Source organism: Sodalis sp. RH21, assembly GCF_047324175.1.
Classification (GTDB): domain Bacteria; phylum Pseudomonadota; class Gammaproteobacteria; order Enterobacterales; family Enterobacteriaceae; genus Acerihabitans.
Genome location: NZ_CP178732.1, coordinates 5,865,185 through 5,920,163 on the forward strand (window position 1 = coordinate 5,865,185; position 54,979 = coordinate 5,920,163).

62 protein-coding genes and 4 pseudogenes (2 of these 66 cut by a window edge) are annotated in these 54,979 nt (G+C 53.0%); 31 read left to right on the plus strand and 35 right to left on the minus strand.

Going from position 1 to position 54,979, the window contains the following annotated elements; translation table 11 throughout:
* Nucleotides 1–512 carry the 3' portion of an SDR family NAD(P)-dependent oxidoreductase gene (locus ACL2XP_RS27040; protein WP_413736502.1) on the plus strand. The gene continues 505 nt to the left of window position 1, outside the view, so 512 of the gene's 1,017 nt are visible here — the last part of the coding sequence; its start codon lies beyond the left edge, outside the window; its stop codon occupies nt 510–512.
* Nucleotides 513–694: 182 nt separating this feature from the next.
* Here the strand turns inward: ACL2XP_RS27040 and ACL2XP_RS27045 are convergent, their stop codons facing one another.
* Nucleotides 695–1,111 carry a DUF2000 domain-containing protein gene (locus tag ACL2XP_RS27045; protein ID WP_413736503.1) on the minus strand — a complete coding sequence of 139 codons (417 nt, stop codon included), beginning with the start codon at nt 1,109–1,111 and terminating at the stop codon, nt 695–697.
* Nucleotides 1,112–1,245: 134 nt separating this feature from the next.
* On the opposite strand from ACL2XP_RS27045, the gene ACL2XP_RS27050 reads away from it, so the two are divergent.
* Both ACL2XP_RS27050 and ACL2XP_RS27055 read left to right on the plus strand, forming a co-directional pair.
* Nucleotides 1,246–1,719, plus strand: a complete 474-nt coding sequence (locus tag ACL2XP_RS27050; RefSeq protein WP_413736504.1) for an Lrp/AsnC family transcriptional regulator — start codon at nt 1,246–1,248, stop codon at nt 1,717–1,719.
* 190 nt (nt 1,720–1,909) lie between these two features.
* Entirely contained in the window at nt 1,910–2,314 is a 405-nt protein-coding gene (locus ACL2XP_RS27055) for a VOC family protein (RefSeq protein WP_413736505.1), read from the plus strand.
* A 99-nt stretch (nt 2,315–2,413) separates the two neighbouring features.
* On the opposite strand, the gene ACL2XP_RS27060 is transcribed toward ACL2XP_RS27055, so the two are convergent.
* Nucleotides 2,414–2,728, minus strand: coding sequence for a cupin domain-containing protein (locus ACL2XP_RS27060; RefSeq protein WP_413736506.1), 315 nt, complete (start codon nt 2,726–2,728; stop codon nt 2,414–2,416).
* A gap of 66 nt (nt 2,729–2,794) precedes the next feature.
* On the minus strand, nt 2,795–3,868 hold the full coding sequence (locus ACL2XP_RS27065; protein WP_413736507.1) for a zinc-dependent alcohol dehydrogenase family protein: 1,074 nt from the start codon (nt 3,866–3,868) through the stop codon (nt 2,795–2,797).
* A gap of 104 nt (nt 3,869–3,972) precedes the next feature.
* On the opposite strand from ACL2XP_RS27065, the gene ACL2XP_RS27070 reads away from it, so the two are divergent.
* The 3 genes from ACL2XP_RS27070 to ACL2XP_RS27080 all read left to right on the plus strand — a co-directional run bounded on the left by ACL2XP_RS27070 (nt 3,973) and on the right by ACL2XP_RS27080 (nt 6,918).
* Nucleotides 3,973–4,905, plus strand: a complete 933-nt coding sequence (locus ACL2XP_RS27070) for a LysR family transcriptional regulator (protein ID WP_413736508.1) — start codon at nt 3,973–3,975, stop codon at nt 4,903–4,905.
* 364 nt (nt 4,906–5,269) lie between these two features.
* On the plus strand, nt 5,270–6,121 hold the full coding sequence (locus ACL2XP_RS27075; RefSeq protein ID WP_413736509.1) for a PA4780 family RIO1-like protein kinase: 852 nt from the start codon (nt 5,270–5,272) through the stop codon (nt 6,119–6,121).
* 161 nt (nt 6,122–6,282) lie between these two features.
* A complete protein-coding gene (locus ACL2XP_RS27080; RefSeq protein ID WP_413736510.1) occupies nt 6,283–6,918 on the plus strand; it encodes a homoserine/threonine efflux transporter in 636 nt (211 codons plus the stop codon).
* A 99-nt stretch (nt 6,919–7,017) separates the two neighbouring features.
* Here the strand turns inward: ACL2XP_RS27080 and ACL2XP_RS27085 are convergent, their stop codons facing one another.
* Nucleotides 7,018–7,632, minus strand: coding sequence for a LysR substrate-binding domain-containing protein (locus ACL2XP_RS27085; protein WP_413736511.1), 615 nt, complete (start codon nt 7,630–7,632; stop codon nt 7,018–7,020).
* Between ACL2XP_RS27085 and ACL2XP_RS27090 the strand changes: the two genes are divergently transcribed.
* From ACL2XP_RS27090 to ACL2XP_RS27100, 3 genes and pseudogenes are all read left to right on the plus strand, one after another.
* A complete protein-coding gene (locus ACL2XP_RS27090) occupies nt 7,595–8,059 on the plus strand; it encodes an NADPH-dependent F420 reductase (RefSeq protein ID WP_413736512.1) in 465 nt (154 codons plus the stop codon). The genes ACL2XP_RS27085 and ACL2XP_RS27090 overlap by 38 nt on opposite strands.
* An 82-nt stretch (nt 8,060–8,141) precedes the next feature.
* A pseudogene (locus ACL2XP_RS27095) lies at nt 8,142–8,934 on the plus strand (SDR family NAD(P)-dependent oxidoreductase).
* A gap of 75 nt (nt 8,935–9,009) precedes the next feature.
* The gene (locus ACL2XP_RS27100) at nt 9,010–9,198 is read left to right on the plus strand and encodes a hypothetical protein (RefSeq protein ID WP_413736513.1); all 189 of its coding nucleotides are present in this window, start codon (nt 9,010–9,012) and stop codon (nt 9,196–9,198) included.
* Between the two features lie 171 nt (nt 9,199–9,369).
* Here ACL2XP_RS27100 and ACL2XP_RS27105 read toward each other — a convergent pair whose 3' ends face one another.
* Nucleotides 9,370–10,335, minus strand: coding sequence for an alpha/beta fold hydrolase (locus tag ACL2XP_RS27105; RefSeq protein ID WP_413736514.1), 966 nt, complete (start codon nt 10,333–10,335; stop codon nt 9,370–9,372).
* Between the two features lie 99 nt (nt 10,336–10,434).
* Complete coding sequence (locus ACL2XP_RS27110; RefSeq protein ID WP_413739306.1) at nt 10,435–10,815, minus strand: HipA domain-containing protein; 381 nt, start codon at nt 10,813–10,815, stop codon at nt 10,435–10,437.
* Nucleotides 10,816–11,174: 359 nt separating this feature from the next.
* Between ACL2XP_RS27110 and ACL2XP_RS27115 the strand changes: the two genes are divergently transcribed.
* The 3 genes and pseudogenes from ACL2XP_RS27115 (at nt 11,175) to ACL2XP_RS27125 (ending at nt 13,714) form a co-directional block, all read left to right on the plus strand.
* Entirely contained in the window at nt 11,175–11,708 is a 534-nt protein-coding gene (locus ACL2XP_RS27115; RefSeq protein WP_413736515.1) for a Fic/DOC family N-terminal domain-containing protein, read from the plus strand.
* 895 nt (nt 11,709–12,603) lie between these two features.
* Nucleotides 12,604–12,868 (plus strand): annotated as a pseudogene (locus tag ACL2XP_RS27120) (IS66 family transposase); the annotation flags it as partial.
* A 99-nt stretch (nt 12,869–12,967) separates the two neighbouring features.
* A complete protein-coding gene (locus tag ACL2XP_RS27125; RefSeq protein WP_413736516.1) occupies nt 12,968–13,714 on the plus strand; it encodes an NAD-dependent epimerase/dehydratase family protein in 747 nt (248 codons plus the stop codon).
* Between the two features lie 453 nt (nt 13,715–14,167).
* Here the strand turns inward: ACL2XP_RS27125 and ACL2XP_RS27130 are convergent, their stop codons facing one another.
* Nucleotides 14,168–14,560, minus strand: coding sequence for a type II toxin-antitoxin system death-on-curing family toxin (locus ACL2XP_RS27130; RefSeq protein WP_413736517.1), 393 nt, complete (start codon nt 14,558–14,560; stop codon nt 14,168–14,170).
* Complete coding sequence (locus ACL2XP_RS27135) at nt 14,557–14,778, minus strand: type II toxin-antitoxin system Phd/YefM family antitoxin (RefSeq protein ID WP_413736518.1); 222 nt, start codon at nt 14,776–14,778, stop codon at nt 14,557–14,559. The genes ACL2XP_RS27130 and ACL2XP_RS27135 overlap by 4 nt, the downstream gene beginning before the upstream one ends.
* Nucleotides 14,779–15,027: 249 nt before the next feature.
* Between ACL2XP_RS27135 and ACL2XP_RS27140 the strand changes: the two genes are divergently transcribed.
* A complete protein-coding gene (locus tag ACL2XP_RS27140; RefSeq protein ID WP_413736519.1) occupies nt 15,028–15,330 on the plus strand; it encodes a helix-turn-helix domain-containing protein in 303 nt (100 codons plus the stop codon).
* 295 nt (nt 15,331–15,625) lie between these two features.
* Here ACL2XP_RS27140 and ACL2XP_RS27145 read toward each other — a convergent pair whose 3' ends face one another.
* Both ACL2XP_RS27145 and ACL2XP_RS27150 read right to left on the minus strand, forming a co-directional pair.
* Complete coding sequence (locus ACL2XP_RS27145; protein ID WP_413736520.1) at nt 15,626–18,211, minus strand: NB-ARC domain-containing protein; 2,586 nt, start codon at nt 18,209–18,211, stop codon at nt 15,626–15,628.
* Nucleotides 18,212–18,584: 373 nt separating this feature from the next.
* A pseudogene (locus ACL2XP_RS27150) lies at nt 18,585–18,761 on the minus strand (hypothetical protein); the annotation flags it as partial.
* A 455-nt stretch (nt 18,762–19,216) separates the two neighbouring features.
* On the opposite strand from ACL2XP_RS27150, the pseudogene ACL2XP_RS27155 reads away from it, so the two are divergent.
* The 4 genes and pseudogenes from ACL2XP_RS27155 to ACL2XP_RS27170 all read left to right on the plus strand — a co-directional run.
* Nucleotides 19,217–19,339 (plus strand): annotated as a pseudogene (locus tag ACL2XP_RS27155) (ash family protein); the annotation flags it as partial.
* Nucleotides 19,340–19,367: 28 nt separating this feature from the next.
* Nucleotides 19,368–19,706, plus strand: coding sequence for a DUF5375 family protein (locus ACL2XP_RS27160; RefSeq protein WP_413736521.1), 339 nt, complete (start codon nt 19,368–19,370; stop codon nt 19,704–19,706).
* Nucleotides 19,707–19,971: 265 nt separating this feature from the next.
* Nucleotides 19,972–20,307 (plus strand): type II toxin-antitoxin system RelE/ParE family toxin, encoded by a 336-nt coding sequence (locus ACL2XP_RS27165; RefSeq protein ID WP_413736522.1) that lies wholly within the window; start codon nt 19,972–19,974, stop codon nt 20,305–20,307.
* The gene (locus ACL2XP_RS27170; RefSeq protein ID WP_413736523.1) at nt 20,297–20,599 is read left to right on the plus strand and encodes a helix-turn-helix domain-containing protein; all 303 of its coding nucleotides are present in this window, start codon (nt 20,297–20,299) and stop codon (nt 20,597–20,599) included. The genes ACL2XP_RS27165 and ACL2XP_RS27170 overlap by 11 nt, the downstream gene beginning before the upstream one ends.
* Nucleotides 20,600–20,754: 155 nt before the next feature.
* Here the strand turns inward: ACL2XP_RS27170 and ACL2XP_RS27175 are convergent, their stop codons facing one another.
* Nucleotides 20,755–21,618 carry a YicC/YloC family endoribonuclease gene (locus tag ACL2XP_RS27175; protein WP_413736524.1) on the minus strand — a complete coding sequence of 288 codons (864 nt, stop codon included), beginning with the start codon at nt 21,616–21,618 and terminating at the stop codon, nt 20,755–20,757.
* 128 nt (nt 21,619–21,746) lie between these two features.
* Here ACL2XP_RS27175 and rph point away from each other — a divergent pair, with 128 nt between their 5' ends.
* Together rph and pyrE are read left to right on the plus strand one after the other, a co-directional pair.
* Nucleotides 21,747–22,463 (plus strand): ribonuclease PH, encoded by a 717-nt coding sequence (rph, locus tag ACL2XP_RS27180; RefSeq protein WP_413736525.1) that lies wholly within the window; start codon nt 21,747–21,749, stop codon nt 22,461–22,463.
* A gap of 102 nt (nt 22,464–22,565) precedes the next feature.
* Nucleotides 22,566–23,207, plus strand: a complete 642-nt coding sequence (pyrE, locus tag ACL2XP_RS27185) for an orotate phosphoribosyltransferase (protein WP_413736526.1) — start codon at nt 22,566–22,568, stop codon at nt 23,205–23,207.
* Nucleotides 23,208–23,279: 72 nt separating this feature from the next.
* On the opposite strand, the gene slmA is transcribed toward pyrE, so the two are convergent.
* The 3 genes from slmA to coaBC all read right to left on the minus strand — a co-directional run bounded on the left by slmA (nt 23,280) and on the right by coaBC (nt 25,655).
* Nucleotides 23,280–23,876, minus strand: coding sequence for a nucleoid occlusion factor SlmA (gene slmA / locus ACL2XP_RS27190; RefSeq protein ID WP_413736527.1), 597 nt, complete (start codon nt 23,874–23,876; stop codon nt 23,280–23,282).
* Between the two features lie 128 nt (nt 23,877–24,004).
* Entirely contained in the window at nt 24,005–24,463 is a 459-nt protein-coding gene (gene dut / locus ACL2XP_RS27195; RefSeq protein WP_413736528.1) for a dUTP diphosphatase, read from the minus strand.
* A complete protein-coding gene (gene coaBC, locus ACL2XP_RS27200) occupies nt 24,441–25,655 on the minus strand; it encodes a bifunctional phosphopantothenoylcysteine decarboxylase/phosphopantothenate--cysteine ligase CoaBC (RefSeq protein ID WP_413736529.1) in 1,215 nt (404 codons plus the stop codon). Before coaBC ends, dut begins: the two co-directional genes overlap by 23 nt.
* A gap of 187 nt (nt 25,656–25,842) precedes the next feature.
* Here coaBC and radC point away from each other — a divergent pair, with 187 nt between their 5' ends.
* The 4 genes from radC (at nt 25,843) to mutM (ending at nt 28,085) form a co-directional block, all read left to right on the plus strand.
* A complete protein-coding gene (gene radC, locus ACL2XP_RS27205; protein WP_413736530.1) occupies nt 25,843–26,520 on the plus strand; it encodes a RadC family protein in 678 nt (225 codons plus the stop codon).
* Between the two features lie 240 nt (nt 26,521–26,760).
* Nucleotides 26,761–26,997, plus strand: a complete 237-nt coding sequence (rpmB, locus tag ACL2XP_RS27210) for a 50S ribosomal protein L28 (RefSeq protein ID WP_132924257.1) — start codon at nt 26,761–26,763, stop codon at nt 26,995–26,997.
* Between the two features lie 11 nt (nt 26,998–27,008).
* Entirely contained in the window at nt 27,009–27,176 is a 168-nt protein-coding gene (gene rpmG, locus ACL2XP_RS27215) for a 50S ribosomal protein L33 (RefSeq protein WP_012882902.1), read from the plus strand.
* A 99-nt stretch (nt 27,177–27,275) separates the two neighbouring features.
* Nucleotides 27,276–28,085 carry a bifunctional DNA-formamidopyrimidine glycosylase/DNA-(apurinic or apyrimidinic site) lyase gene (mutM, locus tag ACL2XP_RS27220; protein ID WP_413736531.1) on the plus strand — a complete coding sequence of 270 codons (810 nt, stop codon included), beginning with the start codon at nt 27,276–27,278 and terminating at the stop codon, nt 28,083–28,085.
* 1 nt (nt 28,086) lies between these two features.
* Here the strand turns inward: mutM and coaD are convergent, their stop codons facing one another.
* The 16 genes from coaD to envC all read right to left on the minus strand — a co-directional run bounded on the left by coaD (nt 28,087) and on the right by envC (nt 45,192).
* Complete coding sequence (gene coaD, locus ACL2XP_RS27225; RefSeq protein ID WP_413736532.1) at nt 28,087–28,569, minus strand: pantetheine-phosphate adenylyltransferase; 483 nt, start codon at nt 28,567–28,569, stop codon at nt 28,087–28,089.
* Nucleotides 28,566–29,345 carry a glycosyltransferase family 2 protein gene (locus tag ACL2XP_RS27230; protein ID WP_413736533.1) on the minus strand — a complete coding sequence of 260 codons (780 nt, stop codon included), beginning with the start codon at nt 29,343–29,345 and terminating at the stop codon, nt 28,566–28,568. Before ACL2XP_RS27230 ends, coaD begins: the two co-directional genes overlap by 4 nt.
* Nucleotides 29,346–30,614 carry a lipid IV(A) 3-deoxy-D-manno-octulosonic acid transferase gene (waaA, locus tag ACL2XP_RS27235; RefSeq protein WP_413736534.1) on the minus strand — a complete coding sequence of 423 codons (1,269 nt, stop codon included), beginning with the start codon at nt 30,612–30,614 and terminating at the stop codon, nt 29,346–29,348. It abuts the gene before it with no gap.
* Nucleotides 30,615–30,757: 143 nt separating this feature from the next.
* Complete coding sequence (locus ACL2XP_RS27240) at nt 30,758–31,888, minus strand: glycosyltransferase family 4 protein (RefSeq protein ID WP_413736535.1); 1,131 nt, start codon at nt 31,886–31,888, stop codon at nt 30,758–30,760.
* A 41-nt stretch (nt 31,889–31,929) separates the two neighbouring features.
* Entirely contained in the window at nt 31,930–33,030 is a 1,101-nt protein-coding gene (gene rfaQ / locus ACL2XP_RS27245; RefSeq protein ID WP_413736536.1) for a putative lipopolysaccharide heptosyltransferase III, read from the minus strand.
* Nucleotides 33,031–33,086: 56 nt separating this feature from the next.
* The gene (locus ACL2XP_RS27250) at nt 33,087–34,091 is read right to left on the minus strand and encodes a glycosyltransferase (RefSeq protein ID WP_413736537.1); all 1,005 of its coding nucleotides are present in this window, start codon (nt 34,089–34,091) and stop codon (nt 33,087–33,089) included.
* A 65-nt stretch (nt 34,092–34,156) separates the two neighbouring features.
* The gene (locus ACL2XP_RS27255; RefSeq protein ID WP_413736538.1) at nt 34,157–35,452 is read right to left on the minus strand and encodes an O-antigen ligase family protein; all 1,296 of its coding nucleotides are present in this window, start codon (nt 35,450–35,452) and stop codon (nt 34,157–34,159) included.
* Nucleotides 35,449–36,456 carry a glycosyltransferase family 8 protein gene (locus tag ACL2XP_RS27260; protein ID WP_413736539.1) on the minus strand — a complete coding sequence of 336 codons (1,008 nt, stop codon included), beginning with the start codon at nt 36,454–36,456 and terminating at the stop codon, nt 35,449–35,451. The genes ACL2XP_RS27255 and ACL2XP_RS27260 overlap by 4 nt, the downstream gene beginning before the upstream one ends.
* Nucleotides 36,449–37,540, minus strand: coding sequence for a glycosyltransferase family 9 protein (locus ACL2XP_RS27265; RefSeq protein ID WP_413736540.1), 1,092 nt, complete (start codon nt 37,538–37,540; stop codon nt 36,449–36,451). The genes ACL2XP_RS27260 and ACL2XP_RS27265 overlap by 8 nt, the downstream gene beginning before the upstream one ends.
* Nucleotides 37,540–38,538 carry a lipopolysaccharide heptosyltransferase RfaC gene (rfaC, locus tag ACL2XP_RS27270; RefSeq protein ID WP_413736541.1) on the minus strand — a complete coding sequence of 333 codons (999 nt, stop codon included), beginning with the start codon at nt 38,536–38,538 and terminating at the stop codon, nt 37,540–37,542. The genes ACL2XP_RS27265 and rfaC overlap by 1 nt, the downstream gene beginning before the upstream one ends.
* Nucleotides 38,538–39,587, minus strand: coding sequence for an ADP-heptose--LPS heptosyltransferase RfaF (gene rfaF, locus ACL2XP_RS27275; protein ID WP_413736542.1), 1,050 nt, complete (start codon nt 39,585–39,587; stop codon nt 38,538–38,540). The genes rfaC and rfaF overlap by 1 nt, the downstream gene beginning before the upstream one ends.
* Before the next feature lie 28 nt (nt 39,588–39,615).
* Nucleotides 39,616–40,548 carry an ADP-glyceromanno-heptose 6-epimerase gene (gene rfaD, locus ACL2XP_RS27280; protein WP_413736543.1) on the minus strand — a complete coding sequence of 311 codons (933 nt, stop codon included), beginning with the start codon at nt 40,546–40,548 and terminating at the stop codon, nt 39,616–39,618.
* 142 nt (nt 40,549–40,690) lie between these two features.
* Nucleotides 40,691–41,608 (minus strand): hypothetical protein, encoded by a 918-nt coding sequence (locus ACL2XP_RS27285; RefSeq protein WP_413736544.1) that lies wholly within the window; start codon nt 41,606–41,608, stop codon nt 40,691–40,693.
* A gap of 7 nt (nt 41,609–41,615) precedes the next feature.
* Entirely contained in the window at nt 41,616–42,833 is a 1,218-nt protein-coding gene (locus ACL2XP_RS27290) for a glycosyltransferase (RefSeq protein ID WP_413739307.1), read from the minus strand.
* Between the two features lie 99 nt (nt 42,834–42,932).
* Nucleotides 42,933–43,841, minus strand: coding sequence for a divergent polysaccharide deacetylase family protein (locus ACL2XP_RS27295; RefSeq protein WP_413739308.1), 909 nt, complete (start codon nt 43,839–43,841; stop codon nt 42,933–42,935).
* A 40-nt stretch (nt 43,842–43,881) separates the two neighbouring features.
* Nucleotides 43,882–45,192, minus strand: coding sequence for a murein hydrolase activator EnvC (gene envC / locus ACL2XP_RS27300; RefSeq protein ID WP_413736545.1), 1,311 nt, complete (start codon nt 45,190–45,192; stop codon nt 43,882–43,884).
* 239 nt (nt 45,193–45,431) lie between these two features.
* Between envC and ACL2XP_RS27305 the strand changes: the two genes are divergently transcribed.
* From ACL2XP_RS27305 to cysE, 5 genes are read left to right on the plus strand one after another with little or no spacing between them, the layout of a single operon-like run.
* A complete protein-coding gene (locus ACL2XP_RS27305; protein WP_413736546.1) occupies nt 45,432–45,863 on the plus strand; it encodes a rhodanese-like domain-containing protein in 432 nt (143 codons plus the stop codon).
* Nucleotides 45,864–45,886: 23 nt separating this feature from the next.
* Nucleotides 45,887–46,138 carry a glutaredoxin 3 gene (gene grxC, locus ACL2XP_RS27310; RefSeq protein ID WP_413736547.1) on the plus strand — a complete coding sequence of 84 codons (252 nt, stop codon included), beginning with the start codon at nt 45,887–45,889 and terminating at the stop codon, nt 46,136–46,138.
* A 59-nt stretch (nt 46,139–46,197) separates the two neighbouring features.
* Entirely contained in the window at nt 46,198–46,668 is a 471-nt protein-coding gene (secB, locus tag ACL2XP_RS27315) for a protein-export chaperone SecB (protein ID WP_413736548.1), read from the plus strand.
* Nucleotides 46,668–47,687, plus strand: a complete 1,020-nt coding sequence (gpsA, locus tag ACL2XP_RS27320; protein WP_413739309.1) for an NAD(P)H-dependent glycerol-3-phosphate dehydrogenase — start codon at nt 46,668–46,670, stop codon at nt 47,685–47,687. The genes secB and gpsA overlap by 1 nt, the downstream gene beginning before the upstream one ends.
* Before the next feature lie 43 nt (nt 47,688–47,730).
* Complete coding sequence (gene cysE / locus ACL2XP_RS27325; RefSeq protein WP_413736549.1) at nt 47,731–48,546, plus strand: serine O-acetyltransferase; 816 nt, start codon at nt 47,731–47,733, stop codon at nt 48,544–48,546.
* 17 nt (nt 48,547–48,563) lie between these two features.
* On the opposite strand, the gene trmL is transcribed toward cysE, so the two are convergent.
* The 3 genes from trmL to cpxR form a co-directional block, all read right to left on the minus strand.
* Nucleotides 48,564–49,031: a tRNA (uridine(34)/cytosine(34)/5-carboxymethylaminomethyluridine(34)-2'-O)-methyltransferase TrmL gene (gene trmL, locus ACL2XP_RS27330; protein WP_413736550.1), complete on the minus strand. Its 468-nt coding sequence runs from the start codon at nt 49,029–49,031 to the stop codon at nt 48,564–48,566.
* A gap of 89 nt (nt 49,032–49,120) precedes the next feature.
* Nucleotides 49,121–50,491 (minus strand): envelope stress sensor histidine kinase CpxA, encoded by a 1,371-nt coding sequence (cpxA, locus tag ACL2XP_RS27335; RefSeq protein WP_413736551.1) that lies wholly within the window; start codon nt 50,489–50,491, stop codon nt 49,121–49,123.
* A complete protein-coding gene (gene cpxR / locus ACL2XP_RS27340) occupies nt 50,488–51,186 on the minus strand; it encodes an envelope stress response regulator transcription factor CpxR (protein WP_413736552.1) in 699 nt (232 codons plus the stop codon). Before cpxR ends, cpxA begins: the two co-directional genes overlap by 4 nt.
* A gap of 149 nt (nt 51,187–51,335) precedes the next feature.
* On the opposite strand from cpxR, the gene cpxP reads away from it, so the two are divergent.
* Nucleotides 51,336–51,827: a cell-envelope stress modulator CpxP gene (cpxP, locus tag ACL2XP_RS27345; protein ID WP_413736553.1), complete on the plus strand. Its 492-nt coding sequence runs from the start codon at nt 51,336–51,338 to the stop codon at nt 51,825–51,827.
* A gap of 120 nt (nt 51,828–51,947) precedes the next feature.
* On the opposite strand, the gene nadS is transcribed toward cpxP, so the two are convergent.
* Entirely contained in the window at nt 51,948–52,250 is a 303-nt protein-coding gene (gene nadS, locus ACL2XP_RS27350) for a NadS family protein (protein ID WP_413736554.1), read from the minus strand.
* Nucleotides 52,251–52,562, minus strand: a complete 312-nt coding sequence (locus tag ACL2XP_RS27355) for a type II toxin-antitoxin system RelE/ParE family toxin (RefSeq protein WP_413736555.1) — start codon at nt 52,560–52,562, stop codon at nt 52,251–52,253.
* A 446-nt stretch (nt 52,563–53,008) separates the two neighbouring features.
* Between ACL2XP_RS27355 and pfkA the strand changes: the two genes are divergently transcribed.
* Both pfkA and ACL2XP_RS27365 read left to right on the plus strand, forming a co-directional pair.
* Complete coding sequence (gene pfkA, locus ACL2XP_RS27360; RefSeq protein WP_413736556.1) at nt 53,009–53,971, plus strand: 6-phosphofructokinase; 963 nt, start codon at nt 53,009–53,011, stop codon at nt 53,969–53,971.
* 267 nt (nt 53,972–54,238) lie between these two features.
* Nucleotides 54,239–54,979, plus strand: partial view of a sulfate ABC transporter substrate-binding protein gene (locus tag ACL2XP_RS27365; protein ID WP_413736557.1) — the 5' portion only. The gene runs 249 nt beyond the window's last position; 741 of the gene's 990 nt are visible here — the first part of the coding sequence; the start codon lies at nt 54,239–54,241; the stop codon falls past the right edge of the window.

A 54,979-nucleotide genomic window follows, 5' to 3' on the forward strand; every position in this document is an offset into this window, starting at 1 on the left:
TTTTCGATGATATCAATTTTGCGCATCGCCCCTACGATCCCTGGGCGGGTTATGGCCAGTCCAAGACCGCCAATGTACTGTTCGCGCTGGAATTGGACGCGCGCGGCAAAGCCGACGGCGTGCGGGCCTTTTCGCTGCATCCGGGCGGCATTCCCGGCACCGGCCTGGAGAAGCATGTGCCGGTGGCGATTTTGCAGGAGGCCGGCGTGATCGATGAAAACGGCGCTCCATTGATCGATCCCGCCAAGGATATCAAATCGATACCGCAGGGCGCGGCGACCCAAGTCTGGTGCGCCACCAGCCCGCAGCTCGACGGCCTGGGCGGCGTTTTTTGCGTCGACTCGGACATAGCGCCGCTAATGGCCGGTCAGCCGGAGAATTTTTCGATTTTGCGCAACCACCGTACCGGCGCGCGGGATACGGGCGTGGCGGCGTATGCCGTCGACGGCGAGGCCGCCGCGCGGCTGTGGACGGCCAGCGAGCAGCTAACCGGCCTTAATTTCTTATCCTGACCCAAACAGCGGCAAAGCCGAAGCTTCCTCCGGCTTTGCCGACGCTGCCGCCTAGCCCGTCGCTGCCCGCGTCATAAAGCATTTCGCCTTATCCAGAACGCGGCTTGCCGATGTCAAAGGATTAATTTCGGCAAGATAAAAGATTCGTTAATCGCCTCCGTCACCACGCGAACGCACCGCTCTTATCGCAACAACTTCAATGATCCGGTCAGCGATTTAATCCACTTTGACGGACCGGCCAGACCCACCCCATCGATGATTTCCATGGCTAGGGTCCGCCGCGGGAACTCGCGTTGGTAATCCAGATAATCATGCATACCGCGGGCATAGGCAGGAAACGGCACCGCTGCCCGGGTTCTGCTATCGGCGACGGCCTTGAGCAGCAGCACCCTGATAACCGTTTCATCCGCCTGCAGGATCGGCACCGGTAGCCGCGAGCTGATATCGATGATTAAGCCCCGGCTGTCGCTCAATTGCTGGTTAGCCAGTTCCGGCAGCCTGGCGGCCAAACCTATGCTGATGGCGCCCACGGTATTGGCCAACAGCCCCAGCGGCAGCGCGGGATTGACGATAATCGCAATGCGCAGATCTTCAATCACGATTTCTTCCTATGAAAATGAATAATCAGAGCTGAAATCATAATGCGGGAACGCTGGCAGAACCTGTTTATTATTGCTTTTTTACGGTTATAAAAGGTATGTTTTACCTTTTATAGACCAGATTAGGAAAAAATATGCCAAATATTTCCCTCGATGCGGCAGATATCAGAATCTTACATGAATTGCAGGATGCGGGACGGATGACCAACCAACAGCTGGCGGAAAAAGTAGGCATGGCCGCTTCCCCTTGTTGGCGCCGGGTCAGGCAGCTTGAGCAACTCGGGGTGATCGCCGGCTACCGGGCGGTGCTGGATCGGAAAAAAGCCGGGCTGGGCATATTGGCGTTTATTCGGGTAAAAATCGATAGCCACAATGAAACCGAAGCCAGGCAGTTTGAAGTGGAGATAGAGAAACTGGCGGCGGTAATCGCCTGCTATGCGGTGGCGGGCAGCGCCGATTTCCTGCTGCAAGTGGTGGCCAGGGATCTGGATGAGTATTCAGCGTTCGCCATGTCGGTGATACGCTGCCTGCCGCGGATCAAAGAGATGGAAACGACCTTTGTCCTGCGCGAAATAAAACCCTTGGGCGCATTGCCGCTGGGTTCTTGAATTTGTAGCGGGCAGTATGTAGCGGGCATAAAGCAGAAACAGGCAACAATCGGGTAGGATCGCAGAAGCCCCGGGCCGGTTTTAGCTCTATCTTGGACAGATCAAATGTCGTGGCGGGAGAGTATCGTTAGTGCAGGCCGCGGCGATCGCCGGCGGTCATCACATTTAATCATGATTTTCGGAGGCACTGATGCTTGATCATATTTTTCTGTCGGTAAGCGATATCAATCGTTCTATCGCCTTTTACCAAGCCGCGCTTGCCCCGCTCGGGATCGCCGATCGCCTGGATTACGATGGTAAGGACGGTCCGCCCGGGCATCCCGATTTAAAAGGATTCGGGGCCGGCGGACGGATTTTTTTCTGGCTGCGGGCCGGCGTAGTGGAGGGCGGGGCCGCCCATGTGGGATTCGTGGCGCAAAGCAAGACCGATGTTGATAACGCTTACGCCGCCGCTATCGGCGCTGGCGCCAAGGATAATGGCGCCCCGGGAGCCAGGCTGCATTATGACCCGCGCTACTATGCGGCCAACGTCTTCGATCCGGACGGCTACAGCCTGGAGTTTGTGCATAAAAGCTGGCAGCATGCCCCATTATAAATAACCCATCATTAATCATCCGCTGATTTACGGCGCGACGGGTTATACCACGCATCATGTCTTTATCGAGCGTTGCTAACACGGGACCAAAGGACTTTATCAGGAGATCTCGGGGTCGGCGTCAATCAGCAAAAGCGTTCCATAACTCCCCGGTAAAATGCGGTGCGTTTTGCCGCGGGGAATAACGTAATAATCCCCCGAGGCCATATCAATCAGATGGTCTTCAATCTCAAGCTGTAGTTTGCCTTCGATAAGAATCAGCGCCTCGGCGAAATCCTCATGCCGTTCCGCGGCAATACCGCTTTGGTCCATGCGGATCAGCTTGATATTCGCCTGGCCAATAGTGCTGATAATGCGTGATTTCCAGGCTTCAGGCAGCGCCGAGGTTTCATTGATAAGGGATTTTGCGTGCAATGTAGCCTCTGATTGGATGATGCCGGAGACGTAATATAAAAAATTCCCCGGCATTATCCAAATGCGTTAACCGGCATTGAGCCGCATAAAAATGGGTAAGGGCCGCGATCGGTCAATTACCCGGATTACCACTTTGCCAAAAGGCCCCCGATCCAGATGCCGAAACGCCGCGGGAACCTCGCTGAAACTATAGACCTGGTCCACCACCGGCTTAATGTTTTTCTGTTCAAAGGCGGCCGTCATTTGCTCAAACGCACGCCGGTGACCCACCGAGATCCCTTGAATAACAGCGCGCCGCAGCATTAAGGGAACGGCGGGTAATATGATGTCCGGGCCATTAAGAAACCCAATCTGGGCTATCCGGCCGCCGGTCGCCAGCGCGGCTACGGACTGACCGAGATTTTCCCCGCCGATATTTTCAATAATATGGTCGGCGCCCCGTCCGGCGGTCAATGACAGGACTTTTGGCGCCCAGTCAGGATATTCCGTGGTATCGATGGTATCGCAGTCCGCCAAGCTTTTGACGCGCGCCAGTTTTTCAGCGCTGCGGGATGTGATGATCGCTTTGGCGCCGAAAGCGCGGGCGATTTGCAGGGCAAAAAGAGATACGCCGCCCGTTCCCTGCGTGACAATGGCCTGTCCGGCTTTAAGTTGCCCCATCTCAATCAAGGCAAACCAGGCGGTCAGCGCGGCGACCGGGAGGGTAGCGGCTTCTTCATCCGTTAATGTCGCCGCAACCCTGACGGCCACGCTTTCATCCAGCAACACATATTCCGCCAGCATGCCGGGCAACGGCCCGCCGAGGGAAAGGCCGTGGCGGAACATTTCGGCGGGCGGTTCGCCGTCAATCCACTGTGTCCAGAAGTTGCCGGATACCCGATCGCCGCGCCGGAATTTAGTGACATCCTTGCCCACGGCCGCCACTTCGCCCGCCATATCCGATGTCGGTACAAAGGGCATCAGCGGTTTCTCGGCTAATAATTCGCCTTCCACGACCAGCTTATCGCGATAGTTCAGAGAGACCGCGGCTACCCTGACCAGTAGTTGGTTTTTTCCAGGGGTAGGGACCGGAACTTCAACCTGCTTTAGTTGTTCAATGCCAAATTGATGCAACTGCCATTGCTTCATGGTCTGCGTCATGACGATATCTCCGCGATGAATAATATCGATCATGTTACTGGCGACGTAATGTCCTGTATCGCGCTATGATAGCGCATCATTTCCTCCTTATATTCGCCAATCCAATGAAAAATGGTCTGCATTCCCGGCTTCAGGATATCTCCGCGTTTGTTTATACGGTGGAAACGGGGAGTTTCACCGCCGCGGCTATACGGATGGGGATATCAAAATCCGCCCCTGGCAAAAGCGTCGCACGGCTCGAAGATCGGCTGGGCATCAAACTCTTAAACCGAACCACGCGCAGCCTGAGCCTGACCAATGCAGGGCTTGATTATTACCAAAGCTGCCTCAGGGTGCTTGATGAGCTCAACTCGGCGGAATCCCTGCTCTCATCCAGAAAACGGGAAGTTTCCGGCAGCGTGCGGATAAACCTGCCCGTCTCGTTTGGCCGATTGCGCATCATGCCGGTGCTCAAAGACGTGGCCAGTCTTTATCCCGCGCTTGAAATGGATGTGTCTTTCACCGATTGCAGGATCGATCTGGTGGAAGAACGGGTGGATTTGGTGGTTCGCCTCGGCGATCCGGGAAATTCCGCCAACCTCAATGCCCGCGCTCTGGGGTTTCAGCATTCGGTGGTCTGTGCTGCGCCCGGCTACCTGCTACGGCGCGGATTGCCGCACAGGATAGAGGACTTGAGCCAGCACGATTGCCTGGGTTTTGCCAATCGCGGGCGGCCGCTGCCCTGGGTATTTCTGGATCGGGAGGGGAAGGCCAAACCCTATAACCTGACTTACCGGCACATTATCAGCAACGGCGAAGCGCTGCGGGATGCCGCCGTGAGCGGCATGGGAATCGCTTATGTGGCAACCTGGCTGGCGGCCGAAGAAATCCATGCCGGCAAGCTAACGGCCGTTCCGCTGCCTACGCCGCCAAATGATATTGCGGTCACCGCTCTCTGGCCGCGTTCACGGGATCTGGCGCCGAAGGTAAGGGTAGTGGTGGATGCATTGATCGGCGTTTTTCTGCCCGTGGCGCCCTGGGATACGTTGTTGGGTTAGCACCGTTGGCCGGATGATTGGTCGGATCACGCTTGGCCGCGCCTGTTTCTCAACGATTAACATTCGCCATGTCGATTTTTTTGTATTTTATCGACACGTTATCCCGTTATGCCGATGGCAGCGGCATATGCCGCCGTCATGCGGATACAAACGCAAAATCTGTACGTGATAGGGTTTTTTTGAGACGAAAGCCTGCAAATCGCCCATAACGTCCAGCATCCATAAATATTGTGGCATAATAGTTTCAATCTGGGCATAGGCTAGAGAACGGCTAATACTGCTAAACTGCTACAAGATAGCTCTTATCCCGCAAGAATATTGCGCAGGTCATTCCCTCATGCGCTGAAATAAGGTACAAGGCTGCATGAAAATTCCAAATAGAATCCAACCGCTGGTGGATGACGGCCTGATAGACGATGTGGTCCGTCGACTGAAAAGCGGCAAAGAAGCCGACGTTTACACCGTGTTATGCGGTGAAGAGATACGTTGCGCCAAAGTTTACAAGGAAGCCACGCAGCGTAGCTTCAAGCAGGCCGTGCAGTATCAGGAAGGCCGCAAAGTGCGTAACAGCCGCGATGCGCGTGCGATGCAAAAAGGCTCGAAGTTCGGACGCAAACAGCAGGAGGAATCCTGGCAGACGGCGGAAGTCGATGCGCTGTTTCGTCTGGCGAATGCCGGCGTGCGGGTGCCGCAGCCGTATATTTGTCTGGACGGCGTGCTGCTGATGGAGCTTATCACCGACGCCGCCGGCGTGGTCGCGCCGCGGCTGAGCGATGTGATTCTGACTGAAGAAGAAGCGGTAGCCGATTTCGACACCATGATCCGCAATATCGTGCGGATGCTGTGCGCGGGTATCGTGCATGGGGATTTATCGGAATTTAACGTGCTGATGGACGCCGAGGGGCCGGTGATTATCGACCTGCCGCAGGCCGTCGATGCTGCGGCGAACAACCATGCCGAATCGATGTTCGAACGCGATGTGAACAATATGACCGAATACTACGGCCGGTTCGCGCCGCGGTTGCTGGAAACCCGTTATGCGAAAGAAATCTGGGCGCTGTATGAAGATGGCAAACTGACGCCGGAAACGATTCTGACCGGGCAGTTCGCCGAAGATACGCATAAAGCCGATGTGGATTCGCTGCTTGATGAAATCATTTCCGCCGAAAATGAATATTATGATCGCCAGCGGGCGCTAAAAGAACGCGATCTTTGAAGCCGGGGACATGGCCGGAGAAGGTGTCATTGTTAAACGCAGATACCCCCTTTTGGCCTCGGCGCCATCCTCAATAATATGTATCCGTTCCAAACTGTTGTCTGCTTAACCATTCCGGGATAATTTGGCATCTATCATCACCCAACTGATAAGGAACAGCGATGGATGCGATGCATGGGGTTTTTATCACGCTCGGACTGTTTATTTTGACCTTCCTGAACCCCGGTTCGAACCTGTTCGTGGTGGTGCAAACCACCCTCACCGCCGGCCGGCGCGCCGGGCTGGTATGCGGCAGCGGCGTGGTGCTTGGCAACGCGTTTTACTCGGGCCTGGGTTTATTTGGCTTGAATGCCCTGATGACCCGCTGTGAAGGGCTGTTTGCCATGGTCAAGATCCTTGGCGGGCTTTACCTGCTGTGGTATGCCTGGACCGTGTTTCGCAACCGCCACGAGTTCAGCCTGACCGCGACAGCGCAGACCATGGCCGGCAACAGCTGGCGCTATTTTCGCCGCGGGCTGATTTCAGACCTGTCCAATCCGCAAACCGTGCTGTTTTTCATCGGTATTTTTTCCGTCACCTTGACGCCCCAAACCCCGCTGTGGGCCAAATTGACGACCTGGTGCGGCATTATCCTGGCGTCATTTCTCTGGCGGCTATTCCTGTGCCAAACCTTTTCCCGCGCGGCGATACGGCGGGCCTACTCCCATGTCCACCGCACGGTTGGGAAAGTCATTGGCGTGATGGTATCGCTGCTGGCGATCAGGCTGATTTGGCAGGGGTCGCGTGAACTAGGGTAATGGGCAGGCTGGTCCGGCTGTTGGCCAAGGCATGCAGCGGCCGGTGAGTCCAGGTTATGGGATACGGTCAATAATGCCCCGGCATGTTGGCAATGGGCTTTACGGCATCTGGACGGCATCGGGTTGCTGCCACAAGGTCTTCAAGCGATCGACGAACCATTTACCAGCGGGTCCGGGCGGTTGCGAAGGCTGGTGAAACGCCGACATCGTCAACATGAAACCCGTGGGCGGCATGTCGTCCACATCCAGCACTACCAACGTGCCTGCCGCGATGTCTTTCTCGACCATATGCACGGGCATCCCTCCCCATCCAACGCAGTCTTTGAGAAATGCATATTTGGTGGACAAGTCCGCCAGACGCCAGGTCGACGGCGATGCGACGGCGAAATCTCGACCGACCGTAAGGTCTGACCGGTCGGTGAGTACCAGTTGTATATGTTTCGCCAGCTCGCGCCGTGGTATCCGATGACCCAAGCGCGCGAGCGGATGACCTGGCGCGGCGACCGCAACCAACGGCAATTCCCCCAGCCGTTCGCTAACCAATGATGGAAAAGCCTGCGGCAACGGCGGCAGGATGCCCAGGCTGCACCGGCCGTCCAGAACGGGTCGATAGGCCGCTCCCAGGGCTTCGACGAAGAGGCGCAGCGGCGTCAACGGAAACTGGGTCGCGAACGCTTTGACGACGGCGCTGACCACGCTGGTTGGAAAGAACACGTCGATCACCACCGAGATCGGCAGCGGCAGCGTCGGCAAAGCCCTGGCCAGTCAATTCGCCCGCAGCGACATCACCGTTGGTATAACGAACACGCGCGGTCCAGATTCCATAGCGTCAATAGCCAAAAACCTTGGCGATAAGGTGGTTCCCCTGACGCTGCAAGAAGCGCTCAAGGCCGATGTGATTCTCCTGGCGGTTCCCTTTTGGTCGCACCGCGACGTCGCCAAGGCCGCCGCGACTTGGCAGGGCAAAATCGTCATCGACGTCACCAACGCCTATGGAGTGCCGCTGTCCGAGCTCGACAATCTGCCTTCATCGGCGGTCGTGGCCAAGGCGCTGACCGGGGCGCTTTTCAGCTATCACCAGGACTGGGTTGAACGCCTGGCCCGCGCGGCGCAGGCGGAAGCGGCGAAGAAAGCCGGTTGACGCGTTTGTCCTGACGTCCGGGCCGCGCTGCCTGCCAGGATCGGTGGATAAATCATCCACCACACACCATCGGAGAAAAAGCATGAAAATCGAACTTACAGGCCGCAGGGCCATCGTTACGGGATCGACGGCGGGCATTGGCCGCGCCATCGCCGAGGGGCTCTCGCGCGCGGGCGCATCGGTGGTCATCAACGGGCGCGGAGAACAGCGGGTCGCCGCGGCGTTACAGGAACTGCGCGCTGCTGCCCGACGCCGACTTTATGGGCGTTGCCGCCGACCTCTCGACGGCCGAGGGATCGGCGGCCCTGGCGGCTCAGGTGGCGGATACCGACATTCTGGTCAACAACCTCGGCACCGCGCATCTCAATGGTTTCTTTGATCAGGACGACAGCGAGTGGCTTGATCTATTCCAGCTCAACGTGATGAGCGGCGTACGCGCCGCACGGCGCTATGTACCGGCGATGGCTAAGCGCGGCTGGGGGCGGGTGGTGTTTATCAGCAGCGAGTCCGCGATCATGATTCCCAAGGAGATGATCGACTACGGCATGACCAAGACCGCACAGCTCGCCGTCTCAAGGGGACTGGCGGAGTTGGTCGGCGGAACCGGCGTCACCGTCAACGCGGTTTTGCCCGGGCCGACCCGCTCCGAGATCCTGTCTACCTGGATGAAAGCCACCGCCGAGGAACAAGGTATCACGCAGGAGGAGGCGGAGCAGAACTTCCTGAAGACCATGCGCCCGACCACGCTTATCAACCGGTTCACGACGACCGAGGAAATCGCGAATATGGTGGTTTACGTGTGCTCGGAGCAGGCATCCGGTACGAGCGGCGCCGCACTGCGCGTCGATGGCGGCGTGATTCGCGCGATTCCCTGAGTTGCGCCGGCTACCGCCGCGGCCTGCCCTCCGGGGGGGCAGTTTGGCATCTTCACTACAAGGCAGGAGAATACTATGTTTGAAGCGATTAATTGGCCGGCGGATATGACGCCCAGCCGCTCCCCGATTCATTTTACTAACGAGCTTGAGGTTGCCGCCTCGCCCGGAACCCTCTGGTCCCTCCTCATCGACCTTTTAGAAGACCTCGCAAAGGTCGCGTTGGAGCGTGAAACTCGGGGAGGTTCGACCAAGATCCAGGTGTAATCTTGTACTGGGTGGATCGGTGCGGTTATGCCACATGCCGATGCGGCGGGCGCAGTATCGGTATTATTGTTAATATTTTCAATGATAATGATTGCTAATAATAATCTTATGCCATTGGTAATAATTATATTGTGTTAAATGCGGGGAGTATAACCCTCCCGCATGATGGCTTTAGGACAACCAGGCGTGAACCTTGATTACCGCATCGGCGAAATGCCGGGGCGCCTGCTGCGGCAGATTGTGTCCCGCATCGACCACGCGGTGTTCATGCGGCCCGACAAACATGCGGGCATGCTCTGCGGTCCCCCCGGGCTTAAGCGGGTCGGTCGCCCCGTCGATGGTCACCGTCGGCACCGTTATCGTGGGTTTCTGCGCCAGGCGGTCTTCTAGCGGCTGCAACGCGGGGTCGCCCGCCGCGAGGCCAAAAGTACAGCGGTAACAATGGATCACGATATCCACGAAGTCTGAGTTTTCGAAAGCAGTCGCAGACCGTGCAAACGTTGCTTCATCGAATTGCCAGCCAGGCGACCATTCGCTCCATAGTATCCGGCACAGTTCGCGGCGGTGTTCAGCCAGGCATTCACGGCCACGCTCGGTCTGGAATAGATGCTGATACCAGAAAACGTGCTCAAGGGATGGCGCGACGGGATGCCGTTGTTGACGTACATCGATTATATCGTAGCTCGCATATGACACCAGGCCGCCAATTCGTTCGGGCCACAGCGCCGCCGCCACGCAGGACGCGTTGCCTCCCCAATCAAAACCGCCGAGTATCGGCCGTTCCAGCCCCAAGGCGTCGGAAAGCTGGACGATATCGGAGCCGCGGGCGGCCTGCTGCCCGCTCCGCATGGCATTATCGGAAATGAAGCGGGTTGGGCCGAACCCGCGCGTATAGGGAGCTATCACCCTCGCTCCTGCCTGCGCCAGGATCGGAGCCACTTCATCGAAAGCATGCACGTCGTAGGGGAAGCCGTGCGACAGGATTACCGGCCAGCCATTGGTTGGACCATCTTCGATGTAGGCGATCCGCAGGACGTCGGTTTCGACGCTTCTTACCAGATGCTCGTTCATAAAATGTCCTTTGGTTGACGTTGAGGTGTCGGTGGCTGCTACCGGCGTAATGGCGAGCCTCGCCACGCTGCGGCACCATCAAAATATAGCATTCTTATTGTATGCATTATCCAGCGGTATACGATCCACACGCCCAACATACGCGTAATAGTTGGTCGGGTACTCCTAAGCCAACCGTGATATGGCCTCCGGCGTACCTTCAAAAATAAACGGATTGAGGAACATCCGTCTCCAAAACAGCTGGCGATCCGCCTCGCTCAAAGCGGCTTCGTCGCAAACGCTTGTCCAGCGCATATGTACGGTTTCGATGTGATGCGTAATGATCTCAATGGCTTCGGCTTCTTTGAGTAGAAACTTCGTGGCTGCTTTCAGACAAACGGCAAGATTGATCATTCGGTTCTCACCGATGATCGGCATTGCTCGCGTTGCCTCGTTACCTGTCCGGTTCTGCGGACAAATGTCGTAGGTCGGAGTCAGTTTCATTGTTTTACCGTTCCAAAATGCAGCGTGATTGCGGGCATGATCGTCAGTATTGCCGCAGATGATATAAAGACTAGGCGGCCAAACAACTCGCGCAACGTCGCTTTAGGCTCGTCGAAGCGCTGGCGGATGATGTCTGAGAGTCTGTCATCCTGGCGAGTGATTTCAACCGACGAAGCTCTGGCCCTGCCAAAAATCGGGCTAAAATCTGCAGCGTAAAAACGAATAATGTTGCCACATTCGTTGACAGCTACCGGGCTCAGGAGAATTGAGTCTCCTTTTGATAAGAGCTCAATACTTACGTATTCTTGATTTTAAACGTGATTGTAACGGAGGGAAACTAAATTAAGGAAAATCCTTATTTTAAGTTGAGGCTTAAGTTAAAATAAGAGTAGGGGTTATTTTAACTTTATCGAGGATATCCTATGCATCGCGGACTTACAGGTCACTATGTGCCCAGCATAGCAGGAGGTGTCAGTTGCCAGGCCTTTATCCCTCGGCCACTGCCGCCGTTACCAGCGTTGAGCATTGATAGTAAATTACAAAAAAGGATAAATGAAGCCAATCGCGCCTTAGGACGCTTGGATGCGATAAGTATACTTTTGCCTGATGCCAATCTCTTTCTTTACAGCTATGTACGGAAAGAGGCTGTTATGTCATCACAAATCGAAGGTACGCAGTCTTCATTAAACGATCTGATGTTATTCGAAATGAAAGGCTTACCAGGCGTGCCGATGGATGATGTCCAAGAGGTGTCATGCTATGTTAAGGCCCTCTATTTGGGTGTCCAGCGCATAAATGAAGGTTACCCTATTACGTATCGGCTTATTACAGAGATGCATAGAGCGCTGATGATTTCTGGTAGGGGCATCAACCGTGGCCCCGGAGAATTCAGAGATAATCAGGTATGGATCGGCGGGCATCGTGCGGACGAAGCCACTTGTGCATCTAAACATTGATTAATTCCTTTTTTTAATGAAACGGTATATTAAAAATATAACTATTGCACTAATCATTGTAATGAAAGAGGAGTACATAAAACTATAAACTTCGTCCTGAGTAATATTAGAAAAAAAGAAACCTCTTTCACATAGATAAACATAAATGTTGGCGACAAAGGGGCCTAAAAATAATGTATACCATGCTTGTTTTAGCGATCTCCTTATTATTAAAGCTATGAATAAAAATTTAATTACATAAAATAAAGGCGTAAAAATATTAAATTCTATAATTTACCATGTTATGTAATTCAGGCCTGATGAAAGTGTACTATAATCAACCTGAAGAATATTATTGAAATCTTTGAGCGAGAGGTCAGTCACACGGTAACGCCATACCCATGTCTGTTCAAATGAAATCAATGATAATCGAAAACCTCACATCGGCAATGTCATGGGTACCTGTGTTTTGCGGATGTCTAGCCTATGCCCAGGCTTGGGGTATACCAAGGTCCGGCACAGGTCTCTTCTTTCTTTTTTCCCAAAGATCCGCTTTCTGCCAGACTCGGGCCTTCCCCCTTTAAGGGGCCGCCAGCCGGGCCGAAAACTACCGATATGTGAAAAAGTCGGAAGTAGTGAAGAGCTAGGAAAGGTAATTGCGCAGTGGTTTTATTTTATCGGTTATCATAAACAAACTAATTAAATCGATATGTAATTATTTAGTGAGCGATAGCATAATTATTGCGACTGATATTTATATTGGCGGTGATTATCATCGAAGTAATTAAATCAAGGAAAACAAAATGCAGCTTCATGAGGTTGTGAGCCGCTTTTTACGGCCTATCACCATCGGAAGTTGTGGCTCACCCCCGGAACGTCCCACCCCGTGGGGGTAGAGGATCTGGCGTAAAGGCGCCACCCGCAAACGCATCTGGCCGGGTTCGGCGGACTGTTGCAGGCGGATGCCTATGCGAGCTTCAACCCGCGGTATGAAGGAGGCCGGAGGCCATATCCGCGAGGTCGGCTGCATGGCCCATGGCCGGCGTAAAATCCATGATATCCATGTCCGGCATCCGTCGCCGACCACCACCGAGGCGCTGCACCGGATCGGTGAGCTGTATGCGATCGAAGCCGACATCCGGGAGCGTTCGGCCGAGGAACAAAGGCAGGTACGCGAAGCACCAAACCAGTCGGGCATTTACTTACATGCCTAAATGACATAGTTTCAACTGCGTTCAGATATCAGCCCAACAATGACTTAAATAGAATAAGGATGTCGCATGACCGTAAAAAAAGTTCTCCTTACAGGTGCCAGCGGCCGTATTGGGCGCACCTGTTTTAAAGCGATGTGCGATACCTATGACTTCATCCTTACTGACCTGAATGTACCGGACTATGAGATTAGTTCGCCACATCGGTTTATTCCGGCTGATCTTTCAATGCCGGGTTCTGCAGTAGAGCTTCTGAGCGCCGGGCAACCTGATGCCGTAGTTCACCTTGCTGGGGTCCCCGACGCCGATGCCACATTCGAACAGCTACTGCCGGCTAACATCCTGGCCACCACTTTGCTGCTTGAAGCCGTAGCTGAAACGTCGTGTCATCGCTTTGTCTTTGCCAGCAGTGCCCAGACGATTGAAGGTTATCCGGTTGACGTGCAGATCCATCCAGGTCTGGCGGTAGCGCCTGCCAATCTGTACGGCGTAACGAAGTGCTACGGTGAGGCACTATGTTCCTTTTATGCCACTCAGCGTGGCCTTTCCTGCGTAGCGCTCAGGATAGGCGCATTTGAATCTAAATGTGATGCGCTTAAAAATGCCCGGGATTTCAGCGCCTGGCTCAGTCCACAGGATGCCGTGAGGTTAATAACCCGCGCCATAGAAGCTGAAGATATTACTTTCTTTATCGGCTACGGGATTTCGGATAACCGGTTTAAGCGATTCGACCTGTCACGCACCCGCGAAGTACTGGGTTACAAGCCGGCCGATGATGCGTTCCGGGAATTTGAGCCGGGGTCGCTTATCTTTTGATGACTTATATTTTATTCAGTTGATCTCCTTCTTAAAGCCGCGACTGGGAGGGTCCGTTGCCAGCGAGCAGTGAGGCATGGTGGTGAATTAGCGTAAGCGGGTGGCCAACTCGCCTTGCCGTTCGATATTGACCTGCCGATACTGATTCCCTTGCCCCATCATACTGATTTGGCAACATTAGGAACCGTTATGGAACCATTGAGGCATGCACCGCCATTATACAGCCTCATTCATATCTCTGCTGTGGACTGTAGGTAGGCTAATGTTGCCGGCCGGGCCGTCGGGGCCCGGCTATTTTTCATCACCCACGCATTCGCAAATTTCTCTGAATTTTAGTAATACGCAATCGACGTGAGTGGAATTACTCAATATCCTATATCTAATATTGAGGAAGTATTTCATCTGATTTTATTAATTTGCCATTAGATATAAGTACACAGGAAGCTGAAGTGCTTAACGAGATGAAGCAGTATTGTCCTCCAGTGCCCGTAAATGCTGCGCCAATTGAGAAACGGTTTGCTCGCCGGTAGCGGCCGCCACCGTCAAATTTTCCAGCATAGTGTCGTTATCACGGATCGCTATGCCGTTACGGTAGAGGAACGTCATCGTAACGAAAAAGGCTGTCCGTTTGTTACCGTCATTAAAAATATGGCCGCGGGCCACTGCCACCCAATACGTGGCGGCCAGTGCAAAAATGTCCGTTATCCCTTCACAGTGGCAGCGGTTCTGCACCCGATAAATAATGGCATCCGCCCGACCTGGATCAGGCATTCCCATAACACCTGGCAAGCGTTGCAATATACGATCATGGAAAGCGATTACTTCCTGTGCGCTCACCCAATTCATCGGTCAGTCAGCGCCTCTATGGTATGGCCATGGCGTTGCATGATGAGGTCAAATTCGGCATCCAGTTTACCATTCTGGTAAGCCTCGAATTCCGCTTTGCTGATTACCACGGCGGCGCTGCCATCCCTACGGGTGATTTCAACCGGTTCACCGTTAACCGCGGCATCCAACACGATAGAGATATTGGCCCTGGCTTGAGTTGATGTATAGGTACGCATGATGGCTCTCCTGAGATGTACATATAAAATGTACACTTAAAGTGTATTTTATACAATCGGCAAAGAATGATCTATCGATAGTAGGGTAAACTTACCTTTAGTTAATAATTTAAAAGAACCAAAAGTCAGGGATGTCGGTAACGGCTTGAAAGAACTGCGGGTTAATGCACAAGAAAAGCCCAAAAACGCCGAAATCAGCGTTGGAGTTGGCAAAAAATCGTATGAGAGACCTTAAAAGGGGGCTTCAAGATGGCAGATGAAGACTTAGAACTTGTTTCTTTCGCTGAGGTTAAAGCGGCCGCTTTAAAAAACCCGGATGTGTTGGAAGCGTATAACGATATCCAGATACGAAAAGCACTGGCCGCACAGCTTAAAACGGCCCGAAAGGCCATGCACCTTACCCAGCAGGACATAGCCCTCAAGACCGGGATTAAAAAGCAGAATATCAGCAGAATCGAAAATGGCCTGGTATCGCCCAATTTCTCAACGCTTAATCGTTATGCCGCAGCTTTAGGGGGCACATTTATTTTTCAACTAAACCATTTGTCGTGAATTTGCACGAGATTCATCCAGTTGTAAAATAATGGTATTTTACGTTAGTTGCCTTACGGACCAGCGTAAACTCCGCTGTAAATTTTTAATAAAAAGCGGATGCAAAAAAGCCCTGTAAACAGGGCATTGTCGTTTATAAGATGTGATGCGAAAATCACTCGATATTCTGTATCTGCTTCTTATTTTTATTCTATCTCTATGTTTTTCATAATTTAAAAATTAAAAACATTACATTTGGTACATCAAATGGTACATGAAATTGTATGTTGTGAATATTATATTATTTGTTTAATATTCAACGCTTTGTTAATTTGTCAAATAGCCGTAAACAGTGATTATCAGCAGGATCAATTTGCAAGCCACTTTTTGCTAATTCCAAGGCTTCTTTCTCCTTATTTAAATGCAAAGCTAACCATGCAATCCGAGAATAGGCTGTTGGATCAGCTTCATTTCTTCTTCTGTAAACAACATTAAATAATTTAATTAATAACTCTTTTTTTACTTGTTCACCAAGTTCTATTTCATTTGATTTAAATACTATGTTTATTCTGTTTGTTATATTAGATAACTCATCAAAGCTAATATTATCATATGCAGAAACCTGAGTTAGTCCAAGTATTTGATCAAATGGATGATTTAGCCTATCTGAAACATTTGCAAATAGATACCATGCGGAGGATCTATTCCTGTCAGATTTTTCGTTCTCAAGATATCTTGTTATACAATCCTTAGCAATATTATTAAATTCCGGATCATTTGCTTCTAAAAGCCAGGATGCGAGTAATTTCCATCCATTATTGAAAGTATAACAAATTCTTTGAAGAATTATCTTATGAACCTTAATGAATTCTTCATTGTGTGAAATTGTAGATAAATATTTTGTGAAATTTTTTGTTAATGAATTATTTTTATCTTCAAGTTTTGTGACTCCAAATCTTCTCAGCAAACTAATGTCTTGTGATATCAGGAATTGCTGGGTGTTGACTTTGATTTTTTTATTACCAAAAGCAAATGCCACATAAGGTAATTGAATGAAATAATATCCATCTTCTGCTTTAACTTCTTCTATCATTGAATATTGGATCAATATTTCAATTGATTTTTCCACTTCTAGTGGATCTTCAAGAGAGTACATCAAAATTGACTCAAGTCCTAACAATGGGACTGCGGAGTTCCATGATGCCAAAGTAAGGAAAATTCTTTGAGCACAAGGTGTTAATACAGAATATGTTCTTTCAAATAGTGCAGTTAATACTTCATCACTACCAGCAATAAGTCGTTCTAAAGAGCCTTTCATTCTATTTCTGACAAAATCGCCTATTAATATTTTTATTATATATGGGTGACCAGCAGAAATCCTATAAATTTTATCCCTATTTTCGGTAGTAATGTTTTCGTCGATATTAAGTTTTTTTGTTGTTATATTTATCAGTTCCATTGATTCATCAAAATTCATACCTTGTACTTGTAAAGGATAATCCCCTTTGAAATCACGGAGTCGAGTTGTTATCAATGCCTTATTTGGTGAGCGAATATAAGTATCAATCCATTTATAAGTTTCTATAGGATTATCTATTGTTTCAAAATTATCAAACACAAATAAGGTGGGGCCAGCATCTGCTTTAACTAGTTGAGTTTGAAAGTATTCAATAGGATCAAATTTTTTATCTTTTGATGTTTCTTCGGAAACAAATAGAGAAATATAATATTTGGCAATATCTTTTTTTGTAATCACTTCTGCTCTTACAAGTTTTACTCCATTTGGAGAAAGATCTATATCTCTTGAACTAAACCAAATTACAGCATCAAAGCGGGGTGTTTCATATAGTAGCGGTATTACCTTCAATGCTAAAGATGTTTTCCCGATACCACCCCGGCCTAATAATGTTATAGCGATATGTCTATCATCATTAAGTAACTTAAATAATTCATCTTCTAATTCCTTACGATTTATATAATCATAAGATAGCGCCGGAACATTTGAAAAACAATTAGTATAAGCTAAAAGTTCTCCTAGCCCCTGAGATTCACTTGCAGGAAGCTTACCTTTTGGCGCAAAGTATTCACTTGAATCTTCTTGAATTTTATCATCACTTAAATAAGACATCATTTCATATTTTGTGTTCTTGAATCCGCCATTTGAAATGTAAAAATCCTGTAGGTCTGGATCGCTTTTCAATAGAGGGACTTTATAGAGGTTATCTATGTAAACATATACCCCCTCTTCATATTGAAATGAATCATTTTTTTTGAGCATTTCCAAATAGTCATTTAAGCTTGAAATTGAAGTGACTCGATATTTTCCGCTCATGTTTCTTTTTAAATAAGCTGAGGGTATTTTTAGTAATGAGAGATTTGCCAAAATTATTTTTATACTTTTTTCGAGATAAATAGCAGCATTTGAAGCCATGTTACTTTGCGTAGCACCGTGCCCTCTAGTTTTATTCCTTAATTCAGTAAAATTCTTGAACCAAATTTTCAAGTCACGCTTTGCTGTGTTTGTATCCACTGGTAAGTTGAAGAATTTCATTGCCTTGTTCAACTCATCAACAGCTTCATATTGCCATTCTGTAGTGTCGGTTTTTTTTGTTAACTCCATTTGATGAATTCTCATTCCTTCTGGAAGATATTGTGATGCAGTTCCAGTAAGTAAATCATCAATAGCTTGACTCCATTCCCCTAATCCGTTGGCACGGACTAAACCATGTAAAATTCTATATTGATGTCTATCTTTGTCTTTTTTTAAAGTGGAAGTAATGATTAAAGTTATTATTTTTGTTATCGCCTCACCGGCAACGAGTAAATTGAAAAAGAAAGTAAAATCAGAATCACTCTTTGATACTTCTACCTTACGTATTAACTCATCGGTGAAGTGTTTCATTATCATTTGCCTTAATGATTATTATTAGCTACTCAAATTATTACTATGTCTTATTGATAGTAGTTAAGCAAGCGGGTTTTCAGGATAAAAATGTCGATGAAGGGAATGACTGTATTAGATTGTCAACCAATTAGACAGCGCGCAATCATAGCCCCGCCACGCCTGCCCGCCTGATCTATCGCTTTTCATGCAGGTGCATGACATGAAGTGCGGAAAAGCCCCCTTGATTTGGCCTCCAAAGGCATTTTCTGGGAGCGATGAATCATGCGAATTCTTGCAGTTTGATGCGGCATTCACGCAGCAAATCGCTGCCAAAAAAAATCCCCGCCGGTTTAGCCTGGCGGGAATGTCTGGTCAAAGTTTTACGCATGTCTTAGCTGCGATGGCGATCCGGTAGCTTGAACCTGTCACCGTAGCGATTTAGGCAACGCGGCAGCGGCGCTTTTATCACCGGCTCGCTAGCATCTTTTTTATCCTCCGGGCGGTGGATGATGCTCGTGAGACTCTCGATTGTCTTGAAGGTGCAGGAGCAGTCAATATTATGGCACTGGTAATAAGCTTACTGGGTCTTTTCGGAAACGTAAAAGCTGCTGTGGGTGTTGGCGGTTTGGCCGCATAAAGAACAGCGCATCGCAACCGGTGATCCCCTTTTTGATTCTCCCTGAGTGGTGCAACCAGTTCAGCTTGTTTCAATGCTTCCTAGTGATATTGCATTTGAATAATTAATTTAAATTTTAATATATACAATGTTTATATTAAATGACTACTATATGTGAATATCCTCATTCCACTCAGGATAAGATTATAATAAATAATGCCTAAACGAGTTTGTTTTTTATATGAATACTACTTTCTATCCAATGCACAATACATTATTCTCCCTAGGCCATTATAAAATCCATGGCCGGGATTTGCAGCCCGATTACTCTAAGGCGATATTAAAGTACGTTTAGCACGTTAATAATATCGAACTGTCCTACCTTTTTCTTCAAGCCGTTATTTGTTATGGTTATGGAGTCAATGGTGGCTCAGGCGGGACAACCTGCGGGTTGGCCGGTATCCTTAGAGGCCGGTACTGCGAATCCTGTCTGGGCTACCACCCATGAGATTTGCAGCTCTGGTGGTAGTGGCATTGATACTCTAAGGAGATTTATTTATGACCAACACTGCCATCCTCACCACCGAATTGCGTATAGCCCTCTATCGCAGGGTCGCGGCCCTCGCATATCGGAATTATTGCACTGCCAATCATATCCCACATGACATTGAACTTGAAGAATTGGAAGTTAAAATAGCATACGAAGTAGAAGTGGATCATATTCTTGAATATGGCCCGCAAAACGGATTGGAATATGCCTGTGAATTGCTAAGCGATATGGTCGACCCGGACTTTCTTAATGCGCCGCCACGTTTGACTGAATGGGGTGTTGAAGCGATGAATAGCATCCTGGGGGGAGGGAGTAATATGTCTAATGAAAATAAAATTCTACATTAACCTCATTCAACTAATATTAATTCATCATTATTAGTATTAGTAAGTTGCATTTTTCAAAGAGAATAACCCGTAAATCGGGTTATTCAAAATATGATTTACTCCTTTGATTTTATCACTACCAACTATTGATATTAATGGTTGTATAAGCAATATAACGAAGCAATATATAATTTATATATTAGTAAGTTGTATTATAAGTAATCATAGTTGATTACTTTTGAATGAGATGATAAAATCATCATACTTGATTACCAAGGATGGATTCGTGTTTACTCTGAGTCTGGTTAGGGCGGCGCAAAAGGAGTTAGCAAAGCTGCCCCATGGTTTGTACGCTGCGATGATTGATTTGATGGAAGAGTTAGGTGAAGCAGGTAATAATTTAAAAGAACCAAAAGTCAGGGATGTCGGTAACGGCTTGAAAGAACTGCGGGTTAATGCACAAGAAGGTATTGCCAGGGGTTTTTTCTTTTTTGAAATTGACCGTCGAATCTATGTCGTACATATTTTGCACAAGAAAAGCCCAAAAACGCCGAAATCAGCGTTGGAGTTGGCAAAAAATCGTATGAGAGACCTTAAAAGGGGGCTTCAAGATGGCAGATGAAGACTTAGAACTTGTTTCTTTCGCTGAGGTTAAAGCGGCCGCTTTAAAAAAACCGGATGTGTTGGAAGCGTATAACGATATCCAGATACGGAAAGCACTGGCCGCACAGCTTAAAACGGCCCGAAAGGCCATGCACCTTACCCAGCAGGACGTAGCCCTCAAGACCGGGATTAAAAAGCAGAATATCAGCAGAATCGAAAATGGCCTGGTATCGCCCAATTTCTCAACGCTTAATCGTTATGCCGCAGCTTTGGGGGGCACATTTATTTTTCAACTAAACCATTTGTCGTGAATTTGCACGAGATTCATCCAGTTGTAAAATAAAGGTATCTCACGTTAGTTGCCTTACGGACCAGCGTAAACTCCGCTGTAAATTTTTAATAAAAAGCGGATGCAAAAAAAGCCCTGTAAACAGGGCGTTGTCGTTTATAAGACGTGATGCGAAAATCACTCGATATTCTGGATCTGTTCCCGCATCTGCTCAATCAGCACTTTCAGTTCTATCGCCGATGTCGTCACGCTGGCGTTAATCGACTTGGACCCCAGCGTGTTCGATTCGCGGTTGAATTCCTGCATCATAAAATCCAGGCGGCGGCCGACGGCTTCCTTTTTGTTCAGGATGTTATACGTTTCCTTTACATGGGCATCCAGGCGATCCAGCTCTTCGGAAACGTCCACGCGCTGGGCCAGCAGCACCAGTTCCTGCTCCAGGCGGTTATTTTCCAATTGCACCTGGGCTTCGGCCATTTTGGCCACCAGGCGTTCCCGCTGCCAGACGATGATATCGGGCATTTGCAGGCGCACCTTGGCCACTTCGGCGCTGACGCCGGCCAGGCGCTGCTCGATCATGATCTTGATGGCGGCGCCTTCGGTTTCGCGGGCCAGGATGAAATCATCCATGGTGGCATCCAGCGCCGCCAGCAGTTCGGCGCCGATGGCGTCCAGATCCTGCTCTTCGGCCGCCATTACGCCGGGCCAGCGCAGAATTTCCACCGGATCGATTTCGCCTTCGTCGCTTTGCATCTTCACCCACTGGGCGGCTTCAACCAGCTGTTTGGCCAGGGGTTCGTTTAAAATCAGCGCGCTTTGGGCGTTGGGATTAACGTCAAAACGCAAATTACATTCTATCTTGCCGCGGGTGAGGCGGTTGCGCGTGCGTTCCCTGATGGCCGGTTCCAAACCGCGGAACTGCTCCGGTAAACGGATATACGTTTCCAGATAGCGTTGATTAACCGAACGTAGCTCCCAGGCGGCGTTGCCCCAGTCACCCTTAACTTCACGCCGTGCGAATGCGGTCATACTGCGGATCATATGCGTACCCGTCTCAATAAAAAAGTTGGGGGGATTATAACGTCGCACGGCCGGGCATGATAGGCATATGGCGCCGAAGACCGTATAATGCGCAGCCAATACACGAAATACCAGCCCGGAGAGACCCAATGCGTCCAGCAGGCAGAGCGATACAGCAAGTGCGTCCAGTCACCATTACCCGCCATTTTACCAAGCACGCCGAAGGTTCGGTGCTGATTGAATTCGGTGACACCCGGGTGCTGTGCACCGCCACGGTGGAGGACGGCGTACCGCGCTTTCTGAAAGGACAGGGGCAAGGCTGGATCACGGCGGAATACGGCATGCTGCCCCGCGCCACCCATACCCGCAACGCCCGCGAGGCCTCCCGCGGCAAGCAGGGCGGCCGCACTCTGGAAATCCAGCGTTTGATTGCCCGCTCGCTGCGCGCCGCGGTGGATTTGACCAAGCTGGGTGAATATACCATCACCCTGGACTGCGATGTGCTGCAGGCCGACGGCGGCACCCGCACCGCCTCCATTACCGGCGCCTGCGTGGCCCTGGCGGATGCCTTGCGGGTCATGCAGAAAAAAGGCCAGTTGAAAACCAACCCGTTTAAAGGTTTTGTGGCGGCGATTTCGGTAGGCATCGTGGCCGGCGAAGCGCGCTGCGATCTGGAATACGTGGAAGACTCGGCGGCGGAAACCGACATGAATGTGGTGATGATGGAAGACGGCCGCATGATTGAAGTGCAGGGCACCGCCGAAGGCGAGCCGTTCAGCCAGGAAGAGTTAATTACCTTGCTGGAACTGGCGCGCGGCGGCATCGACACGCTGGTGCTGGCCCAGAAAGCCGCATTGGCGGAATAACCATTGCATAATGGTTTGCCGTGCCGTCGGGCACTCGGCGGTAGCGTAACCAACTGAATAAAGGCGCCGGCTTATGGCGCCCCGTAATGAGGAGCAGGGTCCGTGAAAGATTACCAGCGCCAGTTTATCGAGTTCGCTTTAAACAAACAGGTTTTGAAATTTGGCGAATTTACGCTGAAATCAGGCCGTAAAAGTCCCTATTTTTTTAATGCCGGCTTGTTTAACACCGGGCGGGATCTGGCGCTGCTCGGGCGTTTTTACGCCGCGGCGCTGATGGATTGCGGCGTTGATTTCGACCTGGTATTCGGCCCGGCTTACAAAGGCATTCCCATTGCCACCACCACGGTAGTGGCGCTGGCGGAACATTATGAGCGCGACGTGCCTTATTGCTTTAACCGCAAAGAAGCCAAGAATCACGGCGAAGGCGGCAATCTGGTGGGCAGCCCGCTGCAGGGCAATGTGATGCTGGTTGACGATGTGATTACCGCCGGTACCGCTATTCGCGAGTCCATGGATATTATTTCCGGCCATAACGCCAAGCTGGCGGGCGTGCTGATCTCCCTCGACCGGCAGGAAAAAGGCCGGGGCGAGATCTCGGCCATCCAGGAGGTGGAGCGCGATTATCACTGCAAGGTGATTGCCATCGTGACCCTGGCGGATTTGATTGATTACCTGGAAGAGAAAAGCGAACTGGCCGATCATCTGGCGGCGGTGCGGGCCTATCAGCGCCAATACGGCATCTGAAGGGTTGAAGCGGCGGTAAGCGCGATCCGGCGCTACCGCAAAACCGCACGGCCCGCCAGGGCCTGGCATGGCTTAATGCAATTGGGCCATCAGCAGCGGCCAGCGCACTTCAAACTCATGGGTGGGCGAATAGCGGAATTCGGTGCGCACAAAGCGCGCCAGCATGCCTTCGCAAAACGCCAATAGCTGGCTGGCCAGCAGGGCCTCGTCCAGCTCGAACGCTTCCCCTTCACGGAGCTTGCGCTCGCGCAGCACCTGGCGCAATTGCACTTCGATGCGTTCATACAGCTGGTTGATGCGCCCCTGCAACCGGTCCTGTTCAAACATCAGCGCATGGCCGGTCATAATACGGGTCAGGCCGGGGTTGCGCTCCGCAAAACCCAAAATTAGCTGCAAAATCAGGCGAAGACGATTAATGGTCTCTTTTTCGTCCTGCAATATCAGGTTGATACGGGATATCAGGCTATCTTCAATAAATTCGATCAGGCTGTCGAACATCCGCGTTTTACTGGGAAAGTGTCGGTATAAAGCCGCCTCGGAAACGCCGACGGTGGCCGCCAGTTTAGCGGTAGTGATGCGTTGGCTGCCGTCGCCGGACTCAAGCATTTGCGCCAATGCCTGCAAAATTTCCTCGCGGCGATTGCGTTTCACACTCTTTTTTTCTGCCATACCGAATAGGTCCCTGGGTAAAAACCATCAAAAATGAACAAATATCAGGCATCGGCTGTCGCGGCCTGGGCCATGACAGCGTTGATATAATGAATTGTCGATGCCGGGAAAGAACCGCCCGTTAAAACTTATTGCCGGCCGGAGTGGCCAAATCCGCCTTCGCCGCGTTCGCTTAAGGCAAAATCCTCAACGACATTGAATTCCACCTGCACCACCGGCACGAAGACCATTTGCGCTATGCGTTCGCCCGGTTCGATGGTGAAGACGTGCTGTCCGCGGTTCCATACGGACACCATCAGCGGCCCTTGATAATCCGAATCAATCAGCCCGACCAGATTACCCAATACGATGCCGTGCTTATGTCCCAGGCCGGAGCGGGGCAATACGACCGCCGCCAGGCCGGTATCGGCGATATGCACCGCCAAGCCGGTAGGGATCAGGGTGGTTTCGCCGGGCGCCAGGATAACGGCATCATCGATACAGGCGCGTAAATCCAGGCCGGCGGAGCCAGAGGTGGCGTAAGCCGGCAGCGGGAACCGATCGCCGATGCGTTTATCCAGAATTTTAAGATCGATTTTTTTCATCATAACGGGTGATAATCTCGTCGATTAATTGTTGACCAAGCAGCGCTTTACCGCTCAGTGGTAACAACGTATTCCCTTGTTCCCAGAACAAATGCAGCGCATTGGCGTCGCTGTTAAAACCGCGGTCGGCCAGGGAAACGTCATTGGCGCAAATCAAATCCATATTTTTGGCGATGCGTTTTTGCCGGGCGTATTCTTCCATATTCTGGGTTTCGGCTGCAAATCCGACCACAAAGGGACGATGAGTCGTCATGGCGCCGACGCTTGCGACGATATCAGGGTTTTTGATCATTTTTACGGTGATTTCGGCGCCCTGGGTTTTTATTTTTTCCGGGGCCTGCTGCGCGGCGCGATAGTCCGCCACGGCGGCGCAGCCGATAAAAATATGCTGTTGTTCAATGTCCTTCATCACCGCTTCCTGCATCTCCTGCGCGCTGGTCACGTCGATGCGCCAGACGCCGCGCGGCGTGGGCAAATCCACCGGGCCGGATACCAGAGTCACGTGGGCGCCTTTATCCGCCGCCGCCTTGGCGATGGCGAATCCCATCTTGCCGGAGCTATGATTGCTGATATAGCGTACCGGATCGAGGGCTTCCCGGGTGGGGCCGGCGGTTATCATGATATTGAGGTGCTGCAGGGAAACATCGACGGTAAAGTGGCGCCGCGCCAAATCCACCAGGTCCAGCGGATCGAGCATGCGGCCGGGACCGATATCGCCGCAGGCCTGGCTGCCGTTATCCGGCCCCCAAAGCAGCACGCCGCGGGATTCCAGGATGCGTAGATTCGCCTGGGTGGCCGGCGCCCGGTACATCTGCTGGTTCATGGCCGGCGCGACGGCGATGCGCGCGGCGGTGGCCAGGCACACGGTGGTCAGCAGATCGTTGGCCATGCCGGCGGCAATGCGCGCCAGCACGTCGGCGCTGGCGGGGGCCAGCAGCACCAAATCCGCCCATTTGCCCAGCTCGATATGGCCCATGGCCGCTTCGGCCGCCGGGTCCAGCAAATCATCGGAGACGGGATATCCCGATACTGCCTGCAGCGTCAGTGGGGTAATAAACGCTTTGGCCGCGGGGGTCATTACCACCCGCACTTCCGCGCCCCTGTCGCGCAAACGGCGCACCAGTTCGGGGCTTTTATAGGCTGCGATACCACCGCTAACGCCAAGTACAATATGTTTGCCGGAAAGTTCCGTCATCTCGATTGCCCGCTTGTAAGCTTAAGTAAAAAACATTTTATCATAACCCTTGGCGTTCATAGCCATCTGTCTTTTTGCGCAGCATCCTGTGTTAATTTACAGCCCTCGCCGCAATTTTCTCCTGCCGCCGTCGAGCGCGGCGGCGCCGGATGGCATAATCGGCGGATGGGTATGGGGAGACGGGGACATGACGGAATCAAAAGGATGGCACGATAAACTGGCGCCGCGTGAGAAATTGCTGTTATTCGGTCCGGCGGCGTTGACCAATACCGAACTGCTGGCGCTGTTCCTGCGTACCGGCATACGGGGCATGCATGTGATGCAATATGCCGAACATTTGCTGGAGCACTTCGGTTCTTTCCATAAACTCATTGCGGCGGACCGCCAGTCCTTATCCGCCGTAAAAGGGCTGGGCGCGTCGAAATGCACCCAGATACAGGCTATTGGCGAGATGGCGCACCGCTTTTACTCTTCGCATCTGATGCGCGAGGATGCGCTGACCAGCCCGGACATTACCCGCAGCTATCTTCGGTTATTGCTGGCTCACCGCGAGCGCGAGGTGTTTGTGGTCATGTTCCTGGACAATCAGCATCGGTTGATCAACCATCAGGAAATGTTCCACGGCACGGTGAACAGCGTTGAAGTGCATCCGCGGGAAATACTGCGCGAGGCGCTTAAAGTCAATGCAGCGGCGATTATTTTAGCGCACAATCATCCGTCGGGAAGAGCGGAGCCCAGCCGCGCCGATCGGGAAGTGACCGATTTAGTGGTGAAGGCGTGCATGTTTCTGGACATCCGGGTACTCGATCACCTGGTCCTTGGAGCGGGAGAATACGTTTCTTTTGCCGAAAAAGGGTGGCTGTGAGTCTCTTTTGCGCGATCCTCAGGGATCTTTAGCTGCGCGGGACTTGAGCACTTGCGCTTCAAAGCGTATACTACGCCACCTTTGAGAATCCTGGGTGTAGCGTTGAGAGCCTATCTCAGCAGATTTAAATCTGTTGAAAGTCTCTCCTCAGTGAATGTGCTGAGATGGGCTCTAAAGCCTGACGAGGCGGCTAACACCTTTTTACGAAGCTCGAGCTGATTAGATTTTTGGAGAATAGACATGTCCCGAGTCTGCCAAGTTACTGGCAAGCGCCCGGTGAGCGGCAATAACCGCTCCCACGCAATGAATGCGACCAAACGCCGTTTTCTGCCTAACCTGCACTCTCACCGTTTTTGGGTTGAGAGCGAAAAACGCTTTGTCACGCTGCGTGTATCTGCTAAAGGTATGCGTGTAATTGATAAGAAGGGCATCGAAACGGTCTTGACCGATTTGCGTGCCCGCGGTGAAAAGTATTAAGGAACTGAATCATGGCTAAAGGTGTTCGCGAGAAGATCAAGCTGGTTTCTTCTGCTGGTACTGGTCACTACTATACCACTACGAAGAATAAACGTACCAAACCGGAAAAGTTGGAATTGAAAAAATTCGATCCGGTTGTACGCCAGCACGTGCTGTACAAAGAAGCTAAAATCAAATAATTTTAGCGGACTGCAAAAAAACCCGGCTTCGGCCGGGTTTTTTATGTGTTTTTTATCCATTTTTTATCCATGCGACGTAACGTACATACGGGTGAAAACATGCCGGAACTTCCAGAAGTTGAAACCAGCCGCCGGGGCATCGAACCCTGGGTGGCCGGTCACAGCATAAAACATGCTGTGGTCCGCAATGCCAGCCTGCGCTGGCCGGTCTCCGGCGAGATTATCGCCCTGCGCGACCAGAAAGTGCTGAGCGTGCAGCGGCGGGCCAAATATCTGCTGCTGGAGCTGACGGAAGGCTGGATCATTATTCATCTGGGTATGTCGGGCAGCCTGCGCGTGTTGCCAGAGCCGCTGCCGCCGGGGAAACACGATCATGTCGATCTGGTGATGAGTAACGGCTGCACCATCCGTTATACCGATCCGCGGCGTTTCGGCGCCTGGTTATGGACTGACGATCTCACCACCAGCAAGGTGCTGGCGCATCTGGGTCCGGAACCGCTGAGCGACGCGTTCAACGGCCCGTGGCTGTATGAGAAATCGCGTAATAAACGCACCCTGGTTAAACCCTGGCTGATGGACAACAAGCTGGTGGTGGGCGTGGGTAATATTTATGCCAGCGAGTCGCTGTTTGTAGCGGGTATTTTGCCTGACCGGCCCGCGGGTTCGCTGACCGCGGCCGAGGCCGAATTGCTGGTGCGCACCATCAAGGCGGTATTGCTGCGCTCCATCGAGCAAGGGGGCACCACGCTGCGCGATTTTATGCAATCGGACGGCAAGCCCGGGTATTTTGTACAGGAGCTGCAGGTTTACGGCCGGGCGGGGCAGGAGTGCCGGGTATGCGGCATGCCGATCCAGATAGCCAAGCACGGCCAGCGCAGCACCTTTTTTTGCCCCAACTGCCAGCATTGAATCAGGGATGGAGCCGCGCTTTCACTTCTTTGGCGATAGGGCCCGGCAGGAAATAATCGACGTTTCCCCCGTGCAGCGCGACTTCTTTTACCAGCGTCGATGAAATATACGACCATTCCTGGGCCGGCATCAGAAACACGCTTTCCAGTTCCGGCATCAAATGCTGGTTCATCTTGGCCAGCTGCATTTCATATTCAAAATCCGATACCGCCCGCAGCCCCCGCACCAGGATATTGGCCTGCTGCTGGCGGGCGAAATTGGCCATCAGGTCGCCAAAGCCGATAACCTCGATGTTGGACAAATGGCCGGTAACCTGTTTTGCCAGGTCGACGCGCTCTTCCAGCGTAAACAGCGGTTTTTTGCTGGGGCTGAAGGCAATGGCCAGGATAACCCGATCGAACATCTTGGCGGCGCGGGTCACCAAATCCAGATGCCCGTTGGTCAGCGGATCAAAGGTGCCGGGATAAATTGCTTTGGTTGTCATCGGGAATCTCTCTCGCTGGTGCGGCGAAGCGCCCACAAGGCGGCATACTTGTTGAAAGTATACTGTGCGTTCACCGCCGCCAGCAATAAACCCTGTTTGCCATCAAGAAATCCGGCGCGCAGCAGCCAGGTTTTGATAAAGGCCCCCAGCGTATGGCTGATAATGGACCAAAAACCGCAGGTCTTGTTTTGCCGGTGCCGCTCAAGGGCCCAGGCCTCGGCGTATTGCAACTGCTTGCGCTGGAATGCTATCAGGTCGCGGCAGGTGAGGTGCTGCAGGTTGCCGTTTAGCCGGACCACCTTGGCTTGCCGGGTATCAAGGGATTCATGCACCGGATTATCGTTATAGCGATAAAGCCCGCGCTCATACAGCCGCACCACCCGATCCGGATACCAGCCGCTATGGCGCATAAAGCGGCCGAGAAACAGGTTGGATCGCGCACAGCTGTATACCGAGCCGGCCTGCGGCTGGCGCAATACCGCCTCGATGGACCGGCGCAGTTCAGGTGTGACGCGCTCGTCGGCATCCAGCATCAGGATAAAATCGCCGGTGGCATACCCCTGCGCCCGTTGGCGCTGTTTGCCGAAGCCCGGCCAATCCGTGGCCGTAAATACCCTGGCGCCCGCGTGGCGGGCGATTTGGCGCGTATCGTCGGTGCTGGCTGAATCCAGCACCACGATCTCGTCCGCCCATTGCACCGAGGCGAGGCACTCCGGCAACAGCCCGGCTTCGTTATGGACAATCAGCACGACCGAAAGACGTTTTCCCGACCCCATTCACTGGCTCCGCTGCGGCAGATAAGGCTCCAGCAAGTGTAGCAGCCGCTGCAAAGCGCCCTGGTTCTGGTGCAGCACGTCCACTGCGTGGCGGCCGTAATAGAGGCGATAATCCTCATCGGTAAGCAGGGTGGTGACCTCCTTGACCAGCGACGGCACGTCGGTGACGGTAATCAGCCCGCCGGCCTCGGCCAGCTTGCTGCAAATATCCTTGAAATTAATAGTGTTGGGGCCCATCAGCACCGGAATGGCATGGGCGGCGGCCTCAAGGGGATTATGGCCGCCGCGCTCTACCAGGCTGCCGCCGACAAAGGCCAAATCGGCAATGCCGTACAGCAGCATCAGTTCGCCCATGGTATCGCCAATCACCACCTGCGTATCGTGGGCGGGAATCTCGCCGGAACTGCGCAGGATTGACGTCAGGCCGGCTTTTTGCGTCATGTCCCGGGCGGCGGAAAAGCGCTCCGGATGCCGCGGCACCAGGATCAGCAGCAAATCGGGAAACGCGGTCAGCAACTGGCGGTGGGCCTGCAGCAGCAGGGTTTCTTCCCCTTCGTGGGTGCTGGCCGCAATCCATACCTGCCGGCGGGACGCCCACTGGCGGCGCAGGGTCAGCGCCCGAGCCGCCAGCTCCGGCGTGACGGAAATATCAAACTTCAGGCTGCCGGTGATGGCCAGCTGGTTGCGTTTTAACCCTAAATCCAGGAACCGGGCGCCGTCGTCTTCAGTTTGCGCGGCGATAAGCGTAATGCGGCGCATGATGTTGGCCACAAAGCCGCTGAATCGCTTATAACCGGCGGCGGAGCGGGCGGACAAGCGCGCATTGGCCACCACCAGCGGAATTTTACGCCGGTGCAGGGCTTTAATCAGATTGGGCCACAGCTCGGTTTCCATCACGATAACCAATTTGGGATTCACATGATTAAGAAACCGGTTCATGGCGTCCGGCAGGTCATAGGGCAAATAGACATGATGGACATCTTTGCCGAAAGCCGACTGCACCCGCTCGGAACCGGTGGGGGTCATGGTGGTCACGGTGATGGGCAAAAAGGGGTAGCGGTGGCGCAACGCCCGCACCAGCGGAATGGCCGCCAGGGTTTCACCCACGGAGACTGAATGCAGCATGATGCCGCCAGGCTTCACCTTGCCCTGGCAATATCCGTAACGCTCCGCCCACCGGCGACGGTAGGCCGGCGCTTTGCGGCTGCGCCATAATAACCGGACCCATATCAGCGGCTGAATGAGATAGATGATTATGTTATAGATCATTATAGTTAGCTATAGTAAGGCACCGCGTCTGGTGTGCTGAGTTAAGGGTGCTGAGTTAAGCGTTAACGAAATTATTAAAAGCGCATTTTAATGCGTGTCCATGCTAACAGATAAGTCGCTTTCCCACATTATATCCGGTGTTTTTATGATGGGAGTAATTGCCGGTAAAGCTGGGTCAACTGTTGGGAAAGCCGGGCGGGCGTGCATTCCTTGACGCGTTCGCGGGCGGCAATGCCCATCTCGGGGCGCAATGGCACGGGCGCGACGGCGCCGACGAACGCCTTCAGGGTACCGATATCCAGCGCATCGCAGACGAACCCCTGTACCCCGTTTTCGATAAATTCCGCCCCGCCGCAGCTCTGGCTGGTAATCACCGGCAGGCCGCAGGCCATGGCTTCAAGTATCACATTTGGGAATGGATCGTAGAGGGTCGGCAGCAGTAAACCATCCGCCCCATGGTAAAAAGGCAGCACGTCCTTTTGCACCCCGACAAAACGAATCCGCTGCCGGCATCCCAGGCTTTGGGCCAATGCGCGGTATTTTTCCTGCTGTTTATCCTGCCCCACCACAATCAGGTAACGATCGGTGGCGGCGACGGCGGCGATGGCGGCCTTCAGCCCTTTGCGTTCAAATCCGGAACCCACATAAATCAGCGCGCACGCTTGCGCGGGAATAGCCAATTGCTGCCTGGCCCGATCGCGTTGTTCGGCCGACGCCGGGTAAAAGCGGGCCGAGTCGATGGAATTATAAATCAGGGCGAATTTATCTTCCGGTACCTGGTAACAACGGATGATATCGTTTTTTACCATGATGGAATTGCAGATGATTTTTTTAAGCTCCGGGGAATGGAACATCGCCCGTTCGGCTTCCAGCACATAACGATGATAACCGCTCAGGGAGGTTAACCACTGCTGATAAGCGGGGATAATGCGCGCCCGTTGCTCAAGCCAGGCCTTATGCACGCCGTCGCCGGCGCGGAACACATCGCAGCCGGCAATGCGCTCGTGGCTTTGCACCAGGTCAAAGCGTTCTTGACGCCAGCATTGGCGCGCCGCCCGGGCGAAACCGCGCTCGCGGGATACGCGGCCCCATTTTGGCGGATTGCAAATATGCACATGCCAGTCTGGACGCGGCTCGCCCGACCACTGCCGGGTCAGGATATTCAGCTCCAGCTCATCATTATCCAGGGCTTCCAGGGCCCGGGAGATAAACCGCTCCGCGCCGCCATCGGGGCGGTATTTTTGGCGCACGATGGCCAGTCTGGTTTTTTTCATGACCCTGTGTTCATGGCATGGTTCTCGGATTGATCGTCCCGTTATCGCGGTAACGGATCGCGGGGTTGGGATAAATAGCGTTCGGCCGCCGCCAGCACCACCTCAACCGGTATCGCATCAAGATAGCGTTGCTGCGTGCGGGTATCAATGGCATCGGGCGCAGGCAGTTCGGTGAAATCACCGGCCCAGATCACGGTGCTGTTAGCGCTCCAGGGCCGCCAGTGTTGCAATTTAGTCGGGCCGAACAGGGCGATACAGGGCGTATTCAGCGCCGCCGCCATATGCATCGGCGCGGAATCGACCCCGATAAACAGCCGCGCCCGGTCAATCACCGCCGCCAATTGGGTCAGGGTCAATTCCCCCGCCAGGGAAACGACCCGGGTATTGTGGCAAAGGGAGAGGATATGAGCGATCATGTCGCGCTCTTTTTTATCCGGCGCGGCGGTAAGGACAATCGGCAGTTCCTGGCGCTGCAACACATCAATCAGCCGCGCCATCTTGGCATCGTCCCAGCATTTATACGTCCAGCGGGACGTGGGCTGGATGACGATGTAGTCGCCGGTGATGCCGTGCTCATCTAATTTTTGCTGCCGAAATGCCCCGTCGGCGGGAGGATAGTACATGGACGCGCGGCGATCGGTTATTCCGATATCCAGCGGCGCCAGGATGCTGAGATTTTGCTCAACGGTATGCAGCTTGCCGTGGTTTTGCGTGGTGACCAGGGCGGTATGCGCCCGGCGCCAGAAGAACGAGCGGCGCTTTTGATAATCGAAGCCGATGCGTACCGGCGCGCCGCTTAACAGCGTAATGGCGGCGCTGCGCCATTGGTCGGCCAGATTAATGACCAAATCAAAACGGCGGGCGCGGATGCTTTTCAGCAGGGCGAATTCCTGTTGCAACTGATAGCGCAACCCCTGTTTTTTCCATGAGCGGTCAATGGCGTGGATCGTTGAAATAGCCGGATGAAAGCGCAGGATGGCTTCGGTTTCTTTATACAGCAGGATATCGATTTCACAGTTGGGATAACGTTCGTGCAGGGCGTTGATAACCGGCGTGGTCAACAGCATATCGCCATGATGGCGCAGCTTGATCAATAGTATTCGTTTAAAGGTAGTTGGTGAAACGGCATGGCGAATGGGCATGTTGGCGCTGACCTATATATACTCTGACTACTCAGACCATGGAATCCCGCTAAAATTCAGCGCTGGCGCCAGGCATAAATTCTGCGCAACCACAGCAATAACTGATACCACTGGCGTATACCCCGGGCATTGCGGATCATACGCTTGTGGGTGCCGCTGGCAAAAATATCGTTAATCATCGCCTGGCGGGCCGCCGGGTCCGGTTCGCGGCGCAGGGAGTGGCAGATGGATAAGGCTTCATGGGTCACCTGGATCGGGAACTCGGGGTACATTTTTATCTTGCCCCGATAGCGCTGATTAATCTGCTCCAGACGTTCAGCGATGCGGATATAGTGGCGCTGGTACTCCACGTTTTTCATGCCGGTTCTTGTTTGGTTGCTGATGGACTGGCCGTGGATATAGTAGCGGTACAGGACTTTCTGGGTATAGCGCACCCGCCGGGCGTTAAACATCAGCTCCGTCGTCCAGGGAATATCCTGGTGGTGCAGGCCGGGTTCGAACAGCAAATTAAGCTGCTTAACCAGCGCCAGCCGATAGATACCCAGCCAAACCACGTGCAGATAACGCTTGGTAGCCAGCGCTTTATGCAGCCAGTACGGCCCGTCCAATACGCCGGTGGACGTTAGCCGATCCGCAGGGATCAGAGTTTTAATACGCTTCGAACCGAGGAAATACCGTTCGCCGTTACACTGCGCGACATCCAGGTCGTCGCGTTCGGCCATGTCCATCAGGGTTTGATACATCGTGGGGTAGAGCAGGTCATCGGCATCGGGGAACGTGACATAAGCGCCTTGGGCAATGGACAGCCCGGCATTTCGCGCCCGCGATACGCCGCCGTTTTCCCGATCGAGCACGGTAATGCGCGGATCGTTTAACGCATATTCCCGGGCCTTGGCGCCCGACCCGTCGGTGGACCCATCATTAACAATGATGATTTCCATTTCTTGCAGCGACTGCGCAAGCAGCGACGTCATAAAACCCGCAAACATTTCGCCAGCGTTATAAAGTGGGATAATCACGCTAAGCTTGATCTTTGCCGATGGCAACTGCTCGATGGTCATAATTTCAACTGCCCGGCCACAGAATATAGCTTCCCTAGGCGCTAAAGCCCATAATTGCTGAAGAATTAATCAGATGACGCATTCCCGGTACGCGGTGCGGCATCCGCTAAGCGTAACATCATCAAAAAGCCCAAAACAAGCAGCATAAAATAAGGCGATTCGCGGTTATAAAATTGGCAATCACCTTGGCTGAAAAAGGTTACGGGTAGTGATAGCAGCAAAAACGCCGACGCGCCCGGAAATAGCACAAACGGATAAAACAGCAGCCCTATAAACAGCGTCAGCATCAGAATTCCGCCAAAAATGCCTTGCAGGGAAAGCGTATCCAGCAGGTCATTATGCATATGATACTGGACGTTATTCAAGGCTTCCACATTACTTGATTCATGTTGCTTAATGTATTGTGTAGCCAGGGCATTGCGGCTGTCCACCGATTGTCCGAGCGGATGCTGTTCAAAACTATACCAGGCGGATTTCCATAAGCTCAACCGGGCGCCTAGCGAAGTGCTGTTCTGCCCTTGCTTATAAAGTTCGGCCTCTTGTTTAATGGCGTCCAGGCGCTCAAGGGCGGGATGATAATAAGCTTTGCCGAAAAACAGGGCGCAGAGGCCTAATACCACGATGGCCGTGGTAAAAATGTGTTTATGGGTTTTTTTGCCATACAGCAATTCGTGTCCCAGGCAAAAAATCACAAATACCGCGTAAAAAATGAGCGCGGAGCGGGTTTCGGTGGCTAATAGGGTGATCAACGTCAGGGCGATGGCCAACAGGCAAAACGGGCGGTAAAGCTTGATGGCGAAGCGTCGCAGGCAATAAATCGTGACCATGGAAAACAACACCAGCATATACGCGCCGGACGTTGCCGCGTCCGCATTGATTTTTATCCGCTCGCCGGTTTTCAGATACTGCATGGTATCGGTCACCGCAATGAGTATCAGCAGTGCGAACAGCAAATAGCTGGCAAAAGAGGCGGCCCGCGGAGTAAAACGCCAGTGATTAAGGTTGCGCTGGATGCAATAAAGGACAAAAAAGCCTAATACCATGCGCTTACCGCTGATTTGATAATGATAGGCCACCAGGGGGAAATGCGGGCTGGTGGTGAGGGCCAGCCAAATTAATTTGCTAAGGCCCAGCAATAAAAACAGCGTTGGCAGGACATATAAATAAACCTTTTTATCAACCCGCACCACCAGGTAGATAAAATGGATAATGCTGATATAGGTCAATATATAAAACGCATTGCGGCTTACCGGCCCGGAAAATAAAAAGAAAGCGATGGAGACGCTGGTCAATATCAGGTAAATCATGGGGAGAATTTCGTCGATCTTGCGCGCGCGGTAAGCATTCATCACAGCAATCATTTAGCGGCACCAATATGGAAATATTTGTTTTTTATATACTTTATCAGCCACATCAGGCTGTAAGAATAGCGTTTTTGCAACCAGAGAACGTAAGCGTAGCGCTTCATTTCTTTATGCTTCACCGGCGAGTCCAGCGGTACTGATTGCCAGGGGGTGCGCTGATAGTAGGTGCTATACAGATCGGCTAACGGGCCTGACCCCCATAAATGCCAGGGCTTGCACTTCCCGGTGTAATGGATCAGTACCGTATCGGCCGGGATTTTTGGCCGGTGATTGATTTTATTGGCAATAATATCATAAATATAGTTATATTTTTTAGGCAGCAGCAGGACTTCCTTTTCTAACACCAAATTCAGCGCATCCTGATCCGGAAAGCGGAAATACCCCCCTTTAGCGGCGATTAAGTCGAGCAAACGCTCGGTGGTTTTTCGCTCTTTCCACACGGGAATGTTGATATACAGGAAACCGGAATTAAAATAATTTCCTGACTTCAGGCTGAGTTCAGGGCATAGCGTATTCCGCGCGCGCTTATTGTCATTTACCGCGCACAGGGTGTAAGACCCAAGGGATAAGTCCATTAGCGGCCTGAGGCTGCCTACGCAGAGCATATCGGCATCAAGATAAATCACCCTGGTTACCGTATCTTTGAGCAGTAACGGGATAAAAATACGATAATAAATGGTTTTGGCATACCGGCCGATACTGGGCAAATTATCAAAACACCCGGTATGATAAATATACAATGTGATGGCGATCGACCGGCGCGCCACCAGAGCCAGCAGCTTTTGCTTGATGGAATCGTTCAGGCCGGTGCTAAAAATATGGATATGAAAAAACGTGTCCGGGTTATTTTCCAGGATTGAAAACAATGTAATACCCATACCGCGGGCATAATGGTTGTCTACGCCAAACGCCAAGTGGCAAATTTGTTCCGGTGCGACCGATAATCTGTTTATGAGCGTCTCTTCATGCTCAATCATCTTTGTCACGGCTATGCTATCCATTGATCACATCCTTATGAATAAGCTTAGCAACAAAGAGGAAGATATCCTTGCGATTGTCCAGGGTTAAAGCAAATAATCTTAAGGGTGGGTGCTCAAAATGATAAGGCGCTGAAAACACATAAGACGTTGGCGCGATATCCGGCGGCGATACGATCAGCGTTTGGCCCAGCGGCCGCTGTTCGGCCATGCAGCATGGGCCGGACAGACAAATCACCGGTACCTGCTGTGCGTCGGCGATGTAAATATTGCCTGAATCGGAAGCGATGTAACAATCCATCCTGGAGATGGCATACGGCACTTCTTCCAGTTTCAATTGGCCCACCAGGCTGATAACGTTGCCGCTATTGCCCACGGCCTGATAAAAATCATCAAGATAGCGCAGCTCGTCCTGCGGCCCGAAGATATAAAACAGGCAAGGCAAAGGAGCCAGCGCCGTCAGGATCTGGGCCCATACGGCGGCCGGAATGGTCTTGGCTTTATTGCCCGCCGAAATGCTGATGCCGATTTTTAGTTTTCCCGGCACGTCCTGTATGGGCAGCGTCCGCTGGGGATGCCATAGGGGACGGGTGGCATGTTTGGGGGCGCTTTGCCAGGTCAGCGACCGGTCGGCGAGCTTTAAATAGTTTTCCACGGTTAATGTATCGCGGCGATGCTCCACGGTGCCCGTGGCCGTCAGGTAAAAAATGCCGTGATACCATTTGCGGGTATAGACCGATAAAAATTGTTTATTGCGGGCGTTACAAACCGCGGCATAAAACAGATTGGTGCTGTTGGGATGCAGCAGGTAAACGTTGCTATAACGATTGATAAGCTTAAAGGCCAGGCGCATTTTTTTAAGGAAGCCGGATTTATATTCCTCGATAAAAAAATAGTCCGCCAGGGTATCGTCATGGGAAGCCAGTGCGCCCACCCCGCGGCTGAGCAGCGCGTCCGAGCGGCCAAGATGCGCAAGTAGCGGCGTGATATTGACGAAATCGCCGATTTTGGCGGTTTGGATGACCAGGTTCCTACCGGTGTGCTTTTGGAAAGGCTTTAGCGCAAATTTTATCGGTAGCAATAAAATAAACAGAATCACATAGCTCATCAGATATTTTGTCCGCTCGCCTCAAGCGTTAGCAGGGAAGCTAATTCGTCGTAGACACGCGTCGCCGGCAGGTTTGCCAAACGGTTATCGTCTGACGGCAACGCATGCTGATTATCGCCATACCCACCGATAAGTCCCGGATCGGTGGGGCCATAAAGCGTAATGTTGGGCCTGTCGAGCGCGGCGGCCAGATGGCTTAAACCGGTATCGACCGACACCACCGCAGCAGCCCCGGCGAGCACCCCGGCAACCTCTGCTAGAGTAAGCCTGGGCAGTACTTCCACCCAAGGGTAATTATCCGAAAGACGCAACGCGCGCTGGTATTCCGGCGGGGTTCCCCACGGTAATTTGATCTGCATGTTCCAGGGCGAGAGCAATTCTATCAGCGCCCGCCAATGTGATTCAGGCCAGTGCTTCTCGTCGCGGGTCGTAGAGTGCAGAAAAACCAAATAGGGGGGGGCTGGCTGTCCATGCCCGCCGCCAATGCGGGCAAAATGGCCGGCTATGGAATAATCTCCCCGGCCGGGGGGGACCTGGTAACCCAGGCTGGCGGCGAACAGCTGGCGGATGCGTTCAACCGCATGCTGTTGGCGGGGGATATCATGGCGATGGTGGTAAAACCAGCTGGCGAAGGGTTCGCGGGCGCTTTTGCTATCCAGCCCGTGCTTTTCCCCTTTGGCCATGCGGGTTACCAATGCGGCGCTTTTGATTAATCCCTGCGCATCTATGACCCGGTCATACTGATAGAGTTGTAACTGCCGTTTAAAATCACAGCGCTCCTGACGGGTTTGCGCGCCAAACCAATTTTTCCGCCAGCGCCGGATAGCGACCGGAATAACGCGATCCACCGCCGGATGCCAGGACGGGATCTGGGCAAAACTCTCTTCCACCACCCAATCAAAACGAATTCCGGGCAGCAGGCGCATGGCATCCGTGAGGGCGGGCAGCGTATGCAGCACATCGCCCATGGAAGAGGTTTTGACGATCAATACCCGCATCAGCGTCCCCCGTCAGGGGTCAACAATATTGCCAATTCGGCGGCGACCTGGTCCGGTTGAATATCTATCAGGCTTTGATGGTAACCCTGCTGGTCATCGCCTTTACGAATACGCTGATAGCCTTCGATTAAACGGATCACTTTGGCGCGGTGGGAAAGCGGCGGCGTGAAATCTGGACTGCTGGGGCCATACAGCGCCACCAGGGGTCGCTCCAGGGCGGCGGCGATATGCATCAAGCCGGAATCGTTGCTGACTATCGCCCGGCAGGCGGCTATTAACGCCACCGCCTGCTCCAGCGAGGTCTGGCCCGCCAGGTTGCGGCAATGTTCGCGGGCGGATGCCGGCAGCGGGGCGAGGATATCATCACCCGCCGCGCGATCGTTGGCCGACCCGAAAAGCAGTACCTGATAACCGCGGGCGATCATGGTTTCCGCCAGCGCGGCATAATGGTAATGGGGCCAGCGCTTGGCCGGCCCGAATTCGGCGCCGGGACAAAAGCCGATGGTCGGCCGGCCGTTTTGTATGCCAAAACTGGCGCAGGCCGCCAGGATTTCATCTTGCGCGACCTGTAAACGCGGCCAAAGCAAGGGTTGGGGCAAATCATCGGCGCTATGGATTTCCGCTTGTTCATAGGCCAGCGCCACATAGCGCTGCACCATCAGCGGAAACGCGGTTTTATCCAGCACCCGCAGATCGTTAAGCAGGCCATAGCGCATTTCCCCGCGCCAGCCGGTGCGCTTGGTAATGCCGGCAAAAAAAGGGACCAGGGCGGATTTAAAGGAATTCGGCAACACCAGCGCCTGATTGTAGCCTTGGCCGCGCAGTGACCGGCCAAGCCGCCGGCGTTCGGCCAGCGCCAGCGTCCCATGCCCGAGCGGCATGGGCAACGCCTGGCTGACTTCCGGCATGCGGTTCAATAGCGGACGGCACCAGGCGGGCGCCATCACGTCTATCTCGGCGGCAGGATGAAGGGATATCAGGGTGCGATAGAGACTTTGCGACATCATCATATCGCCTACCCAGGATGGCCCGATAACCAGTATTTTCATACCGAGGGTATCTTTCCTTGCGCTAGCATTAACGGTTGCGGTTCAGCCAGGATAAATAATCGGCCACGCCTTCGGCGACCGTTTTAAACGGCTTGTCGTAACCCGCGGCCCGCAATTGGGTCAGATCGGCCTGGGTATAGGCCTGGTAGCGGCCCTTCAGCTTTTCGGGAAAATCGATATATTCAATCTGGCCTTTTTTATGGAAATCCAGCACCGCGTCCGCTACCGCCTGGAAGGATTCGGCCCGACCGGTACCGCAGTTGAAAATGCCGGAGACATTATTTTTCCAAAACCATAGATTAACGTCGGCCACGTCGGCTACGTATACAAAATCTCGCTTGAAACCTTCGCTGCCGGAGAACAATTTCGGGTTCTCGCCGGCATTGATTTGGTTATTTAAATGAAAAGCGACGCTTGCCATGCTGCCTTTATGGCCTTCATGGGGGCCGTAGACGTTAAAATAACGAAAACCGCAGATCTGGGATTCCGCTTCCGGCAAAATGGTACGAACATACTGATCGAACAGGAATTTTGAATAGCCATATACGTTCAACGGCTGTTCGTATTGGCGCTGCTCGATAAAATGTTCCGTCCTGCCGCCATAGGTGGCCGCGGAAGAGGCATATAAAAAGGGAATTGAGCGTTCCAGGCAGAAATGCAGCAGTTCTTTGGAGTATTGATAGTTATTGTCCATCATATACTTGCCATCCCACTCGGTAGTGGAGGAGCAGGCGCCTTCATGGAACACCGCTTCGATGTCGCCAAAATCATCCCCGGCCATAACGCTGGCGATAAAGTCTTCTTTATCCATGTAATCGGTGATATCCAGATCCACCAGATTAATGAACTTGGTGCCATCCTTGAGGTTATCCACCACCAGGATATCGCTATATCCCATCAGGTTAAGCGATTTAACTATATTACTGCCGATAAATCCGGCCCCACCGGTGACGACTATCATGGGTTACCCTTGTTGATCTTGATGGAGCCGGCACTGTGTCTGCTCCTTAATACCCCTATCATAGCATTTCCTCAGAGGCCTTAATATCTATGCGGTGAAGTTGCCCCGAAGTCAGGGTAATATGGCGAAAAATTTTACTTAATTAAACAGACTGTTTCTGTTTATCAGTAAGATAACGCACCTTCCTGGTGTAGTCCTGGGATTCGAACAGCAATGGCGTATCCGGCGATTGCAGGTATTTTTGCCACTCCGTCAAGGGGAAACCGCCGTGGGCCCCCACCACCTGCGCCGGAATGATCGAAGGCGTGCCGCCGATTTTTTTCGAGACCGGCCAATTCATCCATTCGCCGAGATTGATGGTGCGGATATCCAGGACATCAAGCATGGCGGCCAGGGGCAATTGATCGGTCGGGGGCTGGCTATCGCTCATCCTTTCCCACGTATCCATGAAAAACGCTATCCAGATGGGGCACATGCGTTGCCACGTCCTGCGCGTTGCCGCCAAAAAAGCGCCGTTAACGTGATCCACCAGCCGGGGACGTATGGCATCACGATAATAAGCCGGGATGCCCTGCGTCGGGATGCCGCTTAGTTTGGCGATCATTTTTCCCCGCCTGAAACTGGAGTAAATCTCATCGTCCACCAGTTGGATATCCGGCATCTGCAGCAGGTTCAAATCGGAGTCGATCATCAAAATGGCGTCGGTGCGGGCCTGCAACGGGGCTTGCAGCTTGACCAACCGGCTGAGATAGATTTGTTTATATTGATAATCACCGGTGCGGGTTTCCGTCGCCAGCGTGACCACCCGCACTTTTGCCGGCAGAAGCGGGAATTTATGCGCAGGTTGGTCGGTGACTATCACGATTTCCTGCACGGCGCCGGCGAAGCGCTCGGCAAAGGCGGCGCTTAGCACCGCCTCGGTTATATAGTCCTCGCCCACCGATGGAATAACCACCGATGTGACCGGCAGACGCGGCTGCGCCGATGTCTCCCCGGGCTGATAGGGAATATTGTGGCGATGAACGATCCGGCGATACTTGGGGTTTAAAAAATCAAACATAGGAATCTCAAATAGGTTTTATGCTGCCGAGCACCGCTTCGACACCGAGAACATATTTATCAATGGTAAATTGGTTCTTAACCATTTGATTGGCCTGCTGCGCCAGTTTACGTCGATACTGGGCATCGAGATAAACCGTTTTAAAATGTTTGAACAGGGTTTGCGTATCCCCATAAGGAAACAGCAAACCGGTTTGATCGTGTTTGATCAATTCCGTGGTGCCGGTAACGTCCGAACCGATTACCACCGTATTGAGCAGCATGGCTTCCAGTACCACGCGCGGCAGGCCTTCGCTGCGCGACGCCAGGATAAAAGTATCGAAGGCGGCCAGGTATTCCATGGCGTTGCTTTTGAAACCGGTAAATACCACTTTATCCAGAATGCGATAGCTGGCGGCCATGCGCACCAATTTCTGATGTTCCGGCCCGGCCCCGACGATAATCATTTTCCAGCGCGCCTCGGGAAAGGCTTGGTTGAATAAATGCAATGCCTGCAAGGTATGATGATGGGACTTGCGCGGGATAAGCGACCCGATGCTGCCGAAAAGGAAGGTTTGATCGTCCGCGCCCAGCGATTGGCGCAACGGCCGGCCGTCAGGCAGCGGCTGATTGATATCAATGCCGTTAAAGACGGTATAACAAATGTCTTGTTTGACGCCGCTTTGCACCAGTTTTTCCTGTACGCCGGCGGATACCGAAATAATGGCATGGCATAAATCATTGACCATTTTAACTATTTGGCGATTAAGCAGGGGTTCGATACGGCAATGCTGCACCACCGTGGTTGACAGACCGGTAGTGGAAAAATAGCCTTCCACATTGGAACTGGGCTGATTATTCATATATAAAATATCGTATTGGCCCATTTCCAATAAGGAATTGATTTTATTTATATTTGGATTGATGCGCCAAATTTTATCGATGGCATAAATAGAGGCCGATCGTAGTTTTTTGCTAAAAAAGAATAGGGTGCGCAGGATTTCTTTAGCCCATTTAGCCCATGATGGTTGCTGGGTCTGGGGAATAAAGAACACCTGGATATCCAGCGCGGCCAGCGCCTCGCTGATAGTCTCATTTTTGTCTCTGACATAGTTGTTGTAAAAACAGCAACTAATATCGAATTTTTCGCGGTCAATGCGTTTTAGGAGTTCAAGCATGCTATTAGTGCCACCGCCCCATTCCTTGCCGCTGTCCAAGAGAAGTATTTTCAACCGGCTTTGTGGCATTGTCATGCATTCCCAACATGTTAATGTTTATATCATTTAAAGTTATATTAACACGTATATCTAGCGTTAACTATTTCATCGCAGCGTAATGACAAAGCCTTATCCCGCGGGCGGAACCGGACGGGGCGTCAAATGATGCCGGATAATAATCATCCATGGCGTTTCATTCAGGCTGGAGAAGATAGCTTTGAACATCGCATCCGCATAGACCGGCGGCGGCGCTTCTTTCACTATACATTGAGGAACGCCGCGGAAGGGATTACGCGGCTTGGCGGGTAGCGGTTTTGGCCAGGGAGCCGGGGCCGGGGCGTAGGTTTCGTTAAGCAGCATGCTTGGGCGCACCAGTACGATGTCCCCCGGCAGGGCCGGCAGCATCTGTTGCAACACCCGAACGGTATTAGGATGCGGATGGCCGATGGCTATCGCCGAACCGTTACGGCGGGCCAGGGCGATGGCCCGGTTGAATTGCTGGCGGATATCCGCTTCGTTGGCGGTATCATCCAGGAACACATTGCGTTTAATCACTTTGACACCGGTGCCGGCGGCGGCCTGGCGCGACTGGCTGTTGCCGATGGTCATGCTGTCGAGAAAATAGAAGGGGTAGTGGTTCAGCACCTGCATGACATTTTGCATGCCGCCCAGGCTGGAGGTCATGGCGCTGCCCATATGGTTATTGAGTCCCACCGCGTAAGGGACTTTATTAACCGCGTCACGGATAATCCGGCCAATCTCGTCCCGGCTCATATCGGGGCGCAGCGTGTCGCGCTCCAGGGGCTGCTTGCTCAGGGGTGCCATGGGCAAATGGATCAGCACTTCGCGGCCCTGCTGGTGGGCCTTGGTGGCCATTTCAGCGGCATGGGGGGCGTTGGGCAATACCGCAATCGATACCGCCTTCGGCATGGCGAGCACCTGATTCTCTTCACGGGGCCGGTAGCCGAAGTCATCGATGACAATGGCCAGCTTGCCGGCATTCACGCCGGTGGAGGCGAAAAGCAGAATAAGGAGCAATGCGGTGTCGAATTTTTTCCTGAGCAAACTGTCTTCCTAACTATCTTCCTAACCAAGGTAAAGGATTCACCGCCTGGCCCTGGCGGCGAATTTCGAAATACAGCGACGGCGTGCCCTGGCCGCCGCTACTGCCTACCAGCGCGATAGGCTGCCCGGCCCTGACCTGGGCGCCCACGCTGACCAGCGCGCTCTGATTATAGCCATAAAGGCTCATATCGCCTTTACCATGTTCAATCACCACCACCAGGCCATAGCCTTGCAGCCAGTCTGCCATTAATACGCGGCCGTCGGCAATGGCCTTGACCTCGCTGCCCTCGTTCGCGGCGATAACCATGCCTTTCCAGCGCAGTTCCCCCTGCAGCGATTCGCCGAACCGGTGGAGGGTACGCCCTCTCACCGGCCACAAATCCTGGCCGGCGGGACTGCCCAAGCCGCCGGTGCGGGAAACCAGCGCGCGTTCGCTGGGGGTGGTTTTATAGGTGGAACCCTGGCGTTTAGCCTGTTCCTGGCGCTCGCGTACCTGCTGCGCTTCCCGCGCCTCGCGCTCGGCCCGCGCCTTGGCTTCCCGCTCGGCCCGGGCGATATTGTCCCGCAGTCGCGCTTCGTTCTGGCGCAGCTCGCCCAGGCTTTGCTGATCCTGCTGGATGGATGAGTCAAGGGATGAGAGGGTTTTCCTACGCGCCTGGCGGGCGGATTCCAGCGTAGCCTGCTGGGCGTTCTGCTGCTTTAACAGTGCGGTTTGCTGCTGCTGTTTTTGCTGCTGGTCTTTTTTCTGGTCGGCCAGTTCCTGCCGGGTGGCGCTCAGTTGCGTTATGGTTTTCTCGCGGGCCTCATTGAGGTAGCTGAAATAGGCGAAGATACGCTCGTTCCGCTGGCTTTCTTCGCCGCTCAATATCAGCTGCATGCCCGAGTTGCGCCCCTGGCGAAAGGCTGCATCAAGCTGTTGGGACAGCAGTTTTTGCTGCGCGGCCAAACGGGCCTCCAACTGCTTGATGGACTGGGTCAGGCTGGCGATCGCCTTGTCCAGCGCCGCCAGCGTCGCCTGGGTTTCATGCAGGGCGCGGCCGGATTGGGATATGGAGATTTCCTGCTGTTTCAGGAGCGTCAGCAGCTTGCCGCGCTGCTGCTGCTGCTGGTGGACGCTTTTTTCTTTTTCAGCAATGCTCTGTTGCAGGGTCTTGAGTTGCTGTTTATTGTCCTCGGCATGGCTGATAAGCGGCAATAACATTATGCCAGCGTAAATCATGCTGGCGTAAAAAGTATGCTTTAGCGAAGGAGAACGGCGTTGACGCCCCCTCTCCCCGGCACGTAACCCGGTACGTAATGTGTTCAACGATGCCTTTCCCCTCATTGGCGGGATTATTTCACGTTGAACAGCAGCTTACCAGTCATCTATGGGGGATCTTCATCGCCAGGGCGCGGCGGACGGGGTGAAACCGGCCGATAAAGGCCTCTGTTTTTAGCGACATGACGCGCATTGCCGGTAGTTTCTTCTTTCCGGTCATGTATATTGGCTGAATTTGCCGTAATGCGAGGGTATACTCGAAGGCTTTGAAGCGTGGCCATAACTAACGGGAGCTTTTACACCCCATGCAAGAAATTACGCAGTTCGTCAGCGATCACCCCATGATATGTCTGGCTTGGGTCGCATTATTGATCGCCGTCATCGTGACAACATTCAAAAACCGTTTTTCCAAGGTGAATGAAATTTCCCGCGGCGAAGCCATCCGTTTGATCAACAAGGAAGACGCGGTGATAGTTGATCTGCGCAACCGGGATGATTACCGTAAAGGACATATCGCCAACGCGCTTAACCTGACGTCGGCGGAGATTAAAAACGGCAGTTTGGGCGAGCTGGACAAAGCCAAGGGCAAACCGGTAATTATGGTTTGCGCAAACGGCACCACGTCGCGCGAACCGGCTGAAAAGCTGAACAAAGCAGGCTTTGATCGTGTGTATGTCCTTAAAGAGGGCATATCCGGCTGGAGCGGAGAAAATTTACCTCTCGTCCGGGGTAAATAATTTAATACCTGAAAGGGGGAACCATGGCCAATATCGAGATTTATACTAAAGTAACCTGTCCATATTGCCATCGCGCCAAGGCTTTGTTCACCCGCAAAAACGCCGTGTTCCAGGAAATACCCATCGACGGGGACGCGGACAAGCGGGAAGAAATGATTAAACGCAGCGGGCGCACCACGGTTCCACAAATTTTCATCGACGGACAGCATGTGGGCGGCTGTGATGATTTACACGCGCTTGATGCGCGCGGCGGCTTGGACCCCCTGCTTAAATAGCCCGGGGCCGTTTGTCGCGTCCGGGCGCATGCAGCAAAATTAACCAAAGGGTTTTTTTAATGTCAGAACAAAACAGTACCGAGATGGCGTTCCAAATCCAGCGTATCTATACCAAGGACGTCTCGTTTGAAGCACCGAACGCGCCGAAGGTTTTCCAGCTGGAATGGCAACCGGAAATCAAGCTGGATTTGGATACCGCGTCCAGCCAGTTGGCCGAAGGCATATACGAAGTGGTGCTGCGGGTCACCGTTACCGCGACCTTAGGCGAAGAGACCGCGTTTTTGTGCGAAGTTCAGCAAGCGGGGATTTTTACGATTTCCGGTATCGACGGCACGCAGATGGCGCATTGCCTGGGGGCGTATTGCCCTAATATCCTGTTCCCTTATGCCCGCGAGTGCATCACCAGCCAGGTTTCCCGCGGTACGTTCCCGCAGTTGAATCTTGCCCCGGTTAACTTTGACGCCCTGTTCATGAACTATCTGCAACAGCAATCCGACGGCGAAGGAAGCCAACCGGTCCAGGAAGCCTGATAATGCAAAACCCTGCCTCAATGATTGTTATCGGCGCCGGTTCTTATGGTACGGCCCTGGCTATTACCCTGGCGCGCAACGGTCATGAGGTGGTGTTGTGGGGACACGATGCCGGACATATTCACGCCTTGCAGGACGCGCGGTGCAATCAGGCCTTTTTGCCCGATGTGCCGTTCCCGCCTTCGCTGCGCCTGGAGGCCGATTTGTCCCGGGCGCTGGCAGCCAGTCGCGATGTGCTGATCGTCGTTCCCAGTCATGTTTTCGGCAGCGTTCTTGCCCAACTGAAACCCAACCTGCGGGCCGATGCCCGCGTGGTCTGGGCGACCAAGGGCCTGGAGGCGGAAACCGGACGGCTGCTGGCGGATGTCGCGCGCGAGGTATTGGGCGAGGCTATCCCCCTGGCGGTGATTTCCGGACCTACCTTTGCGCGCGAGCTGGCCGCCGGCCTGCCAACGGCGATTGCCCTGGCCTCCACCGACGCGGGTTTCTCCGCCGATCTGCAAAAATTGCTGCATTGCGGCAAAAGCTTCCGGGTTTACAGCAATCCGGATTTTATCGGCGTCCAGCTTGGCGGGGCCGTTAAAAATGTCATCGCCATCGGCGCCGGCATGTCGGACGGCATCGGCTTTGGCGCCAATGCCCGCACTGCGCTCATTACCCGCGGCCTGGCGGAAATGTCCCGTCTCGGCGCCGCGCTGGGCGCCGATCCCAGCACCTTCATGGGAATGGCGGGGCTAGGGGACCTGGTCTTGACCTGTACCGATAACCAATCCCGTAACCGGCGTTTCGGCATGCTGCTTGGGCAAGGTGTTGACGTACAGTCCGCACAGGATACTATCGGTCAGGTGGTGGAAGGTTACCGCAATACGAAAGAGGTGCTGGCATTGGCTGGCCGTTTCGGGGTCGAAATGCCGATTACCGAACAAATTTACGAAGTGCTCTACCAGAATAAGAATGTCGGCGAAGCGGCGATAAGCCTGCTTGGCCGTGCGCAAAAAGATGAGAAAACCGGCGCTTGAGCCGGCCTGGCAGCAAGATATCAATCCGTGGAAGGTAGTGAGTATGTCGACTGAAGAATTGGAATTAGTATGGAATAACATCAAAGCTGAAGCGCGTTTGCTGGCGGACTGTGAACCCATGCTGGCCAGTTTTTTCCATGCAACCCTGCTAAAACATGAAAACCTGGGCAGCGCGCTGAGCTACATGCTGGCCAATAAGCTTGCCAATCCGATCATGCCGGCCATCGCCATCCGTGAAATCGTCGAAGAGGCCTATAGCGCCGATCTGCAGATGATCATTTCCGCCGCCAGCGATATTCACGCGGTGCGCCTGCGCGATCCGGCGGTGGACAAATATTCCACGCCGCTGCTGTACCTGAAAGGTTTCCACGCCCTGCAGGCCTATCGTATCGGCCATTGGTTATGGGGCCAGGATCGCAAGGCGCTGGCCATCTATTTGCAGAATCAGATTTCCGTCTCGTTTGGCGTGGATATCCACCCTGCCGCCACGATCGGCTGCGGTATCATGCTCGATCACGCCACCGGTATTGTCATCGGTGAAACGGCCGTCATAGAAAACGATGTTTCCATTCTCCAGTCGGTTACCCTCGGCGGTACGGGCAAGACCAGCGGCGATCGCCATCCCAAGATTCGCGAAGGCGTGATGATCGGCGCCGGCGCGACCATTTTAGGTAATATCGAAGTTGGGCGGGGGGCTAAAATCGGCGCGGGTTCCGTGGTATTGCAATCGGTGCCGGCCCATACCACCGCCGCCGGCGTGCCCGCCAGAATCGTCGGCCGGCCGGGCAGTGAAAAACCCTCGATGGATATGGACCAGTTTTTTAGCGGCCATGGCTTTGAATATGGCGACGGCATCTAACGGCCGCCCGGACTGGACTAGGGCCGCGCCCCCGCGTAATCGAGCTGGCGCCAGGCTTCATACACCACGACTGAAACGGCATTGGACAGGTTCATGCTGCGACTGCCGGTTTGCATGGGAATCCGAATCTTATGGTCAGCAGACAGGTTATCCAAAATAGCCGGCGGTAAGCCGCGCGTCTCAGGCCCGAATAACAAATAATCCCCCTGCCGGTAGGCCACCTCGCTGTGAGCCGGCGTTCCTTTGGTGGTCAGGGCGAATATCCTGGCCGGCGTTTCCTGCGCCAGGAATGACGCATAATCATGGTGGCGCCTGATATCGGCGAACTCATGATAATCCAGGCCGGCGCGGCGTAAGCGTTTGTCGTCCCAGGTAAATCCCAGCGGTTCAATGAGATGTAATTGAAAACCGGTATTCGCGCACAGGCGGATAATATTGCCCGTGTTCGGCGGAATCTCCGGCTCAAATAAAACGATATGTAGCATGGCGCCCCCTTGACGAGGGCGAAGGATAGCAAAAAAGCGCGCGGGTTGCTGCAACTCCTCGCCGCCGGACGCGCCTTATTTGCGACCGGTCAGCGGTGTTGCAATGGCAGCCATATCACCAGGCGCAGCCCGCCCAGCGGGCTGTCTTCGGCCTTGACCCAGCCATGATGCTGCTCCACCGCTTTTTCCACGATGGCCAGCCCCAGCCCTGAACCGCCGGAGGCGCGATCGCGCGCTTCGTCGGTGCGGTAGAACGGCCGGAAAATTTGTTCGCGGTCTTCCTCGCTAACGCCGGGGCCATCGTCATCCACGGTGATGGTGATCCCCTGTTGATCGGCGCTGAACGCCACGGCAATTTGCTGGTTTGAATAACGCAGGGCGTTGCGAACCACATTTTCCAGCGCGCTGTCCAGCGCGGCGGGATTGCCTACAATCATCCAGTTATCAGGCGGCGTGGTAATGCGCAGGGTTTTGCCCATTTGCTCGGCTTCGAATTTGGCGTCGTCGAGTACATCGCTCCACAGATCGTTGGCTTTGATATATTCACGGGTCAGTTCATTCTTGTGCTGGTTGCGCGAGAGTACCAGCAGGTCGTTGATCATGGAGTCCAGCCGCTGCGCCTCGGTTTCGATACGCGCCAGTTCATGGCCTTCGCCCTGTTTGCGCCGCATCAGGGCCGTGGCTAGCTGCAAACGGGTCAGGGGAGTACGCAGTTCATGGGAAATATCGGAGAGCAGGCGCTGCTGGGCGGTTACCATTCTTTCCAGCGCGCTGACCATTTGATTGAAACTGACGCCGGTGGCTAAAAATTCCTGCGGGCCGGCTTCCAGTTCGGGATGTTGGCGCAGATTGCCCCGGGCCACTTCGTCCGCGGCATGCTTAAGTTTGCGTGCCGGTTTGGCCAGGCTCCAGGCTAACCACAGCAGCAAAGGAATACTGATTAACATCGTGACAATCAGCAGCAGAAACGGCCGGTCAAACATCAGGTTGATAAAATCCGACTGGGAATTGCCGGCCGGGCGGATTTGATATAACTGGTAGTTGTCCTCCCCGTCGCGAATTGGAAAGGGGCCGACCAGCTCCACGCGGCCATATTTTTTCTTTTGCGGATGATCCGAATTATCGGATTGGCCGATAAAATTGCGGATGACCTGCATTTCGTTACGCTGGGCGCCGATGACCCGCCCTTCGCTGGTTACCAGTATCAGGCGCTGGCCGGGGGGGGCCCATTTATCAATGGAGCGAAATAACCGCCGCCACCACATCAGGTCGTTGGCCGGATCGCCGGCCAGCTCAGCTTCCACATGCTGTTGCAGCATGATGCCCTGGCGCTGCTCGCTGTCCAGCAGCGGGGTCAGCTGGCGTGAATCCAGTTTTGGCACCATCAGCACCAGCATCAGCACCAGCGCCAGGGTCAACCAAAATATAGCGAAGATACGCGCGGTCAAACTGTTGATCATGCAGCGGATACCATCAGATATCCCCGTCCCCGCAAGGTTTTGAACCATGGGTGGCCATCTTTGCGCTCCGGCAGTTTACGCCGCAGATTGGAGATGTGCATATCGATTGCCCGGTCAAACGGCGTCAGGCGCTTACCCAATACCTCCTGGCTCAGGTGCTCGCGGGAAACCACCTGGCCCAGATGCTGCGCCAGCAGATAGAGCAGGGTGAATTCCGTACCGGTCAGCTCCAGCGGAACGCCGTCGAACGTGGCTTCCTGGCGCCCGGGATTGAGGCGCAGAAAATCCACTTCCAGCGACGGCGTGCCGGAATCACCGGCTTGCTGCTGCTCGGTCCAATGGGAACGGCGCAAAATCGCCCGTATCCGCGCCACCAGCTCGCGATCGTTAAACGGCTTGGGCAGGTAATCGTCCGCGCCTAATTCAAGCCCCAGCACCCGATCCAGCTCGCTGCCGCGGGCGGTGAGCATAATCACCGGCGTCTGGTGCTGCTGGCGTAATTCTTTCAGCGTGTCGATGCCGTTTTTGCGCGGCATCATGACATCAAGCAATAATAAATCCACCGAGCTGTCCAGAATATTCAATGCCTGTTCGCCGTCATAGGCCACCAGGACATCAAAACCTTCCATCTCGAGCAATTCTTTTAACAATGCTGTTAATTCACGGTCGTCATCAACTAAAAGGATTTTATTCATTTTTATTCACCTCATGACGCAAAATACGTCATCAATCACTACCAATCCATGACTTTACGTAGCTTTACATCCCCTGACGCATGTTTGCAGCGCCGTCAGTAGAATAAACTCATCGTTAAGCAGCAAAGAAATAAGTCAAGGGGTTAAGGATGCACAAACTTAACGTGTTAGTCATCGCGGCCGCACTGGTTTCAAATAGTGTATTAGCCGGCGAGAAGACGACAACGGAAGGTTGGCATCATGAAGATATCGCCAGTGGTTTAAACGATACTCATTACAGCATGTTTGATGGCGTACGGCTCACAGAGCAACAGCGGCAGCAAATGCGTGATTTGATGAGTCAGGCGCGCCTTGGAACACCCCGTATTAATATTAGTGAAATGGAACGACTGCATACATTGGTAACAGCCGAAAAATTTGATGAGCCGGCTGTTCGGGCGCAAACAGAAAAGATAGCGCAGCAACACGTCATTCGGCAGGTGGAAATGGCCAAAGTACGGAATCAAATGTACAACCTGCTGACGCCGGAGCAAAGACAAATTTTAAACGACAAACATCAGCAGCGCCTTGCCGAAATCCAGCTGCAGATGGCTGAAATGACCCAAACTTCTCCCCAGAAGCCAGTAGCAATGAGTAAGTAACGGATACAAAGACATACTCTTTTTTCCTTGCCATAGACACCATCCCTGTCTTCCCCCACCGAAAGGTGGGGTTTTTTTTGCCTGAATCATTCCACCTGGCCGGCCGTTATCGTTTCCTCCTTACGGAGCGATATCCAGCGAGAGCGCCGGAATCACATGCCGTGGATCGCGCTGAATGGCCCGCAGCAGCGCCTTGGCCGGCCCGGTGGGTTCACGCCGGCCCTGTTCCCAATTTTTCAGCGTATCCACGCTTACCGCAATCAATTTGGCGAAACCGCTTTGTGAAAGGCCGGTCGCCTGGCGGATTTCTTTTACCTGCACGGCGAAAACCGCGGTTTCCCGGGCGGGGGAGCGAGCACCTTCAACGATTTCGTTCATTTGCGTCATGCTCTCGGTCAGACGCCCAAATAGTTTTTTATCCATTTACCAGCCCTCATTTAGCGCCCTTAATTGGCGTTTTTCGTTGGGGTCCAAATCGTCTTTAAGGCCCTTTTTATAGATCAGGATCAGGCGGATTTGCGACTCGAAAACTTTGTAATAGTAAATAACTCTGACACCGCTACGCTTGCCTTTGCCGCTTGCGGCCCACCTGATTTTTCGCAGGCCGCCCGTGTCCTGAATAACGTCGCCCCAATTAGGACTTTCGGCCAGGAACATTTGAAATTTGCGATATTCATCGTCGGGCAACAGTTCCTTTACGTCCTCGGTAAATATGGCGGTTTCAATAAAAATCATTATGGTACGTCAATGGCGTATAGAATTTGGATAGATTAACACGAAGCCAGTGTAAGTCAATGGCGTATATCAAGCGGCGCTGGTTACTCTACCGCTGGTTTCACAAACTCAATGCCTTCGCACCTTTTGCAACATCTGCTAGCAACTACGGTGCTGCATCGGCCCGGTAATCGCATTATGGTAATACGCGGATGAGAGGGTGGTTATCACGCGGTGGCAGCGGGCAAACGCGGCGCCGGTGAAAATCTGGCGCTATCGGAATGTAATGCATTATCATGTGGTTTAAAACATAGAGATAGTGGGATTTAGCCTGACCTGAATCAATTCAGCAAAACGGATTTGTTATACTATTTTTACCATAAGCCACAGGGCCCGCTGTAATCGGAACCTGAAATATAGCCGGCATAGTGTATTCTACAATTTATATCTTAAGTTCAGAGGTAGTCATGATTAAGAAAATCGGTGTACTGACAAGCGGCGGTGATTCACCAGGCATGAATGCGGCGATCCGGGGCGTTGTGCGGGCGGGGCTTTCCGAAGGATTGGAAGTCTATGGCATCTATGACGGCTATCAGGGATTGTTTCAGGATCGGATGAAGAAGCTGGATCGCTATAGCGTGTCGGATATGATTAACCGTGGCGGTACTTTTCTGGGCTCCGCGCGTTTCCCCGAATTCCGGGAAGAGGGCACGCGCGCTATTTCCATTGAAAATATGAATAAGCGCGGGCTTGATGCGCTGGTGGTGATCGGCGGCGACGGCTCTTATATGGGCGCCAAACGCCTCACGGAAATGGGATTTCCCTGCATCGGCCTGCCCGGCACCATTGATAACGACGTTGCGGGCACCGATTACACCATAGGTTATTTCACCGCCCTGGAAACCGTGGTCGAAGCCATTGACCGCCTGCGCGATACCTCTTCTTCGCACCAGCGTATTTCCATTGTCGAAGTCATGGGGCGCTATTGCGGCGATCTCACCATGTCGGCGGCGATTGCCGGCGGTTGTGAATTTATCGTATTACCCGAGGTGGAATTTAAACCGGACGATTTGGTCTACGAAATCAAAGCCGGCATCGCCAAAGGTAAAAAACACGCTATTGTCGCCATCACCGAGCATATCTGCAATGTCAGCGAGCTGGCGCAATATATAGAAAAAGAGACCGGACGTGAAACCCGCGCCACGGTTTTGGGGCATATCCAGCGCGGCGGCAGCCCGGTGGCCTATGATCGTATCCTGGCCTCGCGCATGGGTGCCTACTCAATCGAGCTGTTGTTGCAAGGCTACGGCGGACGCTGCGTCGGCGTACAGAACGAAAAGCTGGTGCATCACGATATTATTGATGCCATTGAAAACATGAAGCGGCCGTTTAAAAGCGATCTGCTGGAATGCGCTAAAAAACTGTATTGATTGGCGGGTCATGTTGCTCTCAGGGATGAGGGCCAAACCCGGTTAATGCCGCGAATTTACTCTCTCCAGAACGCTATTCACGCCCTGTTTCCCCACCCGCTTAATTCTCCGCGCCTACCCCATCAGCCCGCTCGCGTAGCGTTAATTCCCCGGTTATCTCTTTTACTTATATAAATTACGTTTTTATTCTTTAAATCACGCCGCAATTTCTGACACTCTCTCCTAACGCGATATGCACCTTACACAATACTCTTGGGGAGTGGAACGATGTCGAAATGGCAAGCAGGGCTGTTATTGATTTTATTATCGGGGAGCGCGTTGGCGAAGGACATTCAGCTCCTGAACGTTTCTTACGATCCGACGCGGGAACTGTATCAAGATTACAATGCGGCGTTCAGCAAATATTGGCAGGGCAAAACCGGCGATAAAGTCACGATTCGCCAGTCCCATGGCGGTTCCGGCAAGCAGGCAACCTCGGTTATCAACGGTATTGATGCCGATGTGGTGACGCTGGCCCTGGCCTATGATGTGGATGCCATCGCCGAGCGCGGCGTGATCGATAAAAATTGGATCACGCGCCTGCCGGATAACTCTGCGCCTTATACCTCCACTATTGTTTTCCTGGTACGCAAGGGCAACCCGAAACAAATTCATGACTGGCCGGATCTGGCGAAACCCGGGATTTCCATCATTACCCCGAATCCGAAAACGTCCGGCGGCGCACGCTGGAATTACCTGGCCGCATGGGGATACGCGCTGCATCATAATAATAACGATCAGGCTAAAGCCCAGGATTTCGTCAAATCCGTATTTAAAAACGTCGAGGTCCTGGATTCCGGCGCCCGCGGCGCGACCAATACCTTTGTGGAACGAGGCATCGGCGATGTGCTGATCGCGTGGGAAAACGAAGCGCTGCTGGCCGTTAATGAAGTCGGCAAAGATAAATACGACATCGTCGTGCCCAGCGAGTCCATCCTGGCGGAACCGACCGTGTCGGTGGTCGACAAA

Bases quoted from the DNA above. Each gene is read 5' to 3' on its own strand.
- ACL2XP_RS27050 (WP_413736504.1), top strand. From the start codon at position 1,246: ATGCCAAATATTTCCCTCGATGCGGCAGATATCAGAATCTTACATGAA.
- ACL2XP_RS27055 (WP_413736505.1), top strand. From the start codon at position 1,910: ATGCTTGATCATATTTTTCTGTCGGTAAGCGATATCAATCGTTCTATC.
- ACL2XP_RS27065 (WP_413736507.1), bottom strand. From the start codon at position 3,868: ATGACGCAGACCATGAAGCAATGGCAGTTGCATCAATTTGGCATTGAA.
- ACL2XP_RS27070 (WP_413736508.1), top strand. From the start codon at position 3,973: ATGAAAAATGGTCTGCATTCCCGGCTTCAGGATATCTCCGCGTTTGTT.
- ACL2XP_RS27075 (WP_413736509.1), top strand. From the start codon at position 5,270: ATGAAAATTCCAAATAGAATCCAACCGCTGGTGGATGACGGCCTGATA.
- ACL2XP_RS27080 (WP_413736510.1), top strand. From the start codon at position 6,283: ATGGATGCGATGCATGGGGTTTTTATCACGCTCGGACTGTTTATTTTG.
- ACL2XP_RS27100 (WP_413736513.1), top strand. From the start codon at position 9,010: ATGTTTGAAGCGATTAATTGGCCGGCGGATATGACGCCCAGCCGCTCC.
- ACL2XP_RS27115 (WP_413736515.1), top strand. From the start codon at position 11,175: ATGCATCGCGGACTTACAGGTCACTATGTGCCCAGCATAGCAGGAGGT.
- ACL2XP_RS27125 (WP_413736516.1), top strand. From the start codon at position 12,968: ATGACCGTAAAAAAAGTTCTCCTTACAGGTGCCAGCGGCCGTATTGGG.
- ACL2XP_RS27130 (WP_413736517.1), bottom strand. From the start codon at position 14,560: ATGAATTGGGTGAGCGCACAGGAAGTAATCGCTTTCCATGATCGTATA.
- ACL2XP_RS27135 (WP_413736518.1), bottom strand. From the start codon at position 14,778: ATGCGTACCTATACATCAACTCAAGCCAGGGCCAATATCTCTATCGTG.
- ACL2XP_RS27140 (WP_413736519.1), top strand. From the start codon at position 15,028: ATGGCAGATGAAGACTTAGAACTTGTTTCTTTCGCTGAGGTTAAAGCG.
- ACL2XP_RS27145 (WP_413736520.1), bottom strand. From the start codon at position 18,211: ATGAAACACTTCACCGATGAGTTAATACGTAAGGTAGAAGTATCAAAG.
- ACL2XP_RS27160 (WP_413736521.1), top strand. From the start codon at position 19,368: ATGACCAACACTGCCATCCTCACCACCGAATTGCGTATAGCCCTCTAT.
- ACL2XP_RS27170 (WP_413736523.1), top strand. From the start codon at position 20,297: ATGGCAGATGAAGACTTAGAACTTGTTTCTTTCGCTGAGGTTAAAGCG.
- ACL2XP_RS27175 (WP_413736524.1), bottom strand. From the start codon at position 21,618: ATGATCCGCAGTATGACCGCATTCGCACGGCGTGAAGTTAAGGGTGAC.
- rph (WP_413736525.1), top strand. From the start codon at position 21,747: ATGCGTCCAGCAGGCAGAGCGATACAGCAAGTGCGTCCAGTCACCATT.
- slmA (WP_413736527.1), bottom strand. From the start codon at position 23,876: ATGGCAGAAAAAAAGAGTGTGAAACGCAATCGCCGCGAGGAAATTTTG.
- dut (WP_413736528.1), bottom strand. From the start codon at position 24,463: ATGATGAAAAAAATCGATCTTAAAATTCTGGATAAACGCATCGGCGAT.
- coaBC (WP_413736529.1), bottom strand. From the start codon at position 25,655: ATGACGGAACTTTCCGGCAAACATATTGTACTTGGCGTTAGCGGTGGT.
- radC (WP_413736530.1), top strand. From the start codon at position 25,843: ATGACGGAATCAAAAGGATGGCACGATAAACTGGCGCCGCGTGAGAAA.
- rpmB (WP_132924257.1), top strand. From the start codon at position 26,761: ATGTCCCGAGTCTGCCAAGTTACTGGCAAGCGCCCGGTGAGCGGCAAT.
- rpmG (WP_012882902.1), top strand. From the start codon at position 27,009: ATGGCTAAAGGTGTTCGCGAGAAGATCAAGCTGGTTTCTTCTGCTGGT.
- mutM (WP_413736531.1), top strand. From the start codon at position 27,276: ATGCCGGAACTTCCAGAAGTTGAAACCAGCCGCCGGGGCATCGAACCC.
- coaD (WP_413736532.1), bottom strand. From the start codon at position 28,569: ATGACAACCAAAGCAATTTATCCCGGCACCTTTGATCCGCTGACCAAC.
- ACL2XP_RS27230 (WP_413736533.1), bottom strand. From the start codon at position 29,345: ATGGGGTCGGGAAAACGTCTTTCGGTCGTGCTGATTGTCCATAACGAA.
- waaA (WP_413736534.1), bottom strand. From the start codon at position 30,614: ATGATCTATAACATAATCATCTATCTCATTCAGCCGCTGATATGGGTC.
- ACL2XP_RS27240 (WP_413736535.1), bottom strand. From the start codon at position 31,888: ATGAAAAAAACCAGACTGGCCATCGTGCGCCAAAAATACCGCCCCGAT.
- rfaQ (WP_413736536.1), bottom strand. From the start codon at position 33,030: ATGCCCATTCGCCATGCCGTTTCACCAACTACCTTTAAACGAATACTA.
- ACL2XP_RS27250 (WP_413736537.1), bottom strand. From the start codon at position 34,091: ATGACCATCGAGCAGTTGCCATCGGCAAAGATCAAGCTTAGCGTGATT.
- ACL2XP_RS27255 (WP_413736538.1), bottom strand. From the start codon at position 35,452: ATGATTGCTGTGATGAATGCTTACCGCGCGCGCAAGATCGACGAAATT.
- ACL2XP_RS27260 (WP_413736539.1), bottom strand. From the start codon at position 36,456: ATGGATAGCATAGCCGTGACAAAGATGATTGAGCATGAAGAGACGCTC.
- ACL2XP_RS27265 (WP_413736540.1), bottom strand. From the start codon at position 37,540: ATGAGCTATGTGATTCTGTTTATTTTATTGCTACCGATAAAATTTGCG.
- rfaC (WP_413736541.1), bottom strand. From the start codon at position 38,538: ATGCGGGTATTGATCGTCAAAACCTCTTCCATGGGCGATGTGCTGCAT.
- rfaF (WP_413736542.1), bottom strand. From the start codon at position 39,587: ATGAAAATACTGGTTATCGGGCCATCCTGGGTAGGCGATATGATGATG.
- rfaD (WP_413736543.1), bottom strand. From the start codon at position 40,548: ATGATAGTCGTCACCGGTGGGGCCGGATTTATCGGCAGTAATATAGTT.
- ACL2XP_RS27285 (WP_413736544.1), bottom strand. From the start codon at position 41,608: ATGTTTGATTTTTTAAACCCCAAGTATCGCCGGATCGTTCATCGCCAC.
- ACL2XP_RS27290 (WP_413739307.1), bottom strand. From the start codon at position 42,833: ATGCCACAAAGCCGGTTGAAAATACTTCTCTTGGACAGCGGCAAGGAA.
- envC (WP_413736545.1), bottom strand. From the start codon at position 45,192: ATGAGGGGAAAGGCATCGTTGAACACATTACGTACCGGGTTACGTGCC.
- ACL2XP_RS27305 (WP_413736546.1), top strand. From the start codon at position 45,432: ATGCAAGAAATTACGCAGTTCGTCAGCGATCACCCCATGATATGTCTG.
- grxC (WP_413736547.1), top strand. From the start codon at position 45,887: ATGGCCAATATCGAGATTTATACTAAAGTAACCTGTCCATATTGCCAT.
- secB (WP_413736548.1), top strand. From the start codon at position 46,198: ATGTCAGAACAAAACAGTACCGAGATGGCGTTCCAAATCCAGCGTATC.
- cysE (WP_413736549.1), top strand. From the start codon at position 47,731: ATGTCGACTGAAGAATTGGAATTAGTATGGAATAACATCAAAGCTGAA.
- trmL (WP_413736550.1), bottom strand. From the start codon at position 49,031: ATGCTACATATCGTTTTATTTGAGCCGGAGATTCCGCCGAACACGGGC.
- cpxA (WP_413736551.1), bottom strand. From the start codon at position 50,491: ATGATCAACAGTTTGACCGCGCGTATCTTCGCTATATTTTGGTTGACC.
- cpxR (WP_413736552.1), bottom strand. From the start codon at position 51,186: ATGAATAAAATCCTTTTAGTTGATGACGACCGTGAATTAACAGCATTG.
- cpxP (WP_413736553.1), top strand. From the start codon at position 51,336: ATGCACAAACTTAACGTGTTAGTCATCGCGGCCGCACTGGTTTCAAAT.
- nadS (WP_413736554.1), bottom strand. From the start codon at position 52,250: ATGGATAAAAAACTATTTGGGCGTCTGACCGAGAGCATGACGCAAATG.
- ACL2XP_RS27355 (WP_413736555.1), bottom strand. From the start codon at position 52,562: ATGATTTTTATTGAAACCGCCATATTTACCGAGGACGTAAAGGAACTG.
- pfkA (WP_413736556.1), top strand. From the start codon at position 53,009: ATGATTAAGAAAATCGGTGTACTGACAAGCGGCGGTGATTCACCAGGC.